This is a genomic window from Sphingopyxis sp. DBS4 (genome assembly GCF_024628865.1).
Lineage (GTDB): Bacteria > Pseudomonadota > Alphaproteobacteria > Sphingomonadales > Sphingomonadaceae > Sphingopyxis.
In genome coordinates this window covers 1,441,997-1,497,827 of record NZ_CP102384.1, presented here as the reverse complement: position 1 = coordinate 1,497,827, position 55,831 = coordinate 1,441,997, and the positions used below count along the sequence as shown (strand labels likewise).

The following is a 55,831-nucleotide window of genomic DNA, read 5'->3' as shown; positions in this document are numbered from 1 at the left end:
TCGAAGGCGTCGGGCTGAACCTCGGTGATCGCGTGCAGGACGTTCGAGCGATGCTCATAGATCACACCCTTGGGATTGCCCGTCGTGCCGCTGGTATAGCAAAGCCCGACCGGATCGCGCTCGTCGAGTTCCACCCACGCAAAACGCCCGTCCTCGGCCGCGATCAGGTCGCGATAGGACAGATAGCCGTCCTGCGCGGGTGCATCGAACAGGACGAAATGCTCGACGCTCTTCAATTCGGGCCGCAGCCGATCGACGATCGGCAGGAAAGCCGCGTCGAGGAACAGCACCCGATCCTCGGCATGGTTGATGATATAGACGAGTTGCTCGTCGAACAGCCGCGGATTGACCGTGTGCAGGACCCCGCCCATTCCCGCGGTCCCGTACCAGCTCACCAGATGATGGCCGTGGTTCATCGCCAGCGTCGCGATGCGATCGCCCTTCTTCATGCCCAGCTTCACCATAGCGGCCGCGAAGCGGCGCGCATCGCTGCCCACCTCGCCCCACGTCGATCGCGTCACGCTGCCGTCGGCCCAGCGCGAGACGATCTCACGCGCGGCATGTTCGCGCGCGGCGTGGTCGATCAGGCTCGTGACGAGCAGCGGCTGGCCCTGCATTCCCATGATAAGGCATCCTCGATTATCGTTGCCCCCAAGGGATAGGGCCGAAATTGCAGGCGATGCAAGGGTGAAGCCGGTTATCGCACCCGGAAATCGCGCGGTGCGACGAGCGCGAGCGCCGCTTCGGTTACACCCGCAACCATATCGAGGCGCGAGACGGTATCGGGGCCGAGCGCGAAACTCCGTCCCAGTTCGACCCGGATATCGGCATCTGTCAGCGGGTCGCGCGTGGCGATGACAACCTTGCCGCGCGCATCGTCGCGCCGCTCGAGCAGGCCCGCGATCTCCGCCACCGCGTCGGCCAGCTCGACCCGACACGTCAGTTGCAGCGCCGCGGTCGCGGCAATGTCGGCAAGCGACTGCGCCCCGCGCACCGTCACTCGCGGCGTCTCCTCGCCTTCGAGAAGGTCGAGCTCGACCGACAGGATCGCGCAGCCACCTTCGGCCGCCAGCGCTTCCAGCACCTTGCTCGCCTGCTCGTCGAAACAGCTCGACTGGAACTGCCCGCTGCGGTCCGACAGCGTCAGGTTGAGAAAGCGGTTGCCGCGCTGCGACACGCGCGGGCGCGCGCTTTCGACCATCGCCGCCATCACCATCGGGATGCGCGTTCCGGGCGTCATTTCGACATTCTCGCAAATGTCGCCATAGCTGCGCGCGCCGCGCGCCTGGACGATCGCCTCATATTGCTCGACCGGGTGCGCCGAGAAATAGAAACCGAAGGCTTCCTTCTCGCGCGTCATCCGCTCGGCGAGCGTCCAGGGTTCGGCGGCCGGAAGCTGGAGCGCCGGCGCGATCGCGACGTCGCCGCCGAACAGCCCGCCCTGTCCGGTCGAACGCTCGTGCGCCGAACTGTTCGCGCAGGCAAGCAGTGCTTCGGCGCCGGCAAAGGCGCGCGGCCGGTCGGGCTCGACGCAATCGAACGCGCCGCCGCCCGCCAGCGCCTCGATCTGGCGGCGGTTGAGTTGCTTGGGATCGATACGGCTCGCGAAATCGTCGAGGCTCGCAAATTCGCCCTTGGCATGGCGCTCGGCGACGAGCACCTCCATCGCCTTTTCGCCGACCCCCTTCAAGGCGCCGAGCGCATAGCGCACCGCCAATCCATCCTCGCCGCGCCCGACCGAGAAATCGGCCTCGCTGTCGTTGATCGACGGCGGCGCAACTGCGATGTCCAGCCGGCGCATGTCGTCGATGAAGATCGACAATTTGTCGGTCTGATGGCTGTCGAACGACATCGACGCGGCAAAGAACTCATGCGGATAATGCGCCTTCAGCCACGCGGTCTGATAGGAGAGCAGCGCATAGGCGGCGGCATGACTCTTGTTGAAACCGTATCCCGCGAACTTGTCGATCAAGTCGAACAGCTCGTTCGCGGTCCTGGCGTCGATCTTGTTATGCTCGCCGCAGCCCGCAACGAAGGTCTCGCGCTGCGCATCCATCTCGGCCTGAATCTTTTTGCCCATCGCGCGGCGCAGCAAGTCGGCGCCGCCGAGGCTGTAGCCGGCGAGTATCTGCGCCGCCTGCATCACCTGTTCCTGATAGACGAAGATGCCGTAGGTTTCAGCGAGGATGCCCTCGAGCAGCGGGTGCGGATAGGCGATCGGCTCGCGCCCGTTCTTGCGCGCACCGAACAGCGGGATATTGTCCATCGGGCCGGGGCGATAGAGCGCGACGAGCGCGATGATGTCGCCGAAATTGGTCGGCTTCACCGCCGACAGCGTACGCCGCATCCCTTCGGATTCCAACTGGAACACCCCGACCGTCTCGCCGCGCTGGAGAAGGGCGTAAACCTCCTCGTCGTCCCACGCGAGTTGGTCGAGATCGACATCGACCCCGCGCAGCGCAAGCAGCCGCCGCGCTTCCTTGAGCACCGACAGCGTCTTGAGACCGAGAAAGTCGAATTTCACCAGCCCCGCCGTCTCGACATATTTCATGTCGAACTGGGTCACCGGCATGTCCGAGCGCGGGTCGCGATAGAGCGGGACGAGCTGGTCGAGCGGCCGGTCGCCGATCACCACCCCCGCCGCGTGGGTCGAACTGTGCCGCGGCAGCCCTTCGAGCTGGCGCGCCATGTCGAACAGCCGCCGCACCCCGTCGTCCTGCTTATATTCGGTCATCAGCTCGGATACGCCGTTCAGCGCGCGTTCGAGCGTCCAGGGGTCGGTCGGATGGTTCGGCACCAGCTTCGCGAGCCGGTCGACCTGACCATAGCTCATCTGGAGCACGCGGCCGGTGTCCTTCAGCACCGCGCGCGCCTTCAGCTTTCCGAAGGTGATGATCTGCGCAACGGTGTCGCGGCCGTATTTCTCCTGCACATAGCGGATCACCTCGCCGCGCCGCGTTTCACAAAAGTCGATGTCGAAGTCGGGCATCGACACGCGCTCGGGATTGAGGAACCGCTCGAACAGCAGGCCGAGCTTGAGCGGATCGAGGTCGGTGATCGTCAGCGCCCAGGCGACGACGCTCCCCGCGCCCGAGCCGCGCCCCGGCCCCACCGGAATATCGTGCGCCTTTGCCCATTTGATGAAGTCGGCGACGATCAGGAAGTAGCCGGGAAAGCCCATCTGGGTGATGACCCCGACCTCGAAATCGAGCCGCTCGACATAGGCCTGCCGCTCCACCGCGCTCAATTCGGGATAGAGCGCGAGCCGCGCCTCCAGCCCCGCGCGGGCGTCAGCCGCAAGCTGCGCCGCCTCGCCTTCGCGATCGCCCGCGAGGCTGGGCAGGATCGGCGCGCGCTTCGGCGCCATGAAGGCGCAGCGCTGCGCGACGACCAGCGTGTTGCGGATCGCCTCGGGCAGGTCGGAGAAAGCATCCTCCATCGCCTCGGCGGGCTTCAGCCACGCCTCGGGGCTCGACACCCGGCGATCCTCGCTTTCGACATAAGCCGATTGCGCGATGCACAGCATCGCATCGTGCGCGGGGTGGAATTGCGGTTCGACGAAATTGGCGGGGTTGGTCGCGACGAGCGGCAGCGCCCGCGCATAGGCCATGTCGATCAGCGCCTCCTCGGCCGCCGTCTCGGTCGCATCGCCGCGCCGTGACAATTCGATATAGAGCCGTCCGCCGAACAGCGCCTCCAACTGCTCGACATAATCATCGGCCGCGCTCTTCTGCTCGCCCGCGAGCAGCCGCGCGAGCGCCCCCTCGCCGCCGCCGGTCAGGCAGATCAGCCCGTCGGTGCGCCCCGCAAGATCGGCGAGCGCGACATGCGGCTCCTGCTCGACCGGCCGCCCGAGATGCGCGTGCGAGACGAGCGCGCAGAGATTGTTGTAACCCGCATCGTCCTGGGCATAGAGCGCGAGCCAGTCGACCATCGGCGCGCCGTTCGCAAGCCGCTGCCCCGGCCGCGCGACGCTCAGCAGCGCGCCGATGACCGGCTGCACCCCCGCCGCCTTGCACGCCTCGCCGAACGCCATGACGCCATAAAGCCCGTTGCGGTCGGCCACCGCGATCGCCGGAAACCCCCGCTCGCGCGCGGCCTTGGCAATGGCTTTCGGATCGATTGCCCCCTCCAGCATGGTGAAACTGGAAAAGACGCGCAGGGGAACGAAGGGGCTGTAGGCCATAGGGGGACGCTAACGCCGCCCAGATGATTCGACCATGGCCTCGATTCACAAAATCGTCATTGCGAGGCGCCGAAGGCGACGCGGCAATCCAGAGTAGGCGTAAGCCGCCCTGGATTGCTTCGCTACGCTCGCAATGACGAAGGGCCGGGCATTATCCCAGCAATTCCTCAATCTCTTTCCGCAGCAACTCGGGCTTCGTCGTCGGGGCGTGGCGCGACACGGTCTTGCCGTCGCGGTCGACCAGGAATTTGGTGAAATTCCACTTGATCCCGCTGCCGAGCAGACCGGTCTTTTCCTCTTTCAGATGTTTGAAGATCGGATCGGCGTCCGATCCGTTGACGTCGATCTTCGCCATCACCGGAAAGGTCACGTCATAGGTCAGCGAACAGAAATTCGCGATCTCCGCCGCATCGCCCGGCTCCTGCGCGCCGAACTGGTTGCAGGGGAAAGCCAGCACCTCGAACCCGCGATCCTTGTAATCGCGATAGAGTTCCTCCAGCCCCTCATATTGCGGGGTGAAGCCGCATTTCGACGCGGTGTTGACGATCAACAGAACCTTGCCGCGATAATCGGCCAAGGACTGCGACCCGCCGCCGGGCAGCTTCGCCGAAAGATCGTATAAAGCCATAGTTTCTTCCCCCGATTGCATCCCCTCCCGCAAGCGGGAGGGGTAGCGAGACTTGGCAGCTTGCTGCCTAGTCGCAGCGGGGTGGGCAATCGCTCCGTCGCTGGCCCACCCCGCTGCGAGTAACGAGCAAGCTCGTAACTCTCGCTGCCCCTCCCGCTTGCGGGAGGGGTTTCTGGGGAATAGCTTACCCCTCTATCCGCCCCTCGTGCAAGCGCAGCACGCGGTCCATCTTCGCCGCCAGCCGCTCGTTGTGCGTCGCGACCAGCGCCGCCGAGCCATGATCGCGCACCAGTTTCACGAACTGGTCGAACACCCGGTCGGCGGTCGCTTCGTCGAGGTTGCCCGTCGGCTCGTCGGCGAGGACGAGCAAAGGCCGGTTCGCCAGCGCGCGCGCCACCGCGACGCGCTGCTGCTCGCCCCCCGACAGCTTGCTCGGCTTGTGATGCAGCCGCTCGGCGAGCCCCAGCCGTCCGAGCAGGTCGGTCGCGCGTTCCTCGGCCTCACCCTGCCCGGCGCCGCGAATAAGCTGCGGCAGCACGACATTCTCGATCGCGGTGAAATCGGGGAGCAGATGGTGGAACTGATAGACGAAGCCGATTTTCTCGCGCCGCGTCTTGGTCCGCTCGCCCTGATCGAAGCGGGTGACGTCCTCGTCGTCGATACGGATTGTCCCCTCGAAGCCGCCTTCGAGCAGGCCGACTGCTTGCAGCATCGTCGACTTGCCCGATCCCGACGGGCCGAGCAGCGCGACGATCTCGCCGCGACGAAGGCTCGCATCGATCCCGCGCAGCACTTCGATGGTGACGTCGCCCTGCGTGAAGCTACGCTTGAGTTCGGTGAGTTCGAGGAGGACATCACTCATAGCGGAGCACCTGCACCGGATCGGTGTTCGCGGCCTTATAGGCGGGATAGAGCGTCGCGAGGAAACTGAACACGATCGTCATCACCGCGATCCCCGTGATCTCGAACGGATCGGGTTTCGAGGGCAGCTCGGTCAGGAAGCGGATCGACGGGTCCCAAAGCGATTGCCCGGTGATGATCTCGAACCCGCGCAGCACATTCTGGCGGAAAAAGAGCAGGCCGAAACCGATCGCCATTCCCATCAAGGTTCCCGCGACCCCGATCGCCAGCCCGATCGCGATGAAGATGCGCATCACCGAATCGCGCGATGCCCCCATCGTCCGCAATATCGCCATGTCGCGCATCTTGGCGCGCACCAGCATGATCAGCGACGAGATGATGTTGAACGCCGCGACCAGGATGATCAGCGACAGGATGATGAACATCGCGACGCGCTCGATCGACAGCGCCTCGAACAGGCTCGCGTTCATCGATCTCCAATCCGAAATCACCGCCTTCGCCGCGACCTTCTCGGCCAGCGGCTGCAATATGTCGCCGACATGGTCGGGGTCGGTCACCTTGACCTCGATCATCCCGATCTGGTCGCCGCTGAGCAGCAAAAGCTGCGCATCCTCCATCGGCATCACGACATAGGCCTTGTCGAAATCATAGACGCCGATCTCGAAGATTGCCGACACGCGGTAGGCGATTTCACGCGGCACCGTCCCGAAGGGCGTCGAGCGCCCCTGCGGGTTGATGATCGTCACCGTCGACCCGACCGTCGCCCCCAGATTGCGCGCCAGTTCGCTGCCGAGCGCGACATTGCCCGAACCCGGGGTGAGCGAATTGAGGCTGCCCTGCAGCACCTTGCCGCCCAGCACGTCGTTCTTGCGGATGTCGGGCACGGTCATGCCGCGCACCAGCACCCCCTCGACGCGCCCGCTGAACGTCACGAGCAGCGGCTGTTCGATCAGCGGCGTCGCCGATGTGACGCCCGGCGTCGCCTTCGCCTGCTTCAGCACATCCTGCCAATCGTCGATCCGGCCACCGAAGCCCTGCACCACCGCATGGCCGTTCAGCCCGACGATCTTGTCGAACAGGTCGGACCGGACGCCGTTCATCACGCTCATCACGATCACCAGCGCCGCGACCCCCAGCGTCACCGCGATGAAGCTGAACGCCGCGGCGACGAAGATGAAGCCTTCGCCGCGCTGGGGGAGCAGATAGCGTTTGAAGATGGCGCGTTCATACGCACGCAGGATCATGGGGCGAGCGGCCTTTTTGGCGCAATGCGCGGTGCGGTCATGGCCTCGCTTTAGGCAGCGGCGGGGTCGCTGGCAAGGAGCGCTGGCGCCACCTAGTTGCGAACGATTCGCACAATATGTTGCTCATCGGCCACAGGCCGGGTCAAAAGAAACGCGATAAGCGTGCCGAAGGGTGACAAACTCCCCCCATGGCCCTAGCCCACACTCTCTGGTTCAACGCGGCCCAAAGGCCCGGCTCCAGGGAGTGCAGGCCTTTCGCCGGGCTTGCAACAAAGGGGGATGGCGAGTGTTCGTCACAGGCGCCCGGGTCTCGTCAGAGGCCCGGGCGTTGTGATTCTGGCACGAAGCGTCGGCTGGGCTGCAAGATTCCAACTTCGTCATTCCCGCGAAAGCGGGAACCCAGCGAAACCAAGAAACGGCGCGGTAGCGCCGTATCCAAACGGTGCAACTGGGTTCCCGCTTTCGCGGGAATGACGAATAGGGTTTTACCCCTCGCTCTCGCTGATATCCTCGAGCATCTCGGTATCGAGCACCCTCACCCGCCCCTGCTCCAGCGAGATCACGCCCGATTCCTCCCAACTGCGAAGCTGGCGATTGATATGCTCGCGGCTCATCCCCGCGAAATTGCCGAGCTCGGTCTGGCTCAATTCGACGCGGTGCGTATTTTCCGTAGCATCCTTGCGGATCAACCGCTTGAGATAGCGCGCGAGCCGCGGGCCCGAGGCATAGGCGCGGTCGCTTTCGATCGTCTGGTCGGCGGTGCGCAGCCGCCGCGCGAGTTGCTGCATCAGCGACCAGGTGAATTCGGGATGGCTCGCCGAAAAATCCTTGAGCGCATTGCGGCCGAGTTGAAGCGCGCTCCCCGCGCTCGTCGCGGTTACCGAGGCGGTGCGTTCGCCGCCGTCGAGCAGCGCGATCTCGCCCAGCACCGCGCCGGGCTCGGCATAAGCAAGGACGATCTCGCGCCCGCCCGCGGTTAGCATCGACACGCGCGCGGTGCCTTCGGTCAGGATCAACATCATGTCGCCGGGGTCGCCCTGAACGAGCAATTCCTTGCCCTTGGCAAAGCTGATCTGCACCGACCGGCTGGCGATCTCGGCCCAATCCTCGACGGTCAGGCCCGAGAATATGCTGTCGGGGCCCTGCAGTGCAGCGAGTTTCGCGTGATCCATGCCCCTGTCATCCCTTTGCTTTTGCGTTAGACGAGCCGGCTCTGCTTCACTGCGGCTTCGATGAACCCCTTGAACAGCGGATGCGGATCAAAGGGCTTGGATTTGAGCTCGGGGTGGAACTGCACCCCGATGAACCACGGATGGTCCGGACGCTCGACGATTTCGGGCAGCATGCCATCGGGCGACAGGCCTGAAAAGACCAGACCGCCCTTTTCGAGCGCTTCGCGATACGCTCCGTTAACCTCATATCGGTGCCGGTGGCGTTCGCTGATGTCGTTCGCGCCATAGATGCTAGCGACATGGCTGTTCGGCGACAGCTTGGCGTCATAGGCGCCGAGCCGCATCGTTCCGCCCAAATCGGTGTTCGCGCCGCGCTGCTGAAGGCCCTCGGCGCTCATCCATTCGGTGATCAGGCCGACGACGGGCTCGTCGGTAGTGCCGAACTCGGTGCTCGACGCCTTGGCGATCCCGCTCGTGTTCCGCGCGCCCTCGATGCACGCCATCTGCATGCCGAGGCAGATGCCGAGGAACGGCACCCCCTGTTCGCGCGCGAAGCGGACGCTCGCGATCTTGCCTTCGGACCCCCGCTCGCCGAAGCCGCCGGGCACAAGAATGCCGTGCATCGGCTCCAGTCTGGCCGCGAGGTCGCCTTCCTCGAACATTTCGGCGTCGAGCCAGCGGATGTTGACCTTGACCCGGTTCGCCATGCCGCCGTGGACCAGCGCCTCGTTGAGCGATTTATAGGCGTCGGGCAGCGAGACATATTTGCCGACGACGCCGATCGTGACCTCACCCTCGGGGTGCTGCTTGCGATCCATGATGTCGTACCAGGCAGTCAGGTCGGGTTCGGGCGCATCATGGATGCCGAAAGCGCGCAGCACCTCCGAATCGAGCCCCTCGCCATGATATTGCACCGGCACCGAATAGATCGAATCGGCGTCGAGCGCCGGGATCACCGCTTCCTTCCGCACGTTGCAGAATTGCGCGATCTTCGCGCGCTCGCCCTCGGGCAACGGCTTTTCGCAGCGGCAGAGCAGCACGTCGGGCTGGACGCCCAGCGAGGCAAGCTCGCGCACGCTATGCTGGGTCGGCTTGGTCTTCAGCTCGCCCGCGGCGGCAATATAGGGCACCAAAGTGACGTGGACGGACAGCGTATTCTCGCGCCCCTCCTCGTTGCGAAGCTGGCGGATCGCCTCGATGAACGGCAACGATTCGATGTCGCCGACGGTGCCGCCGATCTCGCACAGCACGAAATCGAGGTCGTCGGTCTCGGCGCGGGCAAAGGCCTTGATCGCGTCGGTGACGTGGGGAACCACCTGCACCGTCGCGCCCAGATAGTCGCCGCGGCGTTCCTTGGTGATGATCTGCTGATAGATGCGGCCCGAGGTGACATTGTCGCTCTGCCGCGCCGCGACGCCGGTGAAACGCTCGTAATGACCAAGGTCGAGGTCGGTTTCGGCCCCGTCGTCGGTCACATAGACCTCGCCATGCTGATAGGGCGACATCGTTCCCGGGTCGACGTTCAGATAAGGGTCGAACTTCCGGATACGCACACGATAGCCACGCGCCTGCAACAAGGCAGCCAGGCTAGCCGCCATCAAACCTTTGCCAAGCGAGGAGACCACGCCGCCGGTGATAAAAATGAACCGCGCCATGGGAGGAAAGACTTACTCAACAGGAGGGGGACGGCGCAAGCCGTCGAATCGCCCGACGCGGAAATTTTTCCGCTGCCGCGCGTGCGAAGCCGGAAAGCCGAAGCTGTCCGGGGATTTACGGGCTTATTTCTTGGCGGGCGCTTCGGTCGGGGCCGGAGCCGCCTTCTGGCTGGCCGCGGCGGATGCAGCGGCGAGCGGATCGTCCGAAGCGGGAGCGCTCTGGGCCGGGGCGTTCTGCGCCGCGCCGGTCAGCGACGAAGCGGGCGCGCCGCTGCTCTGCTGCGCGGTCTTCGACAGCGAGGTATCGATCGTCGAACCGCCGGCTCCGCCCACCGAGGCCAGCGCCGCAAGAACGATCGACAGACCGACGAACAAGGTCGCGAGCACCGTGGTCGCCCGGGTCATGAAATCCGCCGCGCCGCGCGCCGAGAGCAGCCCCGCGGGGCTGCCGCCGACCCCCAGGCCGCCGCCTTCCGACTTCTGCATCAGGATGACGCCGATCATCACCGCGGCGATCAGCGCCTGGACGACGAGCAGGAAGGTGAAGAGACTGGACATGATATTTCCCGGACCTTGCGCGGCCCCATACGGACCACGCCCGCGGCGCACATAGAGACGAAGCGGCGGGGGTTCAACCCATACGTCGCCCCCGCGAAGGCGGGGGCCGCTGGCAACCTTGCGCAAGGCCGATGGCAGCACCCGCCTTCGCGGGGGTGGCGATCAGAGACTGGCCGCCGCTTCGACGATCGGCGCGAACTTCGCCGCGGTCAGGCTCGCGCCGCCGACCAGTGCGCCGTCGACGTCGCCCGCGCCCAGCAGCTCGGCGGCGTTCTCGCCGTTGACCGACCCGCCATAGAGAATGCGCATGACCCGCGCCGCATCGCTGCCGGCCTGCTCGCCCAGCTTTGCCCGGATCGCCCCGTGCATATCGGCGACGTCGGCGACGGTCGGCACCAGTCCGGTTCCGATCGCCCAGATCGGTTCATAGGCAATAGCAAGCCGCGCCGGATCGAAATCGCCGGGCAGCGATCCCGCAACCTGCGCCAGCACATAAGCGATCGCCCCGCCCGATTCGCGCACCGCACGCGGTTCGCCGACGCACAGGATCACCGACAGTCCTGCCGCGAGCGCCGCCTCGGCCTTGGCGCGGACGTCGGCGTCGCTTTCGTCGAACCCCTCGCGCCGCTCGCTATGCCCGACGATGACGAGGCTTGCCCCCGCATCGGCAAGCATCGGCGCCGCGACCGAACCGGTAAAGGCGCCCGAAGCCGATGCATGGCAGTCCTGCCCGCCGACCGCCGCACCGGGCGCCGCGGCAACCATCGCGCCGATCAGCGTGAATGGCGGGCAGAGCGCGACATCGACCGAAGAATGTGCTTCGGCGGCGGCGAAAATTGCCTTCGCCTCGTCGAGCGCGGCTATCAGCCCGTTCATCTTCCAATTGCCGACCACATATTTGCGCCGCGTCATCGCCCATTCCCTTGTTCATCGATCCGATGGCTTCCCCTAGCGGCGAGGGAGCCGCCAAGGCAAGCCGGTCACGAGCGCTCGCACTTTCCCGCCTTGATGCGCTCTCCCGTCCCGCCTAAAGCAGCGCGCGACCGCGCACATCCGCGCCTGCCGAAAGACTGACCGCTTCATGATCACGAACCTCCGCAACCTTTTCAGTTCGACGATCGGCAAATTCATCGCGCTCGCCTTCATCGTCCTGATCGGCATATTGTTCGCGCTCGGCGACGTGACCGGCAACGCCTCGTTCGGCGGGCTCGGCGGTGCCAATGTCGCCAAGGTCGGCAATCGCGAGATCGGCCTCGGCGAACTGCGCGACCGCGTGCGCCAGTCGTATAATCAGGCGCGCCAGCAGCAGCCGGGCCTCACCATGGCGGCTTTCGTCGAAGGTGGCGGGCTCGATCAGGTGCTCGGCCAGCTCGTCGACGGCCTGGCCTTCGATCAGTTCGCGACCAAGATCGGCTTCAGCGTCAGCAAGCGCCAGATCGACGGCCGCATCGCCGACATTCCGGCCTTTTCGGGGGTGTCGGGCAAGTTCGACCAAAAGACGTTCGAGAATTTCCTGCGCCAGAACGGCATGACCGAGGCGCAGCTCCGCCAGGAACTCCGGCAGCAGTTGCTGCTTGAGCAGATCGGCGTGCCGATCGGCACGGTTCCCCGCCTGTCGCCGGGCGTCGCGCGTCCCTATGCGGCGCTTCTGCTCGAGGCGCGGCAGGGTCAGGCGACCTTCATTCCGGCGAGTGCCTTCGCGCCCAGGAACGATCCGGGCGACACCGCGCTCCAGACCTTCCTCAAGCAGAACGTCTCCAAATTCACGGTGCCCGAACGCCGCGTGGTGCAATATGCGCTGTTCGACCGCAGCGCCGTTCCGGTCCCCGCGGTCAGCGATGCCGAAATCGCCAAAGCCTATAAAGACAATGCCGCGCGATATGCCGCCAGCGAGACGCGCCGCTTCGCGCAGGTGATCGCGCCCGATCAGGCGACCGCGAACGCCATCGCCGCGAAGGTTCGCGGCGGCGTATCGCTCGCTGCCGCGGCGCAGGGCGCGGGGCTTTCGGCCTCGACGACCGGCGAGCTGACGCAATCGGCCTATGCCGCGACGGCCAGCGATGCGATCGCCAGGACCGCCTTTGCGGCGAAGCAGGGCGATCTGATCGGCCCGGTGCAGTCGGGCCTCGGCTGGGTGGTGGCGCGCGTCGAGGGCATCACGGCCAAACCCGCCCGCGACCTGGCTGCCGCGACGCCCGAGATTCGCGTCGAACTCGGCAAGAACAAAGCGAACGAGGCGATCGTCGATTATTACAACGCGATCCAGGACGCGGTGAACAGCGGCGCCTCGATCGAGGAGATCGCCGCCGACCGCAAGCTCAAGGTCGAGGAAACCCCCGCCCTGCTCCCCAGCGGCCGCGCGCCGGGCACGCCGGGCTTCGCGCTCGCGGCCGAATATGCGCCGATGATCAGCGGTGCTTTCCAGACCAGCGGCGAAGGCGAAGCGCAGCTCGCGACGCTGGTCGAGAATGAGAAGTTCGCCGTCTATTCGGTGAAGTCGATCGTCGCGGCGGCGCCGCCGCCCTTCGCGCAGATTCGCGGCGACCTGCTCAGCGAATGGCGCTTTGCCGAGGGGCAGAAGGTCGCCCGCGACAAGGCGCGCGCGATCGTCAAGGCGGTCGAAGGCGGCAAGAGCCTCGCCGAAGCCGCGAAGGCCGCCGGACCCAACGCCGGCGTCCAGACGATCGGCGGCCGCCGTGCAGAGCTCGGCCAGGACGGCAAGCCGGTTCCGCCCGAACTCGCGCTGCTCTTTTCGATGGCGAAGGGCAGCGTCAAGACACTCGAAATCCCCGGCAACCGGGGCTGGATGGTGATCGCGCTGACCCAGGTCGACCGCCCCGATCCGAAAGCGATCGATCCCGCGCGCGTCGATGCGATCGCGCAGCCGCTCGCCCCCGCCTTCGGCAACGAGTTGGTCGAGCAATTCGCCGGCGAGGCGAAGCGCCGCGTCGGGGTGAAGATCAACAAGGATCTGCTCGAACAGCTTCGCAAGGAACTGACCGGCGCGACGCCGGTCGCCGAATAGTGGCCCTCGAGGGCAGGGCCGCGGCGCTCGAAGCGCTCGCGGGCGGCCGCGGCGCGGTCGTCTGGCAGCGGTTGATCGCGGATATCGAGACCCCCGTCTCGGCCGCGCTCAAGCTGATCGAGCCCGGCCGCGGCGACTGGGTGCTCGAATCGGTCGAAAGCGGCGAGACGCGCGGGCGCTACAGCCTGATCGGGCTCGACCCCGACCTGCTGTTCGAGGTGACTGGCGATGCCGCGCGGATCAACCGCGATTGGCGGCACGACAAGGGCGCCTTCGCGCCCTTAGAAACCGGCGCACTCCAGGCGCTGCGCGACCTCGTCGCCGAATGCCGCTTCGACGTGCCGGAGGGCCTGCCGAAGGCACTCGCGACGCTCGTCGGCTTCTTTGCCTATGAAACCATCGGTCTCGTCGAGCGCATCCCGCGCGCGCCGGGCGCCGGGCTCGGCCTGCCCGACATGGTGTTCGTCCGCCCGACGACGATCCTCGTCTTCGACCGGCTAGCCGACGAATTGTTCCTGATCGCGCCGATCTGGCCCGATGCCGGCGCGCCGATCGACCGGATGATCGACGCCGCGGCCGACCGCCTCGACGCGATCGCCGCGCGCCTCGCGACCGCCAGCGCGCATGGCGAACGCGCCGGCACCGAAACCCTGCCCGCCGACATCGCCGCGATCCCCGCGACGACGCCCGAACGCTTCGCCGATATGGTCGCGGCGGCGAAGGATTATATCGCCGCGGGCGACATCTTTCAGGTCGTGCTGTCGCAGCGCTTCTCGACTCCGTTCGACCTGCCGCCCTTCGACCTCTACCGCGCGCTCCGCCGCATCAACCCGTCGCCTTTCCTCTATTTCCTCGATCTGCCGGGCTTCGCGATCATCGGCTCGTCGCCCGAAATCCTCGTGCGCGTCCGCGACGGCGAGATCACCATCCGCCCGATCGCCGGCACCCGCCCGCGCGGCAAGACGAGCGCGGAAGATGCCGAGAATCGCGAATCCTTGCTCGCCGATCCCAAGGAGCGCGCCGAGCATCTGATGCTGCTCGACCTCGGCCGCAACGATGTCGGCCGCGCCGCGACCGGCGGCACCGTCACCGTCACCGACAGCTATACGGTCGAGTTCTACAGCCACGTCATGCACATCGTGTCGAACGTCATCGGCCGCATCGCGCCCGACAGGGATGCGATCGACGCGCTGTTCGCGGGCTTCCCGGCGGGCACGGTCAGCGGCGCGCCTAAAGTGCGCGCCTGCCAGATCATCGCCGAGCTGGAGGCCGACGCGCGCGGGCCTTATGCGGGCGGCGTCGGCTATTTCGCCCCCGACGGCAATATGGACAGCTGCATCGTGCTGCGCACCGCGATCGTCAAGGACGGCGAAATGCACGTCCAGGCCGGCGCCGGCATCGTCGCCGACAGCGAAGCCGCCTATGAGCAGCGCGAATGCGAGGCGAAGGCGGGCGCGCTGTTCGCGGCGGCGCGCGAGGCGGTGCGTATCGCCGGCCAGGCGGACTACGGGCAATAGCTTGACCCGGTGCCGGCGAGCGCTAGCTTCGTCGCCATGCTGAAACGCCTCGCCCCGCTCGCCCTGCTCCTCGCCGCCGCCAGTCCCGCTCACGCGCAACCCGAAAACGCCGTCGAGGGTGACGCGATCCTCAAGGATTTCACTTTCGGCACCGGCGAAACGCTGCCCGAGATCCGGATTCATTACACGACGCTCGGCAAGCCGCAGCGCGACCGGCAAGGCCATGTCACCAACGCGGTGATGATCCTCCACGGCACCGGCGGCACCGGCAAGCAATTCTTTCAGCCGCAGTTCGCGAACGAGCTGTTCGGTCCCGGACAAGTCCTCGACACCAGCAAATATTACGTCATCCTGCCCGACAATATCGGTCACGGCGGCTCGTCGAAGCCGAGCGACGGCCTCAAGATGGCGTTCCCGCGCTACGATTATGACGACATGGTCACCGCCCAGTACCGGATGCTTACCGAAAAGCTCGGCGTGACGAAACTGAAGCTGATCCTCGGCACATCGATGGGCTGTATGCACGCCTTCGTCTGGGGCGAGGTGCATCCCGGCTTCGCCGAAAGGCTCGCGCCCTTCGCCTGCCTGCCGGTCGAGATCGCGGGCGAAAACCGCATGTGGCGCACCCTGTCGATCGATGCGATCAAGGCCGACCCGCTGTGGAAGGACGGCAACTATACCGATCCGCCGCTGTCGGGGCTGCGCACCGCGGCGTCGCTGTCAATGATCGCGGGCGCGAACCCCTATGCGTTGCAGGCGCAATATCCGACGCGCGAAGCCGCGGAAACATACAAGGACGAAGCCTTCGCGCGCACCTTTGGCCGAAACGATGCAAACGACATCATCTATCAGTTTGATTCATCCCGGAATTACAATCCGTGGACCGATCTCGAAAAGATCGAGGTGCCGGTGCTGTGGATCAATTCGGCCGACGATTTCATCAACCCGCCCGGCTACGGCATCGCTGAAAAGGCGGCTACGCGTATGCCGGCGGCGAAGTTCATTCTGATCCCCGCCAGCGCCGAGACGAAGGGCCATAGCACCCACACCTGGGCGAAATTCTGGAAGGACGACCTCGCGAAGCTGATGGCGGAGTAACGGACGATGCAGGCCTTTCTTCTCAATCGTTACGGCGGCTCCGAAACGACTGCGCTCGCGGAGGCTCCCCGCCCCGTCCCCGGCCCGGACGACGTGCTCGTTCGTGTCCGGGCAGCCGGGCTCAATCCCGTCGATTTCAAAACGCGCGACGGCATGTTGAAGCTGGTTCAGCGCTACGATTTTCCTGTCGTCATGGGCAACGAGCTCGCCGGCACGGTCGAGAGTTGCGGCAGCGATGTAAGCGGCTTCAAGCCCGGCGACCGCGTCTTCGCGCGCGTCCCGAAGGATCGCATGGGCGCCTTCGCCGATTATGCGGTCGTGCCCGCAAACCATCTCGCCGCCCTGCCGCCGTCGCTTGATTTCGAAACCGCCGCGGGCGTGCCCCTCGCGGGGCTCACCGCGCTCCAGGCACTCCGCGATGAATTGCGGCTCGGCCCCGGCAGCCGGGTCTTCATTCCCGGCGGCGCCGGCGGGGTGGGCACCTTTGCGATCCAGATCGCCAAGTGGCTCGGCGCCGAAGTGACGACGACGGCCTCGCCACGCGGCCGCGCGCTCGTCGAGCGGCTCGGCGCCGATGTCGTGATCGACTATACAGCGCAGCGCTTCGAGGACGAGGTGCGCGATATGGACGGCGCGTTCGACCTGATCGGCGGCGAGACGCTCGAAAAATGCTTCGGGGTCGTGAAACCCGGCGCAACGGTCGTTTCGATCGCGGGCATGCCCGAACCCGTGACCGCGCGAAAGGACCTCGGCCGCGGCCCCGGACTCGCCGCGCTGTTCTGGATCGCGAGCTTTGGTCTCCGCGCCAAAGCGCGCAGGCATGGCGTCACCTACCGATACCTCTTCATGCATCCCAGCGGCGCTGAACTCGCAGAACTCGCGCAGCTTATCGAAGAGGGGACGCTCGATCCGGTGATCGACCGCATCTTTCCCTTTGCCGAGATCGGCGATGCGATGGCCTATCTCGAATCGGGTCATGCCAAGGGCAAGGTGGTGGTGCGAATGCCGGACCAGGAGGCTGCACGATGACCGCGCCGGGCGAAGCCCGCGTTGCCCACCCGATAGCTTCTATCCCTTCCCCCCGCGCCGCAAAACCGTTAGGGCGCCGCCATGATCCTCGTCATCGACAATTATGACAGCTTCACCTTCAACCTCGTTCATTATCTGATCGAGCTCGGGACCGAGGTGCGCGTCGAGCGCAACGACGCGCTGACCGCGTCGCAGGCGCTCGCGACCGGGGCCGCGGCCTTCCTCATCTCGCCCGGCCCCTGCACGCCCAACGAAGCCGGGATCAGCCTCGATCTCGTCGCCGCCTGCGCCGATGCGGGCAAGCCATTGCTCGGCGTCTGCCTCGGTCATCAGGCGATCGGCCAGCATTTCGGCGGCACCGTCCAGCGCGGCCATCTGATGCACGGCAAGACCTCGCCGGTCTGCCATGACGGCACCGGCCTTTTCGCCGGCCTCCCCTCGCCGCTGACCGCGACGCGCTATCACAGCCTCGAAGTCGTCGACATTCCGGAATGTCTCGCGATCAATGCGACGAGCGACGACGGCGCGGTTATGGGCTTCCGCCATGTCGACCTGCCGATCCATGGCGTCCAGTTCCATCCCGAAAGCATCGCGACCGAGCACGGCCATGCGATGCTCGCCAATTTCCTGAAGATAGCAGGACTGCCGGTCGCGGCGCGGCGCGCGGCATGAGCCGTCTCGGCCCGCTCCCCGACCCCGCCGCGCTGCTGGGGCATGACGAAGCGGCCGCCGCGTTCGCGGCGATCCTCGACGGGGACGCGAGCGACGAACAGATCGCCGGCTTCCTGATCGCGCTCTCCGACCGCGGCGAGACGATGGTCGAGATCGCCGCCGCGGCGCAGGCGATGCGCGACCGGATGATTCCGATCGACGCCCCCGCAAACGCGATCGACGTCTGCGGCACCGGCGGCGACGGCCACCACACGCTCAACGTCTCAACCGCGGTCGCGATCGTTGTCGCAGCATGCGAGGTTCCGGTCGCAAAGCACGGAAATCGCGCAGCTTCATCGAAATCGGGCGCCGCCGATACGCTGGAGGCGCTCGGCCTCGACATGGAGCGTGCCGGGACGATGGCCGAGGCGCAGCTCGCCGACCTCGGCATCTGCTTCCTCTTCGCCGCGAACCACCATCCCGCGATGAAGCGCATCCAGCCGATCCGCAAGGCGATCGGACAGCGCACGATCTTCAACCTGATGGGCCCGCTCGCCAACCCCGCGCGCGTTTCGCGCCAGCTCGTCGGCATCGCGCGTCCCGCCTATGTCGCCGTCTATGCCGAGGCGCTGCACCGGCTCGGCACCGATCATTCGCGCGTGATTTCGGGCGACGAAGGGCTCGACGAACTGTCGCTTGCGGGCGGCAACGAGGTCGCGGTCGTCACCCGCGAGGGCGTGCGGATGCAGCGCAGCACTGCCGCCGACGCGGGGCTTCCCAGCCACCCGATCACCGCCATCCGCGGCGGCGACGCAGCGACGAACGCGGCGGCGCTCCGCGCGCTGCTGCTGGGCGAGCCCGGCGCCTATCGCGACGCGGTCCTCTACAACGCCGCCGAAGCGCTGGTCGTCGCCGGCGCCGCCGAAACGCTCGCGGACGGCGTCGAGGAAGCTACCGAGGCGATCGACAAGGGCCTCGCCAACGCCCTGCTCAACTGCTGGATCGCTTATAAATGAACAAGCTCACCGAAATCCTTGCCACCAAGGCGCAGGAGGTGGCGCAGCGCCGCCAGGCCTATTCGATCGCCGACCTCGACGGCATCGACGCCGGCGCCCCGCGCGGCTTTACGGCGGCGCTGCAGGCAAAGATCAGCGCGGGCGGCTTCGGCCTGATCGCCGAAATCAAGAAAGCTTCGCCATCCAAAGGATTGATAAGGAAAGATTTCAATCCCGCAGACCATGCCCGCGCCTATGCCGCGGGCGGCGCGGCCTGTCTGTCGGTGCTCACCGACGCGCCTTATTTTCAGGGGCATGAGGAATTTCTGATCGCGGCGCGCACCGCGTGCGACCTTCCGGTCCTCCGCAAGGATTTCATGATCGACCCGTGGCAGGTTGCCGAGGCGCGCTCGATCGGCGCCGACGCGATCCTGATCATCGTCGCCGCGCTCGACGACGGCGCGATGCGCGAGATCGAGGATGCGGCGATCGAGCGCGGCATGGACGTTCTCGTCGAAGTGCATGACGAGGCCGAACTCGACCGCGCGCTGGCCCAGCTTCGTTCGCGCCTGATCGGGGTCAACAACCGCGATCTGCGCACCTTCGAAACCGATCTTGCGGTAACCGAGCGGCTGGCGAAGCTGGTGCCGCCCGGCACGCTGCTCGTCGGCGAAAGCGGCATCGCCACCCATGCCGACTGCCACCGCCTCTCGCAAAGCGGCGTCCACGCCTTCCTCGTCGGCGAAAGCCTGATGCGCCAGCCTGATGTCGAGGCGGCGACAAAGGCGCTGCTGAACGGGTAAAACGCCATTTCCGCGTTGAGGTGGAGAGCCGCCCCTGCCCGCCTTCGTCATTCCCGCGAAAGCGGGAACCCAGAGTGGGGTCAGCTGACGCACGCTCTGGGTCCCCGCTTTCGCGGGGATGACGAAGTTAGGAGATGCCGGGCGGCCGCTTCCGGTCGAAAATCGCCATCTTCCCTTGCCTTTCTTACGCTGCGTTGCTTCGCTCGCCCCGATGACCAGCAAACCGACTCACCTCGACGACAGCGGCGCCGCGCATATGGTCGATGTCGGCGCCAAGCCCGCCACCCGGCGCCGCGCCGTCGCGGGCGGCCGCATCGCGATGTCAGCCGAGGCACTGGCCGCGATCCGCAGCGGCAACGCGCCCAAGGGCGACGTCCTCTCGACCGCGCGCATCGCGGGCATCATGGCCGCGAAACGCACGTCCGACCTGATCCCGCTCTGCCACCCGCTCGCCCTGACCAAGGTTTCGGTCGAATTCGATTGGGAGGAGACCGGCGTTTCGGTCCGCGCCACGGCCGAAACGACCGGGCCGACCGGGGTCGAGATGGAGGCGCTCACCGCCGCCTCGGTCGCGCTGCTGACGCTCTACGACATGGCGAAGGCGCTCGACCGCGCGATGATCCTCAGCGATATCCGTCTGCTCGAAAAGAGCGGCGGCCGCTCGGGCGACTGGCGCGCCGCATGAGCGGCCTGCTTCCCGTCGAGGAAGCGCAGGCACGCCTGTTCGCACTGCGCCCGCCACTCGCGCCGGAAACTATCGCTTTTTCGGAAGCGCTTGGCCGCTATCTCTCACAGAACATCGCGGCAGAACGCGACCAGCCCGCGGCGGCGCTGTCGGCGATGGACGGCTATGCAATCCGCTTCGACGATCTTCCCGGCCCCTGGCGCATCGTCGGCGAAGTCGCCGCAGGCGCCGCGCCGTCCGCACCGCTCGGCGCGGGCGAGGCGGCGCGCATCTTCACCGGCGCCATGCTTCCCGATGGCGCCGACACTATCCTCATCCAGGAAAATGCCGCCACCGAGGAGACAGTGCTCACTCTGACCGGCGATGCGCCCGCGCGCGGCCAGCATATTCGCCCCCGCGCGAGCGATTTCGCCGCGGGCGACCGACTCCTCGCCGCCGGAACGCGCCTGACCCCGGGCGCGCTCGCTGCCGCGATCATGGGCGGCGCGGCGCAGCTTGCGGTCGGTGCGCGCCCGCGCGTCGCGATCATGACCACCGGGGACGAGCTGGTGCAGCCGGGCCGTGCGCTCGCCCCCGGCCAGATTCCCGACAGCAACGGCCCGATGCTCGCGGCGCTGCTCGCGCGCGAACCCGCAGATACCGGTCTGCCGCTGCACATGCGCGATGACCGGACGATGATTGCGAATATTCTCAAGGATCTGGCGCGACGTCACGACGTCATCGTTACCGTCGGCGGCGCGTCGGTCGGCGATCACGATCATGTTCGCGGCGCGCTCGATGATGCGGGCGGGCGCGTCGATTTCTGGAAAATCGCGATGAAGCCGGGCAAGCCGCTGATCGCCGGCCAAATCGGCGACGCGTTGCTGCTCGGCCTGCCCGGCAATCCGTCCTCCGCCTTCGTCACCGCGACCCTGTTCCTACTCCCGCTCGTCCGCCATCTTGCAGGCGCGCGCAACCCACTGCCCGAAATCCGGCAAGCGCCGCTCGCGGCCGCGCTCGGTCCCGGCAGCACGCGGCGCGACTATCTGCGCGCGCGCCGCGACGGCGAGCGCCTCATGCTGTTCGACGGGCAGGACAGCGGCCGCACCTTTCCGCTCGCCGACGCCGATGCGCTCGTGATCCGCGAGATCGGCGCCCCCACCAAAGCCGCTGGCGAACTGGCCGATTATATCGACATCGCTTGACAAGTTCCGATTTGTTCCACTATCGTTCTCCCTATGTCCGGCGCCCGGTCCATTCGGGGCATCATGGAGAACAAGCGATGTTGACCGCCAAGCAGCATGAACTGCTCCACTTCATCCAGCAGCGCCTCGACGCGAGCGGCATTTCGCCGTCGTTCGAGGAGATGAAGGAAGCGCTCGGCCTCAAGTCGAAATCGGGTATCCATCGCCTGATAAGCGCTTTGGAAGAAAGGGGTTTTCTCCGCCGCCTCCCCAACCGCGCTCGCGCGCTGGAGGTGCTCAAGGCCCCCGAAGGCGCCAAGGCTCCCGTCGTAAGCGAGCGCGACAATATCGTCCCGCTGCGCAAGCCCGCCCCCGCGCTGCGCCCGATCGCCGCGAACGACATCATCGAGGTGCCGCTGCACGGCAAGATCGCTGCGGGCGTACCGATCGAGGCGTTCGAGGATCATAACCAGCTCGCGGTTCCCGCTGCGCTGCTCGGCGCGGGCGAGCATTATGCGCTCGAAGTGTCGGGCGACTCGATGGTCGAGGCGGGAATCTTCGACGGCGATTATGCGCTGATCCAGAAGGCCGACACCGCGCGCGAGGGTGACATCGTGGTCGCGCTGGTCGACGGGCAGGATGCGACGCTCAAATATTTCCGCCGCGAGGGCAAGATGATCCGGCTCGACCCCGCCAACAGCGCCTATGAGCCGCAGCGCTACGAGGCCGGGCGCGTCATGGTGCAAGGGCGTCTTTCGGGACTGCTTCGTCGTTACCACTGAGCTGGTCGGGGCGGCGCCACGGATGCTCATCGCCAGCGCGTAGCGCGGCGGCGACTCGCGGCCTGCTCCCCAGGTAGATCGCCAGCCCACCGCTTTGCGCCAGGCTGTCGCGATCGATCGTCAGCCAGCGCCCGATGCATTCGCGCGGCAGCCAGCGATCGCTGATCACGACATCGGCCGCGGCGCAGGCGGCCGCCATATCGGCCCCTTCGATCCGATCGCGTCCGCGCGAGGCGAGGATGACGCGTTGCACGCCGTCGGCGCCCTGATGCCAGCGACAGAAATCGGCGTTGCATTCGACATGGTCGAGATCGGCGAGCGCGCTCAGCGGCACGTCGATCCCCGCCGCCTCGCTCATCGCATCCCGCACGAAATCGCCCGCACGATCACGCAGCAGCGCATAGCTGCCGCCGGGCACGGCCGCCGCGATGTTGCGCCCGTCGCCGGTGACGAGCAGATCGGGGCGCGGCTGCGCGAGCAATGCCGCGATGCCGATCGCCAGCGGCCCCGCCCCCATCCAGCGCCATCGCGTCCGCCAGATCAGGATCCACAGCCCGCCGCCGACCGTCAGCGCGAAACCCCAGCGCGGAAAGCTCGGCAGCGTCGCGACCGCCCCCGGCGTGTCGGCGACCGCGTGCGCAAGCGCGATGAGCAGGCGCAGCGCATGATCGGCGACCCACCAGAAGGGCGCACCGAGGCCGACGCTATCGAACAGCAGCCCCGCCGCCTCCATCGGCATGATCACGAAGGTGGTCAGTGGAATCGCGACGACATTGGCGAGCGCGCCGTAAAGCCCCGCCTTGTGGAAATGAAACAGCGCGATCGGCGCCAGCGCGAGTTCGACCACCAGCCCGGTGATCAGCAACCCCGCCAACGCCCGCCCCCATCGCAGCGGCAGAACCTCGTCGCGGCGCGCGAGGAAGCGCTGCATCGCCGGGCTTTCATGAAGTGCGACGAGCGCAGTCACCGCCGCGAAGCTGAGCTGAAAACTCGGCCCCGCGAGCGATTCGGGACGCCACAGCAGCACGATCAGCGCGCCTGCCGCCACAAGCCGCAACGTCAACGCCTCGCGCCCCATCAGAAAAGCGACGAGGACGAGCAGCGCCGCGATCAGCGACCGCAACGTCGGCACTTCGGCCCCCGCCAGCCACGTATAGCCCGCCCCCGCAAGCGCGCCGGCGGCAGCGGCGATCGGCAGCACATATCCCGCCAGCGCCAACCGCCGGCTCAGCGCGAACAGCCGCATCGCGACGAGCATCGCAAAGCCGATCACAGCGGTCACATGCAGCCCGCTGATCGACAGCAGGTGCGCCAACCCTGCGCGGCGCATCGCCTCGTCATCCTCGGGCGATATCGCACCGCGATCGCCGGTGACCAGCGCCGCCGCGATCCCGCCCGGCGATCCTGCGACCTGTTCGTGGATATGCGCGCTCAGCCGCGCGCGCAGCGGCTGACTCCCGCTCCGCTCTCCGGGCGACCGCGCGACATCGCCGAGCACCGTCCCGACCGCGCCGATCCGGTCGAACCACGCCCGCTGCGCAAAATCATATCCACCCGGCAGGCTCGCGGTCGGAGGCGGCATCAGCCGCGCGCGGAGCCCGATGAATTCGCCCGGCGCGATGCTGCCGCCATCGCCGCGAAGCGTCAGCCGGACGCGTGGCGGCAGATCGGGGCGACCGAGCGGACGGACGATTAACCGCACCTGCTCGCGCGCAGGCTGCGGCTCGACCGCTTCGACCTCAGCCGAAAAGGCGGTCACCGCGGGCTGCGCCAGCACCGGCGCCGCGACCCATGCCGCGCGCGCCCAGATCAGCAGCAGTCCCGCCGCCATCACCGCAGAGCCGACCGCTGCGATGCGACCCAGCCGCCGCTGCCATCCGGCCAAAGCCCCGACAAGCGCTCCTGCGGTGAGCAGGAAAAGCAACCCGATCCACTGCATCATCGTCGGCAAGGCGAACCAGGCGGCGATCCCGGCACCGAGCGCGACCGGAAGCCAGAGCCCGATCCGCTCGCGCTCGACATCGAGCCATGCCTCGGCGCGCTCCGGAAGCCCACGGAGGACCGTAATCCCGTGCGCGAACATGGGCGTTTGAAGCGACCTTGCCGCCATGCTAGGGGCTGCCCCGATCCTCCGTCCCGATCCCCCTGACCGGAACGGCAAATTGAGTGAAAGAGGCCGCAGTGGCAACCGAAAACCCGACCAATCTGGCAGAAGCGACCCCCGAGGCAACGGGCGCCGACGTGGTGACGCGCTTCGCCCCCTCCCCGACCGGATATCTGCACATCGGCGGCGCGCGCACCGCGCTGTTCAACTGGCTGTTCGCGCGCCACCATGGCGGCAAGTTCCTGCTTCGCATCGAGGATACCGATCGCGCGCGCTCGACCGACGCCGCAATCGACGCGATTCTCGACGGGATGAAATGGCTCGATCTCGATTGGGACGGCGATGCCGTCTTCCAGTTCGCGCGCGCACCGCGCCACGCCGAGGTCGCGCACGACCTGCTCGCCAGAGGGCAGGCCTATCGCTGCTACCTGACGCAGGACGAACTTGCGGCGATGCGCGCCGAAGCGCAGGAAAAGCGCGTCCCCTTCCGCGTCCGCAGCCCGTGGCGCGACCGCAACGACGGCGACCCCGCGGCCCCGCACGTCATCCGCCTGCGCGCGCCGCAGGACGGCGAAGTCACGATCCGCGACCGCGTGCAGGGCGACGTTACCGTCCAGAATGCCGAACTCGACGATTTCATCCTGCTGCGCAGCGACGGCACGCCGACCTATATGCTCAGCGTCGTCGTCGACGACAATGACATGGGGATCACCCACGTCATCCGCGGCGACGACCATCTCAACAACGCCTTCCGGCAACTTGCGCTGATCCGCGCGATGGAATGGCGCGAGCCCGTCTATGCGCATGTCCCGCTGATCCACGGCGCCGATGGCGCGAAGCTGTCGAAGCGCCACGGCGCGCTCGGCGTCGATGCCTATCGCGACGAGATGGGCTATCTGCCCGAAGCGGTGAATAATTATCTCCTCCGCCTCGGCTGGGGGCACGGCGATGCAGAGATCATCAGTCGCGAGCAGGCGGTCGAATGGTTCGACCTCGATCATGTCGGCCGCTCGCCCTCGCGCTTCGATTTCAAGAAGCTCGAAAATCTCAACGGCCATTACATTCGCGAAGCCGATGACGCCCGCCTCGCCAATCTCGTCGCCCCGCGCGTCGAAAAGTGCGTCGGCCGCGCGCTGGGCGATGCCGAACGCGATCTGCTGGTGCGCGCGATGGAGTCGCTGAAACCCCGCGCCAAGACGCTGGACGAGATCGCCGAAGGTGCGACCTTCCTTTTCGAGGCGCTGCCGCTCGCGGTGGACGAAAAGGCCGCGCAGGTGCTAAGGGACGCGCCGGAGGGAGTGCTCGCCGGCGTCACCGACAAGCTGCGCGGGCTGAACGACTGGAATGCGGAGGATATCGAGGCCGCGGTTCGCGAGACGAGCGAGTCGGCGGGAATCGGGCTCGGCAAACTCGCGCAGCCGCTGCGCGCCGCGCTGACCGGACGCACGGTATCTCCGGGAATTTTCGACGTGTTGCTGCTGCTCGGCCGCGATGCGAGCCTGGCGCGACTTGACGCAGCGCAATATTATCCGGCAGGGGCGTAGCCGCAACGTCTCCCGCCCTAAACCTTCAGGGGAAAGAAAATGACCGATATCGCAAAAATCACCCTGGGCGACACCACCGTCGAAAATCCGGTGCTCAAGGGCACGGTCGGCCCCGATGTCGTCGATATCCGCAAATTCTACGCCCAGACCGGCGCCTTCACCTACGATCCCGGCTTCACCTCGACCGCGAGTTGTGAATCGGCGATCACCTATATCGACGGCGACGAAGGCGTGCTGCTGCACCGTGGCTATGCGATCGGCGACCTCGCCGAACATTCGACCTTCATGGAAACCTGCTACCTGCTGCTCAACGGCGAATTGCCGAACGCGCAGGAACTTGCGGATTTCGACAACACCATCACCCGCCACACGATGCTGCACGAACAGCTCGCGACCTTCTATCGCGGCTTCCGCCGCGACGCGCATCCGATGGCGATCATGTGCGGCGTCGTCGGCGCGCTCAGCGCCTTCTACCATGATTCGACCGAGATCCACGATCCGCATCAGCGCATGATCGCCAGCCATCGGCTGATCGCGAAGATGCCGACGATCGCGGCGATGGCGTATAAATATTCGGTCGGCCAGCCGTTCGTCTATCCGCGCAACGACCTCGGCTACACGCATAATTTCCTGCGCATGACCTTCGGCGTTCCCGCCGAGGAATATGAGGTCGATCCGGCGGTGGTCCGCGCGCTCGACCGCATCTTCATCCTCCACGCCGATCACGAGCAGAATGCCTCGACCTCGACCGTCCGCCTCGCGGGCTCGTCGGGTGCCAATCCCTTCGCGTGCATCGCGGCGGGCATCGCCTGCCTCTGGGGCCCCGCGCACGGCGGCGCGAACGAAGCCGCGCTCAACATGCTGCGCGAAATCGGCCGTCCGGAGCGGATTCCCGAATATATCGCCCGCGCCAAGGACAAGGACGATCCGTTCCGCCTGATGGGCTTCGGCCACCGCGTCTACAAGAATTACGACCCGCGCGCGACGGTGATGCAGAAGACGGTGCGCGAGGTGTTCGACGCGCTCAAGGTCAACGACCCGGTGTTCGAAGTTGCGCTGCAGCTCGAGGAAATGGCGCTGAACGACCCCTATTTCATCGAGAAGAAGCTGTTCCCGAACGTCGATTTCTACTCGGGGGTGATCCTCTCGGCGATCGGCTTCCCGACGACGATGTTCACGGCGCTCTTCGCGCTTGCCCGCACCGTCGGTTGGGTCGCCCAATGGAACGAAATGATTTCGGATCCCGCGCAAAAGATCGGCCGTCCGCGCCAGCTCTACACCGGCCCGACGCAGCGCCCGTTCGTGCCCGTCGACAAGCGGTAAGCACTCGCGAGAAATCGAAAACAGGAAAAGGGGCCGTTCCACGGCCCCTTTTTTGCGTAAGGCTGGTTGCGATCGATTGCGGACGCCCGGCCCTCTCCTAACTTTGTCATCCCCGCGAAAGCGGGGACCCAGAGCGTGCGTCGGCTGACCCCACACTGGGTTCCCGCTTTCGCGGGAATGACGAAGGTGGGCAGGGGCAGTTCCTCACCCCAAACCTGTCCGCTACCCCACATCCCGCGCCGGCAGGCTCAGCGTGAACCGCGCCCCCTGCCCCGGCGCGCTTTCGACCGTCAGGTCGCCGTCCATCGCGCGCGCCAGCCGGCGGGCGATATAGAGGCCGAGGCCCGATCCCCCGCTGTCGGTACGACCGAGCCGTTCGAACTTCTCGAACACCACCGCCTGCTGCTCGCCCGAAATCCCCTGTCCCTGGTCGGCGACGGTGACCATCGCGCGGTCGCCCTCGCGGTCGACGCGAATCCAGATTTGCGAGTTTTCGGGCGAATAGCGGATCGCATTGCCGAGCAGGTTGAGCAGCACCTGCAAGACGCGGCGAAACTCGCCCGTTGCGGGCATCTTGTCGTCGACCTTCGGCGCGTCGATGCGAATGCGCTTTTCCTCGGCCTTCATGCCGAGAAGTCCGACCGCGCGGCGCGCCAGGTCGCCAAGGTCGATCTCGTCGGCCGCCGCCTTGAAGCCGGGTCGCTCGATATTCTGCAAATCGGCGAGATCGTCGACCAGCCCGAGGAGATGGCGTCCGGCGTGCGCGATGTCACCGGCATAGCGCGCATAATCGGCGCGGATCGGCCCGTCGAACTGGCCGTGGATCGTCTCGGCGGTGGCGATGATGCGGCTCAATGGCCCACGCAGCGCGCCGTCGATCCGCCGCCCGAATTGCGGGTCCGACAGCGGCAGCGACCCGAAGGCCGGGTCGGCAAGTGTCGCGGTGGCGCTGCTCGTGCTCGCCGCGCCCTCGCGCTCGACATCGGCCTCGCCGCGAAAGCCGGTAAAACGCCCGGTCGCATCGAAAATCGGGGCGGCGGCGAGCGTCATCGCGACCCGCCCCGCCGAACCGTCGGCGCGGACGCGCTGTCCCTCGAAACGCGATTGGCTCGCGAGCGCGCGCAGCACCGGAAACCGCCCCTGCTCGTCGGGCTGCAACTCGAACAGCTCGGACAGCGACCGGCCCTCCCAATCCACGGGAACAAGCGGCGCATCGGCCCCGCCCTGCAGGGCGATCATCCGCAGTTGCTGGTCGCATTCCCACGTCCATCCGTGCAGCGGCGGGACCGCATCGGCGGTCGCCGCTTGCGGCATCGTCATTGCGCCGGCGCGCCAGTCACTGATTTCCAGACTGGCGCCGTCGCCGTCGGGCAGGACGCGGACGAGCGCATGAATGTCGCTATGATCGTCGGCGGCATAAAGCGGCCGCGAAAGGTCGCGCTGCAGCCGCTGTGCCAGCGCGACGAGCCGCGCGAGGTGCGGCAGCGCGAGCGGCTTGCCGATCCCGGCGCCCGCGCGTTGCTGGAGCCGCAAAAGCGGCGCATCGGCGCTGATCAGCGCACCGGCGCGGTCGATCCGCCCACGGATGATGCGCTCGCTCATTGGCCCGCCTCTCCCCCGGCGCGCGACGGAAGCGCGGCAAGCGACGCCTCGAGCGGCGCGAGCGCGGCCCGGTCGAGCCGCAGCGGGGCGAGCAGGGTCGGCAACGCCGCCGGTGCCGCGCTGAGCAGCTCAAACGCCATATCGGCATAGGGCCGGCGATGTTCGCAGGCCGCCAGTGCGATCAACGCGGGCCAGTCGTGCCCCGCGATCGCCGTCACCGCTGCCGCCGCGACATCCGCAGCGGTCGCCAGCGACGCATGATAGGCCCGCGCCGCGCGGTCGATCCCCGCAGCCGGTGAATGCCGGTCGAGCGCGCGCTGCACGAAATCATCGGGGTCGAACGCCGACGCGCCGTCCTTGCCCGGCTGGAGCACGCGCCACGCCGCAATGTCGCCAAGCAGCGCGCGGAGCAGGTCGGGGTCGGTATCGGCCGGCGCGATGCGTGGATGGCCGCGCGCGTCGAAGCGCCGCCGGTCGGCGATCTGAAGCGCCAGATAGGCGCGGTCGACCTCGGGCGCCACTTCGGGTGCGGTCGTCGCCGCGGCGGCTTCGTCGGTCTCGTCAGTCGCGGGCGCGATTGCCCGTATCGCCGAATGCTCGCGCCAGCGATGCTCCTCGGCGCGGGCATAGCAGGCCGTTGCCAGCCGCGCCGCGGTCGGCAATCCGCCCTCGAGCCAGTCGTGCCACAGCATCGCGACATCGATCGCGTCTCCCGGCATCTGCGCCGCATCGGCAACCAGCCGCCGCGCGATGCCCAGCGACAGCGCGCGCTGCTCCTCGGTCAGCCGCCCGGCCATCGGCGCCGCCAGGAAACCGGCGAGTTCGCGCAGGCGCGCCGACAGCATCGGCGACGGCAATTCGATGCCGGGCGGGGAAAGGGATTCGGCCATGCACGCCCGCGATAGCAGCCTATCGTTAATAGGCGTTAAACCTTGCAGCGCTTTGTTTTAGAGTGAATCCGGCCGCCGCGCGAGGCGGAGCCAGATCATGATCTGGAACAATGCCAGCAGCGGCAGCACCGCGAACATCAGCGTCGCGAAATCGAACAGCAGGGCCGGCACGAGCATCATCCACGCCTGGTCGGCGTCAGGAAGCAGCCAGTGAAAACGGCGCGTCTCGCCCACATCCTCGTACAGCCAGCGCGCGAGCAGGATCGTCGCCGCAAGGCAGGGCGCAAGCGCCGCCTCCGAAAAGCGCGGCATCAGATGGTCGGCCCCGCCCAGCGACAGCAGCCAGGGAAAGAGCCCCAGCAGCAGCCAGCCGAAGACGCGGATGACATGCCGTACCCGGTCCTGCGCCGCGCTTTCGGCGCGAAAAGCCGAAAGGAAACGCATCGCGGCGAGCCCCAGCCCGCCGAGCACCGCGACGATCGCTCCTGCGGCCGCCAGTCCGCTCGCCGCGAGCAACGCGACGCCGACCCATAAAATTCCTGTAGCATAAGGAAGATAGCGTGCAGTCTTTGCAGAACGCACAAGCAAGGGGCCGACCAATCGCACCAGCGGCATCATGATCGCCGAGCGGCCAAGCCCCATGCCGCCATATTCGACCTGCTGCAGGCTCGACTGTTCGATCAGCGCGGCGGTCGGACGGTCGGTGACGATCGCAATCTCGCCCTGCTCGAACAGCGCCGGCTCGCAATAGAGCCGCCGCGCGCCCGCCTGCACCGCCATCCGGAGCAAGGTCAGCATCATGTCCCATTCGCCGGGCATCGCCGCGAGTTCGGCCGCCATCGGCTGCGAGATCGACGCCAGCCCGCCCCAGCGCCGCGTCGCGTCGATCCGCTCGAACGCCTGCGTCAGCACCGTGTCGCCGGTGACGAGGATCGCGGGCGACCCAGGCTTGGCGATCGCCGCATAATGGGTGCCCCCGGCGCGCAGGCCATCGGCGACGAGAAGGATGCGGTCATCGCTCTCGACCAGCGCGACCAGATCGGCGGCGGCACGCACCGGCGTCACCTTCAGGCCGCGGCGCCGGATGCGGTCGCAAACGCCGAGCAGCTCCGCCGGCACCGCCGCGACCGCGACCGCGATATGCGTCACCCCGACATCGGCGAGCCGCGCCGCCTGCCGCTCGATCAGCGTCTCGCCCGCCACGGTGACGAGCGCGCGCAGCGACCCGTCGGGCAGCATTTCGCTCGCGCCGACGAGCGCGATCAGGGCCACCGGCGCCCCCCAGGCTGGCAGTTGGTCATCGCGCGCCAGCTTTAGGGGCGCGCGAAGGATTGGCAAGCCGCTTGTCGCGCATCATGACGTCACCCCGATACGCCGAACGCCGCGCGATTCCGATGCCCTCACAGGTGCAAAAAATCTGCCGAAAACCGACCGAATCGCTGGCATTCGCTGCCCCCATGGGCTAGGCAAAATCCATCTCCCGATAAGCAGAAAAAAGGCCGGGCTTTGACCGAAGAAAATCCGCATTTGCCGCCGTCGCCCGACGGCGTTTCGCCGATCAACATCGTCGACGAAATGAAGACCAGTTACCTCGATTATGCGATGAGCGTGATCGTCAGCCGCGCGCTCCCCGACGTGCGCGACGGCCTGAAGCCCGTCCACCGCCGCATCCTCTATGCGGCGCAGGAAGGCGGCTTCGTCCCCGGCCGTCCGTACAAGAAATCGGCGAAGATCGTCGGCGACGTGATGGGTAATTACCACCCGCACGGCGACAGCGCGATCTATGACGCGCTCGCGCGCATGACGCAGGACTGGTCGCTCCGCGTCCCGCTGATCGACGGTCAGGGCAATTTCGGCTCGATGGACCCCGATCCGCCGGCGTCGATGCGCTATACCGAAGCGCGCCTCGCCAAGACCGCGATGGTGCTGCTGAACGACCTCGACAAGGACACGGTCGACTTCCAGCCCAACTATGACGCGAGCCGCGAAGAGCCGACGGTGCTCCCGGCACGCTTCCCGAACCTGCTCGTCAACGGCGCGGGCGGCATCGCGGTCGGCATGGCGACCAATATTCCGCCTCACAACCTTGGCGAAGTCATCGACGCGACACTAGCAACGATCGACAACCCATTGATAAGCCTCGAAGATCTGATGGCGATCGTTCCCGGTCCGGACTTCCCGACCGGCGCGATGATGCTGGGTCAGGGCGGCGCGCGTAACGCCTATCTGACCGGCCGCGGCTCGATCATGATGCGCTCGACGCATGTGATCGAGGAAGGACGCAATGACCGCCAGTCGATCGTCCTGACCTCGATCCCCTTTCAGATCGGCAAATCGGGGCTGGTCGAGAAGATCGCCGAGGCCGCGCGCGACAAGCGCATCGAGGGCGTTGCCGACATCCGCGACGAATCGAACCGCGAGGGCGTTCGCGTCGTCATCGAGCTGAAGCGCGACGCGACCGCCGAGGTCGTGCTCAACCAGCTCTGGCGCCACACCCCCGCGCAGTCGAGCTTCCCCGCGAACATGCTCGCGATCCGTGGCGGCCGCCCCGAAATGCTCGGCCTCAAGGAGATTTTGACCTCCTTCATCGCCTTCCGCGAGGAGGTGATCACCCGCCGCTGCAAGTTCGAACTCGCGAAGGCGCGGGACCGCGCGCACATCTTGCTCGGTCTCGTCGTCGCGGTCTCGAACCTCGACGAGGTCGTCCGCATCATCCGCGGCTCGCCCTCGCCCGCCGCGGCGCGCGAAGCGTTGCTCGCCCGCGAATGGCCGATCGGCGAAATTGCGCCCTATATCCGCCTCGTCGAGGCGATCGAGGGCGAGATGGAGGAAAGCGCCACCTACCGCCTCTCCGAAATTCAGGTGAAGGCGATCCTCGACCTCCGCCTCCATCGCCTGACCGCGCTCGGCCGCGACGAAATCGGCAAGGAACTCGGTGAGTTGGCCACCGAAATTGAGGAACTGCTTTCGATCCTCGCCGACCGCGAAAAACTCTATGCGGTGATGCGCGAGGAACTGATCGCGGTGCGCGAGGAATTTGCGACGCCGCGCAAAACGCTCGTTGCCCCCGCCGCCGACGGCATCGATGACGAGGATCTGATCGAGCGCGAGGAGATGGTCGTCACCGTCACCCTCGACGGCTATATCAAGCGCACCCCCCTCGACACCTTCCGCGCCCAGCGCCGCGGCGGCAAGGGCCGCGCCGGGATGGCGACGAAGGACGAGGACGTCGTCACCGAACTCTTCGTCACCTCGACCCACACGCCGGTGCTCTTCTTCTCGACCGCGGGCAAGGTCTATCGCATGAAAGTGTGGCGCCTGCCCGAAGGCGGCCCGGCGACGCGCGGGCGCCCGATGATCAACCTGCTGCCGCTCGCGCAGGGCGAGACCATCTCCACCGTCCTACCGCTGCCCGAGGACGAGGGCGAATGGGGCAAGCTGCACGTCATGTTTGCAACCGCAAAGGGCAATGTGCGTCGTAACAGCATGGACGCCTTCACCAACGTTCCGTCGAACGGCAAGATCGCCATGAAATTCGAGGGCGAGGACGAGGATGATCGGCTGATCGGCGTCGCGCTGCTGGGCGAAAACGACGATGTCCTGCTCGCGACGCGGCAGGGCAAGGCGATCCGCTTTGCCGGCGATGATGTCCGCGAATTCCAGAGCCGCAACTCGACCGGCGTGCGCGGCATGCGCCTTGCGGCCGGCGACGAGGTGATCTCGCTGTCGATCCTCCATCGCGGCGGCATGCGCGATCAGGACGAGCGCGAGGATTATCTCCGCTTCGCCCCGTGGAAGGCCGAAAAGGAAGGCGCGCCCGATATGGACGCCGATCGCTTCGCCGAACTGGCGGGCCGCGAGCAGTTCATCCTGACCGTCTGCGCCAACGGCTATGGCAAGCTGTCGTCGGCCTATGAATATCGCCGCACCGGCCGCGGCGGCCAGGGGATCACCAACATCGACAATATCAGGCGCAACGGCTTGGTGGTGGCCAGCTTCCCCGCCACGCAGGCGCATCAGCTGATGCTCGTCACCGACCAGGCGAAGCTGATCCGTATGGGTCTCGACTCGTTGCGCGTCATCGGCCGCGGCTCGGCGGGCGTGCGCCTGTTCGACGTCGCCGACGGCGAGCATGTCGTCTCCGCCGCGCTGATCGAGGACAGCGACGAAGACGACACCGAGGGCGCCGCCGAAACGGAAGCTCCCGAGGCCCCCGCGACCGAGGCCCCGTCCGAGTGAACGTCGCGACGGCCTTCAAGGTGCTGACGCACCAGCAATGGGTCGATTTCGAACGCGAGCGCGTGTTCCGCGGGGCGCCGGTGGATATCGCCGACGGCTATATCCACCTGTCGACCGCCGAGCAGCTCGAAGCCACGCTGGCGAAGCATTTCGCAGGCCAGAATTGCCTAATGATCGCCGAGGTCGACCTTTCGCAATTCGGCGACGCGGTGCGCTGGGAAGAAGCGCGCGAGGGTGCGCCCTTCCCGCACCTCTATGGCGAGCTGCCGATGCATGCGGTGGTGGGGCTCAGCAAGCGGGATTGACCGTCGCCCCCGCGCTCGCGGGAGCGACGATTGGGCCGATTGACCTCTTCCGCCATCTGGCGCACCCTCCCCCCATGACGCTTACCATCACTCCTACCGGCGAGGCTTGCGGCGCCCGCATCGCCGGCGTCGATCTGACCCGGCCGCTCGCACCCGAAACCGTCGCCGAAATCCGCGCGGCGTGGCTCGATCATCACGTCCTCGTCTTCCCCGAACAGAAGATGAGCGACGATGATCTCGAGCGCTTCACCGGCTATTTCGGGGGCTTCGGCGACGATCCGTTCATCAAGCCGATCCCCGGCCGCGACCATATCATCGCAGTCAAGCGCCGCGCCGACGAGACCGCGCCGCTGTTCGCCGAAAACTGGCACAGCGACTGGAGCTTTCAGGACCGCCCGCCCGCGGGCACCTGTCTTTTCGGCATCACCATACCTCCCGTCGGCGGCAACACCGAATTTTCGAACCAGCACGCCGCGCTCGACGCGATGCCCGTGGATTTGCGCGCCCGCATCGAGGGATTGCAGGCCGTCCACAGCGCGCGCGGCGGCTACGCCCCCTCGGGCATGTACGGCACCAAGGATCAGGGCCGCAGCATGGACATCCGCTCGGGCGAGGAAGCGCTGGCGACCCGGCTTCATCCCTTTGTCCGCAAGCATCCCGAAACCGGCCGCGAAGGCCTGTTCGGCTGCGCGGGCTATATCATCGGCTTCGACGGGATGGATGATGCGGAGGCGATCCCGCTGATCGTCGAATTGCTCGAATGGCAGGGCCGCGAGGAATTTCGCTACAGCCACGAATGGGAGCCCGACATGCTCGTCATGTGGGATAATCGCTCGGTACTGCATCGCGCGACCGGCGGCTATGACGGGCACGACCGCCTGCTCCACCGCACGACGATCGCAGCGTGGGACGGATAGGCCGGTTTCCCTAAGACTGTGATCCGGGACATTGCAGCCCCCCGCCAGCCATGAGATGGATCTCACAGACCCATCCAGAGAAAGAATTGCGATGCGCCTTATTCTGCTGTCCGCCTTGCCCGTCGCGGCGCTCGTGACGGGAGGCGCGGCCCCGCAGCACGACCCCGCCCCCTTCGACGGCGCGTGGATGGCCTGCGAAACCTATCAGGGCGCAAATATCTGTTCCTATACGCTGACGGCACAGCGCGGCGACCGCGTGTGCGGCGTTCAGCGCGACTTCGCGACCAACGCATACTATACCCAGCGCTTCATCGCGACCGCAAAGGGCAGTCGCGCGCATATCGACCGGATTTGCGGCGACCCGGGGTCGGAGACCGACACCTATTGCGCCGGACAAGCGCCGCCGGACGCAGCAAAGGTCGGCTGGGGCACCTCGGACCAGACGCTCCAGACCTGCGGCAGCCGACTCCACAGCGTGAAGGATGGCGGCGACTTCAGTTGCGCCGGCGCCCGTCCTGATGCCGGGTTGCCCAAGGTGCGCACGCTGGACGGCGAAGGCCCCGAGCCCGAGGACGAGGCCTGGATGGCGTCCTGCCTGCGGGGTGAGGACTGAACCTGCGCCCTATCCGCGCGCTTCGCCGGACAGCGTCTTGACCACGCCCCACGCGATCAACGCCTGCCCCGCGAAATAGAGCGGCCAGACGAACCACATCGTCACATCCTTGCCGAGCGCCCCGCCCTCGCCCGCGAAGATGAACAGGTCGCTGGCAAGGAACATCATCGCGCCGATGCCGGTACGATAGCGCGGAAAGCGGCTCGCCCAGGCGGTTGCCGCCATCGCCGCGACGAGCGCGCTGTAACCGACCGCCGCGCCCATCTCGCCCGTCTCGCCATGCCGGGTCAGTGCCCAGGCGATCAGCATCGCCAGCGGCGCGACGGCGAAGACGAGCAGGCGCTGCGATCCGGTCAACGCGGGCCGCCGATAGCGCAGATACAGCGCGATGGCGACGAGGTGCCCGATCGCGAAAGCCGCCGCGCCCTGCATCAATCCGATCGCATCGAGCGCCCAATCGCCGAGCGCTCCGAAGCCGAGCACCGCGGCGATCATCCGCCCGTCGCCACTCCGCGCATTGACCGCCGCCCAGATCGCGAGCAGCGCGACCCCCGAGGTCTTCCACAGATGGATGGCGGCGCCGTCCCAATGCTGGTGCACCGCGACGAAAAAGCTGATGCCGCCGACCAGCGCCAGCCCCCACAGCCAGCGTGCGCGATCCCAATGCTGATCTTCGTTCATTATCCGCCCCTTTGCATCTTCCCGGCAATCCGCTTAGAGGGCGAGCGCCTTGGAATGAAGCCCGATCTTATCCATCCGTCATCCCGGCGAAGGCCGGGATCTCATCGGCGCCCTCGAACGCGATGGCGAGATCCCGGCCTTCGCCGGGATGACGACGGGGATTAGGGCAATCGTCCTTCAGTGCGCGGCGGATACCACCCAAGTCAACGGATAGAATATGGCAACCCACGACATTCACATCATCGGCGGCGGCCTCGCGGGCTCCGAAGCGGCTTGGCAACTCGCCGAAGCGGGCTATCGCGTGCGCCTGTCCGAAATGCGCGGAGGCGGCGACATGACTCCGGCGCATCAGGGCGACGCGCTCGCCGAGATGGTCTGCTCGAACAGCTTCCGCAGCGACGACGGCGACAGCAACGCGGTCGGCCTGCTCCACCGCGAGATGCGGTCGCTGGGCTCGATCATCATGCGCGAAGCCGACGCCACGAAAGTCCCCGCGGGCTCGGCGCTCGCGGTCGATCGCGACCTCTTCTCGGGCGGCGTCACACGGGCCTTGTCAGAGCATCCGAACGTCACCATCGTACGCGAGCGCGTCGATACGCTGCCGTCGGCGGGACTGACGATCGTTGCGACCGGCCCGCTGACCGCCGCCGGTCTCGCCGCGAGCATCGGCGCCGCAACCGGCAAGGACGCGCTCGCTTTCTTCGATGCCATCGCGCCGATCGTCTACCGCGACAGCATCGACATGGACGTCGCATGGATGGCGAGCCGCTGGGACAAGGTCGGCCCGATCGGCGACGGCAAGGATTATATCAACTGCCCGATGGACAAGGACCAGTATCACACCTTCGTCCAGGGACTGATCGACGGCGACAAGACCGACTTCAAGGATTGGGAAAAGGACACGCCCTATTTCGAAGGCTGCATGCCGATCGAAGTGATGGCCGAGCGCGGTGTCGAAACCCTGCGCTTCGGCCCGATGAAGGGCGTCGGCCTCGACAATCCGCGCACCGGGCGCTGGCCCTATGCTGTCGTCCAGCTTCGCCAGGACAATGCGCTCGGCACGCTGTGGAACATGGTCGGCTTTCAGACCAAGCTCAAGCATGGCGCGCAGGTCGAGCTATTCCGCACCATCCCCGGTCTGGAGAAGGCCGAATTCGCGCGGCTCGGCGGGCTCCACCGCAACAGTTTCATCCGCTCGCCCGAACTGCTCGACGGCCAACTTCGTCTCAAGTCGGCACCGCACATCCGCTTTGCCGGGCAGATCACCGGCTGCGAGGGCTATGTCGAAAGCGCCGCGATCGGCCTGATCGCCGCGCGCTTCGCCATCGCCGAACTGGGCGGTCGCGCCCTGCCCCCACCGCCGCCCGAAACCGCGCTCGGCGCCCTGCTCGGCCACATCACCGGCGGCGCGGACGCCGCGAGTTATCAGCCGATGAATGTCAATTTCGGCCTCTTCCCTCCGCTAGCCGAGGATGTGCGGAAAAAGGATCGGAAGCTCGGCTACACGCAGCGCGCCGGAACGGCGCTGGCGGAGTGGATGAAGCTGGCTGGGTAAAGAGAAGAAAGGGATTCACGCAGAGACGCGGAGGGGTCGAGCCGACAGGCTCTTCTATCTTTCTGATTTTGATCTCTCCGCGAGATCAACAAAGGCCGCTTCGCGGTCAGCACCACTTCTCCGCGGCTCAGCGGCTCCGCGGCTCCGCGCGAACCAAAAAATCTCTGCACCTCTGCGCGAGAATCTTTTCAACAACTGCACTTCGGCTTCAGGGCCCGCTTCGGCGCGGTCGTCGCGAATTCGGCGCGCGTCAGGTCGCCCGACTTGTCGGCGTCGGCCTTGGCGAAGCGCTCGCCCGTCGCGACGGCCCATTCCTCGAAGGTCAGCAGATTGTCGCCGTTCCTGTCGAGCTTGCGGAACGCCGCGGTGCGTGAGGACATCAATTCGACGCGGCTGATCCGGTCGTTACGGTCGCGGTCGAAGCGGTTGAAGCGCCGCTCCTCGCGCGAGGCTTCCTTCGCGGCGGGCAGCGCGGGCGGCGCCGGCCCGCGCTTCGGCGCATTGGCGCCCGCGACGGGAATGGCCGGCAGACCGGGCGGCGGCTCGGGAAGCACCTCCTCTTCGGCGATCTGGCTATGGCCTTTCCACAGGAAGACCCCGCCGGTGAGCAGAAGCGCGCTCGCCACGCCGCCGATCAAGAATCTGGAAATCGCCATCAGCCCCTCCCGCCGGATCGACTTGCTATCATGGCGCCCCCGGAACCAACAACAAACGCCGCCACATTGGCGCTAAATATTAATCGATATGCTTGTTCAAAATAGAGCAGCCGATTGCTATATTCGATCAATGCAAAATTACCTGCCCACGCTCAAACAGATGCAATATCTCGTCGCGCTTCACGAGCAGGGCCATTTCGGCCGCGCTGCCGACGCCTGCAACGTCACCCAGTCGACGCTGTCGGCGGGTATTCGCGAGCTTGAGACGCTGCTCGGCCAGACGCTGGTCGAGCGCACGCGCCGCGTCGTCCGTTTCACCGTGCTCGGCGACAAGATCGTCGCCAAGGCGCATCGCGTGCTCCGCGAGGCTGAGGAACTGGCCGACATGGCCGCCGCTGCCGCCGCGCCGCTGGTCGGCGAGCTGCGCATGAGCGTCATCCCGACGATCGCGCCCTTCCTGCTTCCCGGTCTTCTCCCGCGGCTGCGCAGGGAGCGCCCGTCGCTCAAGCTCTTCCTCCGCGAGGAACCAAGCGCGCAGGCGTGCGAGTCGCTCCATCACGGCGCCGTCGACTGCGTCCTTCTCGCGCTCCCCTATGCCTGCGGCGACGTCGAGAGCGAGCCGCTGTTCGACGACGCACTGTTCGTCGCCTTCCCCGGCGAGCAAGCCGAGGATCTTCCGGCCATGGTCAGCGCCGACCAACTCGACCCCGCGCAGATGCTGATGCTCGAGGACGGCCATTGCCTGAAGGACCACGCCCTCGCCGCCTGCAACCGTCCCGAGCTGCGCGCCGGCGCGCGGATGATGGGCACCTCGCTCCACACCCTCGTCCAGATGGTCGACAATGGCCTCGGCATCACCATGCTGCCGCAGATGGCGATCGAGGCGGGCATCCTCGACCACACCGACATCGACACCCGGCCGCTCGCGTCCGACCACGACTGGCGCACGATCGCGCTGGTCTGGCGCAAGGGCAGCCCGCGTGCCGACGAATTCCGCCTGCTCGCGGATATTTTCAGGAAGCATAAGGCAAACTAACCACCGCGCCCTCCGTCACCGCGCGGGCGGAGGGCGGGAAGCGACCGGAATGCGACCTATCTTACATCGTCATCCCGGACTTGATCCGGGATGACAAGAGTCTGAAAGCGCGCGCGCAGTATCTCTTATCTTCGTCATTCCTGCGAAAGCGGGAATGACGAATAGAGTGCACGGCCGCTCCCCACCCCGAAACCGACATTCGCCTCTCACCAGGCGGGCTAATCCCACCGGCCCGCGCGACGCTGATCACCCTCGCCCTGTTCGACCCATTGCACCCGCCCATCGGCGAAACTCTCACGCTTCCAGAGCATCACGTCGGTCTTGAGCCGGTCGATCAGATATTCGCAAGCCGCCAGCGCCTCCGCGCGGTGCGGGCTGCTCGCCAGCACCAGCACGATCGTCTCGCCGGGCGCCATCGCGCCGACGCGGTGGATCAGGGTCAGCGCCGCGAGGTGCCAGCGGTCGGCGGCGGCATGAGCCAGCCCCGCCAGCCCCGCTTCGGTCATCACCGGATGATGGTCGAGAAACAATTCGGTCAGCCCGTCGTCGCCGCGCACCCGGCCGATAAAGCTCGCGCTCGCCCCGTGCCCCCCGGCATCGTGCAGGTCGAGTTCGGCGGCAACGTCGATCGCGTCCGCGCGGATCGCGACGCGGATCATCCGCCCGTCACCGGGGGAAACAGTGCGACCTCGCGCGCACAGCCGATGGCCGCATCGGGCAGCGCCATCGTCCCGTCGAGCGCCGCGCGGATGCGCGCCGGCTCGGCGAAGGCCAGCGCGCCCCGCGCATCGCGCGCCGCGAGCCAGCCGACCAGGTCGGCTATCGTCGCCACCCCGAAAGGCGGTTCGACCACCTCTTCGAAAACCCCCATCCGCTCGCGCACCCAGGCGAAATAGCTCACCGTCAGCGCCATGGGCTCAATCCATATGCTTGAGGCCGACGCGCAGATAATCCCAGCCGGTGATCAGCGTCAGCACCGCCGCGCCCCACAGCGAGACGAGGCCGACGGTCTTGATCCACGCCATCTCCGGCAACGCCCCCGCCAGGATCAACGCGCCGAAGGCGATCAGTTGAAAGGTCGTCTTCCACTTCGCGAGCTGGGTCACCGGCATCGACACCTGCAGGGTCGCGAGAAATTCGCGCAGCCCCGACACGATGATCTCGCGCAGCAGGATCATCAGCGCAGCGATGACGTGATAGCCCGCGATATCGCGCGTGAAGACGAGGAGCAGGATCACCGCCGCGATCATGATCTTGTCGGCGATCGGGTCGAGGAAGGCGCCCAGCCGCGACACGATCCCGCGCGAACGCGCAACATAGCCGTCAAAATAATCGGTAATGCCCATCAGGCAATAAAGGCCGAAGGCGAAGGCGTAATCGATCGGCTTCGGCTGGAGCGATCCTTCGGCGACTCCCGGCCACAACAGAAACAGCAGGATGGGAACCGCCAATATGCGCGACAGCGTCAATATATTCGGAAGGCTGAGCATGATCCCTGTCGGCGTATCGGTTCCAAATTGGGCTTTGACCCCATCCGCCCTACCCGATAAGCCCCCCCGGCGACAACAAGATTGCCTTTGGGGGGAATATCCGGGGCGGGCGTTGTCCGGATGTCGGGCTGCAAGAGTGGATTTTCAATGACCGGTTCCTTTGCGCTGATGAAGCAACGCCGGTTCCTGCCCCTGTTCGCGACGCAGTTTCTCAACGCCTTCAACGACAATTTCTACAAGATGGCGATGGTGATCCTCGTCACCTTCACCATCTACAAGGATCCGGAGACAGAGGCGTGGTTCAACGCGCTCGCGGGCGGGTTGTTCATCCTGCCCTTCTTCCTCTTCTCGGCGCTCGCGGGCCAGCTTGCCGACAGCACCGACAAGACGCGGATGATCCGCCTCATCAAGTCGGCGGAAATCGGCATCATGATCGTGGGCGCCAGCGGCATCTGGCTGCACAATGTCCCGCTGATGCTGCTCGCGCTCTTTTCGATGGGGATGCACTCGACCTTCTTCGGGCCGATCAAATATGCGATCCTGCCCCAGCATCTGGAAGAGGACGAGGTGCTCGCCGGCACCGGCTGGGTCGAGGCGGGCACCTATATCGCTATCCTCGGCGGCACGATCGTCGGCGGCCTCACCCCGCCGCACATCGCCATTCCCGGCATCGTCGTCGTCGCGGTCATCGGCCGCCTGACCGCCAGCTTCGTCCCCGCCGCGCCGCCGGAGAAGGAGGCCGAGGGTCTCGCCATCGATCATAATGTGCTGCGCTCGTCGTGGCAGATCGTGAGCGGCACGATGCATATCCCGCGCCTGTTCCTCGCGATCGTCTCGATCAGCTTCTTCTGGGCGATCGGCGCGATATTGGCGGCGCAATTCCCGCCGCTCGTCAAGAATGCGCTCGGCGGCGACAACACCGTCGCGACGATGTTCACCGCCATTTTCTCGATCGGCGTCGCGATCGGCTCGATCGTGGTCAACCGGCTGCTCAAGGGCCACGTCTCGGCGCGCTATTCGCCCGGGTCGGTCATCGTCATGGGGCTGTTCGTCCTCGACCTCTGGTGGTCGGTGAAAGGCTGGGTCCACGCCGATGCGACGCTGATGGACTGGCGCGAATTCCTGTCGCTGAGCGCCGGCGACCGGATCATCTTCGACCTGTTCGGCATCGCGGTCGCCGGGGGCATGTTCGTCGTTCCGCTCTATGCGTTCCTGACCACCACCGTCGCCAAGTCGCAGACTGCGCGCACCGTCGCGGCGAACAATATCGTCAATTCGGGCTTCATGGTCGCGGCGACGCTGCTGCTCAGCGTGCTGATCGGCCTGGGGCTGACGATCGACGACACGCTGCTGATGGTCGCCGCGATGTGCCTGATATCGTCCTTCCTCGCGTGGAAGCTACATAAGGCCTGCGATTAGATCAGGAACATCATCGTCGCGACGAAGAAGACCGCAAAGCTTTCCAGAAACAGCCGCATGTCGCTGTCGCGCGACCAGAAGGACGGGATCGGCCGCGCCGCACGCAGCGCGCTCACCAATTCGCCCTGCCAATCCTCCGGCGCGCTCAGCCGGGCGATGGTCACCTGCCGCGCCGCGTGCGCGCGCAGCCGTTCGCGAATGTCGATCTGTCGGCCCGAGTCCATGCCGCGAAGCTAGGGCGTGCTTAACGAGTCGATAAGGTTAAAAAAGCGTTAACGCCGCCCCTGTCCCGGCGCGGGACGAAAGCGCGCGATTTGTTTAATCGCGCGGCATCGGCCGCACGCGCACGCTACGGTGGTCGGCCAGTCCTTTCTGGAACGACCGGCATTGCTGCGGCTTCATCCGCGGGCCGAGGCACAGGCGCACCTCGTCGAGCCAGCCGTCGCGGTCGGCCGCGACCGCGATCATCGTCTCCTTCACCCCCGGATTGACCGCCGCGAAGGCGCGCCGGACGCTGCCCGCGGTCTGCGGCGCTGCCGCCAGCCGCGTCATGTCGGGAAAACGCACCACGCGGAACAAGATTTCGGCGGCGCGGAAATAGGCGGCCGGATGCGGGCTCATGCAGGTGCCGTGCTTCGCCCATTCATGCTGAAGGAGCTGCGCCGAGGGCGTCATGCACATATGCTTCTTCAGCACCGGCTGCGGCACGATCTTCGCCGGGCGGCACCATTGCGGATAGCCCGGATCGCCCGCCTCGGGCCACAGCCCGTGCAGCACCCAACCGAACCGGCCGTTCTCGCCCGAACATTGGAAGCGATCGCGCGCGTCCTTCGGGCTCCGCACCCCCGCACAGCGCTGCGGCGACCAGCTCATGCTGAGCAGATAACCCGCGACGGGCACCTTGCGCACCGGCTCGCCGCGTCGCGGCTGTTCGAGGCGCGGGACGGGAACGCGGTCGGGTGCAACGCAGGCGGGCGATTGGGCCTGCGCGGCAGAGGGCGCAAGCAGCAGCGCCAGCGCAATATCAAGCCAGCGCAAAATCGAGCCCGATGTCGGCCGCCGGCGCCGACTGCGTCAGCCGCCCCACCGAGACATAAGTCACCCCCGTCGCCCCGATCGCGCCGATGGTGTCGAGCCGCACGCCTCCCGATGCCTCGGTCGGCACGCGGCCGCCGACGATCGCAACTGCCTCGCGCAGGGCATCCGGCCCCATATTGTCGAGCAGCAGATGCGTCGCCCCGGCCTTCAGCGCGGGTTCGACCTGGTCGACGCGGTCGACCTCGACGATGATGTTTTCGATCCCCGCCGCGACCGCGCGGCGCACCGCTTCCTCGACCGATCCGGCGACCGCGACATGATTGTCCTTGATCATCGCCGCGTCCCACAGCCCCATGCGATGATTGGTCGCGCCGCCCATCCGCGTCGCATATTTTTCCAGCACCCGCAGGCCGGGGATCGTCTTGCGCGTGTCGAGCAGAGTCGCAGTGCCGCCGAGCGCATCGACATAGCCCCGCGTCATCGTCGCGATTCCCGACAGATGCTGCACCGTGTTCAACGCCGACCGCTCGGCGGTCAGCATCGCGCGGGCGTTGCCCGACAGCCGCATCAGGTCGCTTCCCGCCGCCACCCGTTCGCCCTCGGCGACCAATATGTCGATCTCCATCGCGGGATCGAGCGCACGGAAAAAGGCTTCGGCGATCGGCAGGCCCGCGACGGTGATCGCGTCGCGGCTGTCCATCACCCCCGAAAAACGCGCGTCGGCGGGGATGGTCGCCATCGAGGTGATGTCGCCGCCCGACCCCAGATCCTCGGCCAAGGTGTTGCGGACAAAGGCGTCTAGGTCGAAACCGGAAAGGGAAAAATCGCTCATAGGGCGAGCGATAGAGGGCTTCCCACGCAAATCAACTTGACGTTTACGTCAACTGGCGCTGACATGGGTGTGAACGAAGCGGGACGCCCCCTCTTCCGTTCGTGCTGAGCTTGTCGAAGCACCGTCCTTCCTTCGACACCCGAAGAGAAGGACGGCCCTTCGACAAGCTCAGGGCAAACGGCCTGAGAGGTCGACAACATAATCGGAGAGACCCCATGCAATCCCCCATCTGCGCCATGCTCGGCATCGAATTTCCGCTGCTCGCTTTCTCGCACTGCCGCGACGTCGTCGTCGCGGTGTCGAAGGCGGGGGGCATGGGCGTGTTCGGCGCCGCCGCGCTGCCGCCCGAACGGCTCGAGGAGGAACTGGCTTGGATCGACGCGCATATCGGCGGACGCCCCTATGGCGTCGACCTGATCGTCCCCAACAGCTTCGCCGGCAAGGGCGAGGCGCCGACGTCCAACGCCGCCAAGGTTCCCGAATCGCACCTTCGCTTCGCCGCCGACCTGCTCGGCAAGTTCGACGTCGATGCGGCGGGGCTCGAAGAGGCGATGGAGACGCGGCAGAGCTTCGGGGACAATATGCATGAGGACGGCGCCGCGCGGCTGCTCGAAGTCGCCTTCCGCCACCCGATCGCGCTGATCGCCAACGCGCTCGGCGTGCCGCCGCCGCTGATGCTCGAACTCGGCAAGCGCCACAAAGTGCCCGTCGCCGCGCTCGTCGGCACGCGCGACCATGCGCTGGCACAGGTCCGCGCGGGGGTCGATATCCTCGTCGTCGCGGGCGGCGAGGCCGGCGGTCATTGCGGCGAGGTCGCGACGATGGTGCTGGTGCCCGAAGTCGCGGCGGCGGTCGAGGCGGTCGGCGCGACGACGCCGATCCTCGCCGCGGGCGGCATCGTCACCGGGCGCCAGATGGCGGCGGCGATGGCGATGGGCGCGCACGGCGCCTGGACCGGATCGGTCTGGCTGACCACGGCCGAGGCGGAGACCAATCCCGTCGTGAAGGAAAAGATGCTCGCAGCTTCGGCCCGCGACACCGTGCGCTCGAAGAGCCGCACCGGCAAACCCTCACGCCAGCTCCGCTCGCCGTGGACCGACGCCTGGGAAGCCGAGGGCGCGCCCAAACCGCTCCCCATGCCGCTGCAATCGCTGGTCAGCGAACCGGCGCTGCGCAAAGTCGACAAATTGTCCGAGGGCGGCCACGAAGGCGCGAGAGCGCTCGCAACTTACTGGGTCGGCCAGGGCGTCGGGCTGATGAACGAGGCGATGGGCGCCGGGCAGGTCGTCCAGGCGTTCAAGGAGGACTGGATCAGCGCCTGCGAGCGGCTGAACGGGTTCGTGGGGGAATGATCCCAGCCGGCTTCATAAAATATTTGCGTGTCCCCGCGAAGGCGGGGACCCATCTCCGGTCGGTGCAAGATGGAACCGGCCGGAGATGGGCTCCCACCTTCGCGGGAGCACGGCTATTTTTGTTTACGCCACCGTCGCCTTGACGATCTTCCCCGGCTCGCGCGGCGGCTCGCCCTTGGGCAGCGCGTCGACATTTTCCATGCCTTCGATCACTTCGCCCCAGACGGTATATTGATTGTCGAGGAAGCGCGCGTCCTCGAAGCAGATGAAGAACTGGCTGTTCGCGCTGTTCGGGTTCTGTGCGCGGGCCATCGAGCAGACGCCGCGGACGTGCGGCTCGGCGTTGAACTCCTGCGGCAGGTCGGGAAGCTTGCTGCCGCCCATGCCGGTGCCCGTCGGGTCGCCGCCCTGCGCCATGAAGCCGGGAATCACGCGATGAAAGACGACACCGTCGTAAAAGCCTTCCTTGGCGAGCGTCGTGATGCGCTCGACATGCTGCGGCGCAAGGTCGGGGCGCAGGCGGATGACGACATCGCCGGTCGACAGCGAAAGGGTGAGCGTCTGGTCGGACATGAGGAACTCCTGGTTGGAAGGTCTTGGGAAAGGCCTGAGGGATATGCGAGCGCCATAGCCGCGCCGCGCGGCAAAGCCACGCCCTAATTGCGCAAAAAGCGTCGCGGCGGCGTTGCCATCATGCGGCGGCGGGACTAGGGGAAGGCCGGAAGCCACATCACACGCCGCATATTCCAGGGAGGACCGCGCGATGGACAAACGCGAAGAATCCCTGCCGCCCGACGATGTGTCAGTCGATCACGCAACCATCACCGACGATCGCGAGATCGACCGCGATCCGGCGCAGCGCGAGGCCGAAACCGAACTCGACGAGGATGACCGGCTGAAACCCGCTTTCGTTCGCGACGTGATCGACCTCGCCGAAGCCGGCGAGGTCGAGGCGGCGCGCGAACGCGTCGGCCGCCTCCACCCCGCCGACATCGCCGACCTGTTCGAGCTCGTCTCCGACGAAGACCGCCCGCTCCTCGCACATGTGCTCGGCGACATGGTTTCGCCCGACGTGCTCGCGGAAATGAACGACCATGTGCGCGAGCGGCTGATCGACCTGCTCGCGCCCGAGCAAGTGGCCGAAATCGCGTCCGAACTCGATACCGACGACGCGGTCGCGATCATCGAGGATATGGAGGAGGACGAGCAGCAGGCCGTTCTCCAGGCGATGGAGCCCGAGGATCGCGCCGCGATCGAGGACGCCCTCTCCTATCCCGAGGAGACCGCCGGGCGTCTGATGCAGCGCGAATATGTCGCGGTGCCCGAGCATGTGACCGTCGGCGACGTCATCGACCGCCTCCGCGAGGATGTCGATCTCGCCACCGATTTCTGGGAAATCTTCGTTGTCGATCCGATGCACCGCCCGGTCGGCACCTGCCAGCTCAGCTGGATATTGCGCGCGCCGCGCACCATCGCGATCAGCGATCTGATGAAGCGCGAGCAGACGCTGATCCCGGTCGACATGGACCAGGAAGAGGTCGCGCTGCGCTTCCAGAAATATGCGCTGATCTCGGCCGCGGTCGTCGACAAGGCCGGGCGTCTGGTCGGCATGATCACCGTCGACGACGTCGTCCACATCATTCAGGAAGAGGCGGGCGAGGATATTTTGCGCCTGTCGGGCGCGGGCGACGGCGACATCAACGAACCGATCGTGATGACGATCCGTACGCGGCTGAGCTGGCTGGTCGTCAATCTGGGCACCGCGATGCTCGCGGCGTCGGTGGTCGGCTTTTTCGAGGGCGCGATCGCCAAATTCGCGCTGCTCGCGGTGCTGATGCCGATCGTATCGGGCATGGGCGGCAATGCGGGAACGCAGACGCTGGCGGTCACCGTGCGCGCGATCGCGACCAATCAGCTCACCGCGTCGAACACGTTGCGCATGATTTTCCGCGAGCTCCGCATCGCGACGGTGAACGGCTTGTCGCTCGGCGTGCTGATCGGCACCGGCACCGCGCTGATCTTCGGCAACCCGCTGCTCGGTGTCGTCATTGCATCGGCGATGCTGATCAACAATCTCGTCGCGGGGCTCGCCGGCATCCTGGTTCCGGTGACGCTCGACCGGCTCGACGTCGACCCCGCCGTTTCGTCGGCGGTTTTCGTGACGACGCTGACCGACATCATGGGCTTTTTCTCGTTCCTCGGGCTCGCAGTGCTCAGCGGCCTGACCGCGATGAACTGATCAAAGCATTGGAATCCAAGCGATTCAAAAGAATCGCAAAAAATTTTTCATCGCTGCAATTTTTTTCGGGAACTTATTCGCCGCGCCGGTCGTTTCCTTTTCGAGCAGCGGCATCGCCCCCCCCGCAGCGCTGCTCAGCAACATTGGCCCGGCCCGCATTCCCTCCCCCCCCTCGAACGCGTGCCGGGCCATTTTGCGCTCAAGACATGACCCGCAAGAGGTGATCCAATGACGAGTGTCCGTGTAATCCTTCTCACCCTGCTAGCCAGCTTTCTGGTCGCTGGCTGCAACACGGTGAAAGGCGTCGGCCGCGATATCGAGTCGGTCGGACAGGCCGGCGACGACGCCATTCACTGATCGGCGGGTGCTGACTTACCCCTAGGCCTCTTCGAGAGGCTCGACAGGCGCCGCTTCGGCGCCTGTCTTGCGTTTGCGCTGGGTGAACCAGATCGCGAAGATCGACAGTTCGTAGAGAAAGACCAGCGGGATCGCGAGCAGCAGCTGGCTGAGGATGTCGGGCGGCGTGAACACCGCCGCGACCGCAAAGGCGGCGACGATCATGTAACGCCGCGCCGAAATCAGTTGCGCGCGCGTCACCAGCCCCGCCCGCTCGATCAGCATCAGCAGGATCGGCAGCAGGAAAGCGATGCCGAACGCCAGGATGAACTGCATCACGAAGCTCAGATAATTGCCGACCGAAGGCAGCGCTTCCTGCGTCACGCCGCCGACATTCCCCTGATATCCGAGCAGGAATTTGAGCGCGATCGGGATGGTGACGAAATAGGCGAAGCAGGCGCCGATCGCGAACAGCACCGGCGTCGCGAACAGGAACGGCAGCAAGGCACGCTTTTCCTTGCGGTAAAGGCCGGGCGCGACGAATTTCCAGAGTTGGTTCGCGATCACCGGAAAGGCGATCATCGTCGCCGCGAACAACGCGACCTTAATCTCGACGAAAAACGCCTCGAACAACTGGGTATAGATCAGCTTCCCCTGCCCCGCGACCACCAGCGGATGGACGAGGATGCCGAAAATCGGCCGCGCGTAATAAAGGCACACCCCAAAGGCCAGGCCGACCGCGAGCAGCGACTTCAGCAGACGCGAGCGCAACTCGATCAGATGGTCGAGCAACGGCATCTTGCCGCCGGCGCCATCCTCATCGGCGGTGACGGAGGTTTCGACGGGAGTCTCGACGGTCATGGCAGCGGCCCGCCCGGCGGCGGCACGTCGTGCGTCTCGGGCTTGGCTTCCGCCTCTTCGGGCCCGGACGTTTCGGCCGGCGCTTCGGCGGGCAGGATCGGCGGGGTCCCGGCGGCGACATCGTCGATGCGCGGAAACTCGCGCATGATCGCGTCATTCTGCTCGCGCCACTGCTTTTCGAGTTCCTCGAGCTCAGCCTCACGCATCATCGTGTCGAGCCCGGCGCGGAAATGGCGCGCCATGCCGCGCGCCTTGCCGACCCATTTGCCGACAAAACGCATCGCCTTGGGCAGATCCTTGGGGCCGATGACGACCAGGGCCACCACGATGACGAGCAGCAACTCGGTCGGCGCGACGTCGAACATGAACTAGAGCTTCCCCCGCAGGCGAAATTGCGCGGTTAGCGGATTTCGGTTTCAGCCGTCGGCGTCGGGGTCGCTTCGGGCGAGCGCTGGCCTTCGATCTGGCGCGGCGCGGGCGGCGGCGCGTCGTCGTCGGCCATGCCCTTCTTGAAGCTCTTGATGCCCTTGGCGACGTCGCCCATCATATCGGAAAAACGACCCTTGCCGAACAGCAGTAGGACGAGAATCCCGACCACGAGCCAGTGCCAGATGCTGAAGCTACCCATCTTCCAATCTCCTTGAGGCCGCTATCTAGGCGTCCTCGCCGTCTTTTACTAGGTCCAGCTCGCCCATCGCTTCCTCGAAAGCGAGGTCGACCGGGTCGAGCAGCCCCGCAGCACGCAAATCCTCGATTCCCGGCAGATCCTTGCGGCTCGCGAGCCCGAAATGCTGCAAAAAGGCGTCGGTGGTCTTGTAAATCAGCGGCCGCCCCGGCACCTCGCGCCGTCCGGCGGGCGCGATCCATTCGGCCTCCATCAGCACGTCGAGCGTCCCCTTCGAGGTCTGGACGCCGCGGATTGCCTCGATCTCCGCGCGGCTGACGGGCTCATGATAGGCGACGATCGCCAGCACCTCGGCCGCCGCGCGCGACAATTTGCGCGGATCGTCGCGCTCGCGGCGCAGCAGGTGCGCAAGGTCGGCGGGGGTCTGAAAATGCCAATGCCCGCCGCGCTCGACCAGTTCGATGCCGCTGCCCTTATGACGCTCGGCGATCGCCAAGATGATCGCACGCACCTCGCCCGGCGTCATCTCATCGCCCAGACGTCCCGCGACCTGCCGCGCATCGAGCGGTTCGTCGCTCGCGAACAGCATCGCTTCTATCGCGCGTTCCAGATCGTCGATCATATTGCCGCTGCCTTCAGATAAAGCGGTTCAAACGCGCCGTCCTGCTTGAGGTCGACCCGCCCCTGCCGCGCCAGCTCAAGCGCGGCGACGAAGCTCGACGCGATTGCCGAGCGGCGCAGCGGCCCCTGATAGTCGGACGGCAGGAAATCGGACAGTTCGGCCCAGTCGACCTTGATCCCGATCATCCGTTCGAGATGCTGGAGCGCCGCGTCGAGCGTGATCACCGGGCGCCGCGCAACCATGTGGACGACGGGCTCGGTGCGCAGCTTGACCTGACCATAGGCCGCCAGCAGGTCGTAAAGGCTCGCATCCCAGCGCCGCACCCTGACGTCGTGCAGCCCTTCCGGCTTCGCGCGCAGAAAGACGTCGCGGCCGATGCGATCGCGCGCGAGCAGCCGTGCCGCCGCCTCGCGCATCGCGGCAAGGCGCTGGAGCCGCAATTGCAGCCGCAACGCCAGCTCGTCGGGCGACGGCTCCTCCAGCGGGTCCTTGGGCAGCAGCAGCGCCGATTTCAGATAGGCGAGCCACGCCGCCATCACCAGATAATCGGCCGCGACCTCCAGCTTGGCGCGCATTTCGGCGATGAAGGCGAGATATTGTTCGACAAGCTGGAGGATGGAAATCTGCCGGAGGTCGACCTTTTGCCCGCGCGCGAGCGTCAACAGCAGGTCGAGCGGGCCTTCCCAGCTATCGAGATTGAGTTGCAGCGCGTCCTCGCGCTCGGCCGCTGCCGCCGGTGCCAGTTCAAAGGCGAGCGGCAGTTCCTCCATCAGGCGAGCGCCAGCAGCGCGTCGCGCTGGTCGATGAGCACCGCGAACTGCCGCGAGTCATGCGCGCCCGAGATCCGGTCCATGGCCCCTTCGAGCCGTGCGCGCGAAAGCGTGCTGATCGGATCGAGCGCCTTCGCGATGCCGATCATGTCGTCCATCTTCGCCCAGCAGTTGAGCGCGATGTCGCATCCTGCGGCGACCGCATCGGCGGCGCGCGACGGGACGGTGCCCGACAGAGCCTTCATATCGAGGTCGTCGGTCATCAACAGACCGTGAAAACCGACGCGCTGGCGGATAATGCCGTCGATGATGGTCGGCGACAGGGTCGCAGGCCGATCCCGGTCCCAGGCGTCGAAGATGACATGGCAGGTCATCGCCATCGCCGCATCGCGCAGCGCCGCAAAGGGCGCGAGATCGCTCTGCAGATCATGGTCGGACGCGGTGACGGTCGGCAGCGCTTCGTGAGTATCGAGCATCGCGCGGCCATGGCCCGGAATATGTTTGACGACGCCGACGACGCCGCCGTCCTGAAGGCCGCTCAGGATCGCGCGGCCGAGCGCGGCGACACGCATCGGCTCGCTGCCGAGCGCACGATCACCGATCACATCGCTTGCCCCCGGCTGACGCACATCGAGCAGCGGCAGGCAATCGACGGTGATCCCGACCTCGGCAAGCATCACCGCAAGCGCCATCGCGTTGAGCCGTGCCGCCTCGATCGCGCTGGCCGGGGCGCGCTCGTAAAGCGCATCGAACGCCGCGCCGCTTGGGAAATCGGGCCATTCGGGCGCCTTCATCCGCGCGACGCGGCCGCCCTCTTGATCGATCAGGATCGGCAGGTTGGCGCGTCCATCGAGCCCGCGCAAATCATCGGTCAGGCGCCGAAGCTGCTCGCGGTTCGCGATATTGCGACCGAACAGGATATAGCCAGCGGGATCGCTGTCGCGAAAGAAAGCGCGCTCGTCATCGGTCAGGGTCAGGCCCGAAAGCCCGAAAATCGCGGGTATCATCGTGCGTCAACCTCCATCGGTCGGCGCCCCCTCGTGCCCGATATGGCATGAGGGGGGAAATGAACCAATGTCCTCTGCGGCCAAGCGGGCCGAATCAGCGGACGACGACGCAATTTTCACCCGCGACGCGCAATTTTCCGCAGAGCGACGCCGCGTTGGCGGCGCTTCCCGCCGCGGCCCGGAGCCGGTAGACGGTCTTGCCTCCGGCGGTCGCCGGCGACACCGATTTGCCGAGATCGGCCAGATAGGGAAAGCGCTTCGACAAATTGGTCCACGCCTTCGCCGCCGCGGCCTCGCTGCTGAACGCGCCGAGCTGGATCGTCGCCGAACCGCCCGTCTGCGCCTTGTCCGCCGCCGCTGCGTCGCCGGTCTTGACCGACATGGCGGCGGGCCCCGGCTTGCCCTTGTCGGCGGCGGCGATGCGCGCGGCCTCGGCCTTTGCCGCGGCCGCCTTTTCGCTGTCGGCCTTTGCCTTTTCGGCCTTGGCGGCGGCTTCGCGCTCGGCGGGGGTCACCGCCGGTTCCTCGGGCATCCGCGTCGGATCGACCTTGCCCGCCGGAACCGCGCCCTCGGTCGCGGCGAAGCTCGCGTCGCCCTCGCCCTCGAAGGTCTTGGCGCCGTCGGTCTTCGGCGCGACCTTGTAATCGCCCTTCTGCGCCGCGATCAGTTCGCCCTGCCCGCGCGCGCCGCCGTTCTGGAGCCACCACAGGGCGCCAAGCACGGCACCGATCAGCAGCAACCCGCCGAGCACCATTACCAGCAGGCGGACCGGGGACACCTCGCCATCGTCTTCATAGCCGTCGGCGGCTTCGAGCCAGGGCAGGCGATCCTCGCCTTCGAGGCCCAGTCCCTCGCCGCCCGTTTCCTCTGCGGTTTCCCCCTTACCCTCGGCCATCAGCTCATCTCCTCAAGGGCTTCCACTCCCATCAGGTGGAGCCCGTTGCGGATAACCTGCCCGATTCCGTCGGCCAAATAAAGCCGCGTCGCGGTCAGTTCAGGGTCGTTTGCCAAAATGACACGCGCTTCGGGCCGGTCGTTACCCATGTTCCACCAGGCATGGAACGCCGCGGCGAGGTCGCCGAGGTAGAAGGCGATACGGTGCGGCTCGCGCGCTGATGCCGCCGCCTCGACGATACGCGGGAATTGCGCGAGCAGCTTGACGAGGCCGAGCTCATAGTCGTCGAGCCGCGCCGGGTTCGGCGCCGCCGCCGCAACGCCCGCCTCGGCGAGCTTGCGCTTCAGCGACGCGATCCGCGCATGGGCGTATTGGACATAGAAGACCGGATTGTCGCGCGACGCCTCGACGACCTTGGCAAAGTCGAAATCCATCTGCGCATCGGCCTTGCGCGTCAGCATGGTGAAGCGCACCGCATCCTTGCCGACCTCGTCGACGATGTCGGCGAGGGTGACGAAATTGCCCGCGCGCTTCGACATTTTGAACGGCTCGCCATTCTTGAGCAGCCGGACCATCTGCACCAGCTTGACGTCGAAACGCGTCTTGCCGCCGGTCAGCGCCGCGACCGCTGCCTTGATCCGCTTGACCGTCCCCGCATGGTCGGCGCCCCAGATGTCGATCAGTTCGTCGGCATCCTGGCTTTTCTGGAAATGATAGGCGAGGTCGGCGCCGAAATAGGTCCAGCTTCCGTCGGACTTCTTGATCGGCCGGTCCTGATCGTCGCCGAACCGGGTCGAGCGGAACAGCGGCAGTTCGACCGGTTCCCAATCCTCGGGCGTTTCGCCCTTCGGCGCTTCGAGCTGGCCGTCATAGACCAGATCATGCTCGCGCAGCCATTTCTCGGCCGCAGCGGGTTTGCCTTCCGCCTGAAGCTCGGCTTCGGACGAAAAGAGATCGTGGTGGATGCCGAGCTTGGCGAGGTCGGCGCGGATCATGTCCATCATCGCGCTGACCGCCTCGGCGCGGAACAGCCCGAGCCACGCGCTCTCAGGCGTTCCGACATAGCGGTCGCCATATTCGGCGGCGAGCTTCGCGGCGACGGGCTTCAGATAATCTCCGGGATAGAGCCCCTCGGGGATCGCGCCGACGTCTTCGCCCAGCGCTTCGCGGTAGCGCATGTGGACCGAGCGCGCGAGCACGTCGACCTGCGCGCCGGCGTCATTGACATAATATTCGCGGGTGACCCGATGCCCCGCATATTCGAGCAAGGCCGCGAGCGCATCGCCGACGACCGCGCCGCGGCAATGGCCGACGTGCATCGGCCCGGTCGGGTTGGCCGAGACATATTCGACATTGACCCGCCGCCCCTCGCCCATCGCCGAGCGGCCGTAATCGCCGCCCTCGGCATGGATCAGCGCGAGCTCGCTCCGCCAGCTGTCGTCGGCAAGGCGCAGGTTGATGAAGCCGGGCCCGGCGACGCTCGCTTCGGTCACTTCATCGAGCGCGCCGAGTTCGGCGACAAGCTGTTCGGCAAGCGCGCGCGGATTGGTGCCCGCGGGCTTGGCGAGCACCATCGCGGCATTGGTCGCGACGTCGCCGTGCGAGGGATCGCGCGGCGGCTCGACGCTGATCGCGCTCCGGTCGAGTCCGGCGGGAAGCGCATCGCGCGCGACCAGCGCATCGAGCGCGGCGTCGATATGGGCGGAAAAGCGGCTGAACAGGGTCACGGCGAGGCCTATCTTGAAGCGAAAAAACGGTCGCGCGCGCCCTAACGCAGCTTTGGGCACGCGAAAAGCCCTGCCTCGCGTCGGCGCGGCAGGGCATGAGCGAAAGCGAACGGCGCTGGTGCGCCGCCGCGAACCTTATCGTCGGACGTTATATTCGAGTTGATCCTGCGTGAGCTGAAAGCCGACGAGCAGTTCGAAGCTCGCGCGTTGCACCGCGGTGCGAACTTCGGGGATGCTCAGCGGGTCGATCGCGGCATCCTCTTCGCCGGCCTTGCGGCGGCGCGTGATACGTTCCTGGATATCAGCGGGCAGCGTCGCCGCAGCACGATCGACATAGGCGGCGGCCTGGCCGTGCCCTGTACCGCGCACCTGGCCTTCGGCAAAGCTCACCGTGACCTGGCCGACACGCTTGGCGATGACCGCGGTGCCGCCCTGCACCACCGTCGAGAAATAGGGCAGCGTCACCGTTCGCGCGGGCCCCGCGTCGCGGCGCGTCGCCACGACGTCGAAATCGGCGAGCTGATAGACTTTTTCGGCCTGATCATTGCATTGCGGCGTGACGTGGGTGATCGTCGCGACGACGTCGATCGCCCGCGCGTCGCGGCTGGTCGCCGGGTCGAACAGGGTGATGTCACCCGTATAGGCGGGAACGGCGACCGCCGGGCAAGCGCTGCGCGTCGCGGTGATGCCCGCGCCGCCGGCCGAAACGTCGATGTCATTGTCCTTCGCGCAGCCGGCGATCGTCGCCAGGGCCGCGCCCCCGCACAGCACGGCGACGAGTTTGCGGGACGAGGAGGAGATGAACATCATAGAAACCGGGCTTTCCAAATCTCGAGGCAGGTCCGACGAACCGGCTGTCCGACGCTCCATGCGCGCCGCTTCTTATCGGCGCGATGAACGAGGCGCAACACGGACGAACCTGCTTTACCGCATATACCGAGCTAGGCTAGAGCGCGCGCACCATGAACGCTCCCCAACCGATCGCGCAGGAAAGCGCCGAACTCGCGGTCCTGATCGCGGCACCGCGCGGCTTTTGCGCCGGTGTGGACCGGGCGATCCGCATCGTCGAACTGGCGCTGATCCGCTTCGGCGCCCCGGTCT

The 55,831-nt window shown here is 66.5% G+C and carries 54 protein-coding genes (2 of these 54 cut by a window edge); 23 read left to right on the top strand and 31 right to left on the bottom strand.

Annotation, left to right across the window (positions count from 1 at the left end):
- The 9 genes from NP825_RS06955 to tpiA all read right to left on the bottom strand — a co-directional run.
- Positions 1–623: the 5' portion of a long-chain fatty acid--CoA ligase gene (locus NP825_RS06955; protein ID WP_257549771.1), read on the bottom strand. Its footprint begins 982 nt before the window's first position; the window shows 623 of its 1,605 coding nt (coding positions 1–623); it begins with the start codon at positions 621–623; its stop codon lies beyond the left edge, outside the window.
- 74 nt (positions 624–697) lie between these two features.
- Positions 698–4,186 (bottom strand): DNA polymerase III subunit alpha, encoded by a 3,489-nt coding sequence (gene dnaE, locus NP825_RS06950; RefSeq protein WP_257549769.1) that lies wholly within the window; start codon positions 4,184–4,186, stop codon positions 698–700.
- Between the two features lie 151 nt (positions 4,187–4,337).
- Complete coding sequence (locus NP825_RS06945; RefSeq protein WP_257549767.1) at positions 4,338–4,814, bottom strand: glutathione peroxidase; 477 nt, start codon at positions 4,812–4,814, stop codon at positions 4,338–4,340.
- Positions 4,815–4,998: 184 nt separating this feature from the next.
- Positions 4,999–5,676, bottom strand: a complete 678-nt coding sequence (locus NP825_RS06940; RefSeq protein WP_257549765.1) for an ABC transporter ATP-binding protein — start codon at positions 5,674–5,676, stop codon at positions 4,999–5,001.
- Positions 5,669–6,919, bottom strand: a complete 1,251-nt coding sequence (locus NP825_RS06935) for a lipoprotein-releasing ABC transporter permease subunit (RefSeq protein ID WP_257549763.1) — start codon at positions 6,917–6,919, stop codon at positions 5,669–5,671. The genes NP825_RS06940 and NP825_RS06935 overlap by 8 nt, the downstream gene beginning before the upstream one ends.
- A gap of 485 nt (positions 6,920–7,404) precedes the next feature.
- Positions 7,405–8,091 carry a Crp/Fnr family transcriptional regulator gene (locus NP825_RS06930; RefSeq protein WP_257549761.1) on the bottom strand — a complete coding sequence of 229 codons (687 nt, stop codon included), beginning with the start codon at positions 8,089–8,091 and terminating at the stop codon, positions 7,405–7,407.
- Between the two features lie 26 nt (positions 8,092–8,117).
- Complete coding sequence (locus tag NP825_RS06925) at positions 8,118–9,746, bottom strand: CTP synthase (RefSeq protein ID WP_257549758.1); 1,629 nt, start codon at positions 9,744–9,746, stop codon at positions 8,118–8,120.
- Between the two features lie 123 nt (positions 9,747–9,869).
- A complete protein-coding gene (gene secG, locus NP825_RS06920) occupies positions 9,870–10,304 on the bottom strand; it encodes a preprotein translocase subunit SecG (RefSeq protein WP_257549756.1) in 435 nt (144 codons plus the stop codon).
- A 162-nt stretch (positions 10,305–10,466) separates the two neighbouring features.
- Positions 10,467–11,216, bottom strand: a complete 750-nt coding sequence (tpiA, locus tag NP825_RS06915; protein ID WP_257549754.1) for a triose-phosphate isomerase — start codon at positions 11,214–11,216, stop codon at positions 10,467–10,469.
- Positions 11,217–11,385: 169 nt separating this feature from the next.
- On the opposite strand from tpiA, the gene NP825_RS06910 reads away from it, so the two are divergent.
- The 10 genes from NP825_RS06910 to lexA all read left to right on the top strand — a co-directional run bounded on the left by NP825_RS06910 (position 11,386) and on the right by lexA (position 22,052).
- Positions 11,386–13,329 carry a peptidylprolyl isomerase gene (locus tag NP825_RS06910; protein WP_257549752.1) on the top strand — a complete coding sequence of 648 codons (1,944 nt, stop codon included), beginning with the start codon at positions 11,386–11,388 and terminating at the stop codon, positions 13,327–13,329.
- Positions 13,329–14,846, top strand: coding sequence for an anthranilate synthase component I family protein (locus NP825_RS06905; RefSeq protein WP_257549750.1), 1,518 nt, complete (start codon positions 13,329–13,331; stop codon positions 14,844–14,846). Before NP825_RS06910 ends, NP825_RS06905 begins: the two co-directional genes overlap by 1 nt.
- A gap of 36 nt (positions 14,847–14,882) precedes the next feature.
- A complete protein-coding gene (locus tag NP825_RS06900; protein WP_257549748.1) occupies positions 14,883–15,944 on the top strand; it encodes an alpha/beta fold hydrolase in 1,062 nt (353 codons plus the stop codon).
- Between the two features lie 6 nt (positions 15,945–15,950).
- The gene (locus tag NP825_RS06895; protein WP_257549746.1) at positions 15,951–16,973 is read left to right on the top strand and encodes an NADP-dependent oxidoreductase; all 1,023 of its coding nucleotides are present in this window, start codon (positions 15,951–15,953) and stop codon (positions 16,971–16,973) included.
- 81 nt (positions 16,974–17,054) lie between these two features.
- Positions 17,055–17,645, top strand: coding sequence for an aminodeoxychorismate/anthranilate synthase component II (locus NP825_RS06890; RefSeq protein WP_257549743.1), 591 nt, complete (start codon positions 17,055–17,057; stop codon positions 17,643–17,645).
- Positions 17,642–18,640, top strand: coding sequence for an anthranilate phosphoribosyltransferase (gene trpD, locus NP825_RS06885; protein ID WP_257549741.1), 999 nt, complete (start codon positions 17,642–17,644; stop codon positions 18,638–18,640). Before NP825_RS06890 ends, trpD begins: the two co-directional genes overlap by 4 nt.
- A complete protein-coding gene (gene trpC / locus NP825_RS06880) occupies positions 18,637–19,422 on the top strand; it encodes an indole-3-glycerol phosphate synthase TrpC (protein WP_257549739.1) in 786 nt (261 codons plus the stop codon). The genes trpD and trpC overlap by 4 nt, the downstream gene beginning before the upstream one ends.
- 211 nt (positions 19,423–19,633) lie before the next feature.
- On the top strand, positions 19,634–20,107 hold the full coding sequence (gene moaC, locus NP825_RS06875) for a cyclic pyranopterin monophosphate synthase MoaC (RefSeq protein WP_257549737.1): 474 nt from the start codon (positions 19,634–19,636) through the stop codon (positions 20,105–20,107).
- Positions 20,104–21,291, top strand: a complete 1,188-nt coding sequence (locus tag NP825_RS06870; protein WP_257549735.1) for a molybdopterin molybdotransferase MoeA — start codon at positions 20,104–20,106, stop codon at positions 21,289–21,291. Before moaC ends, NP825_RS06870 begins: the two co-directional genes overlap by 4 nt.
- A gap of 77 nt (positions 21,292–21,368) precedes the next feature.
- Positions 21,369–22,052, top strand: a complete 684-nt coding sequence (lexA, locus tag NP825_RS06865; RefSeq protein WP_257549733.1) for a transcriptional repressor LexA — start codon at positions 21,369–21,371, stop codon at positions 22,050–22,052.
- On the opposite strand, the gene NP825_RS06860 is transcribed toward lexA, so the two are convergent.
- Complete coding sequence (locus NP825_RS06860) at positions 22,006–24,135, bottom strand: ComEC/Rec2 family competence protein (RefSeq protein ID WP_257549731.1); 2,130 nt, start codon at positions 24,133–24,135, stop codon at positions 22,006–22,008. The two genes, lexA and NP825_RS06860, sit on opposite strands and share 47 nt — an antisense overlap.
- Before the next feature lie 98 nt (positions 24,136–24,233).
- Between NP825_RS06860 and gltX the strand changes: the two genes are divergently transcribed.
- Both gltX and NP825_RS06850 read left to right on the top strand, forming a co-directional pair.
- The gene (gltX, locus tag NP825_RS06855) at positions 24,234–25,700 is read left to right on the top strand and encodes a glutamate--tRNA ligase (protein WP_257549729.1); all 1,467 of its coding nucleotides are present in this window, start codon (positions 24,234–24,236) and stop codon (positions 25,698–25,700) included.
- A 39-nt stretch (positions 25,701–25,739) separates the two neighbouring features.
- Positions 25,740–27,023, top strand: a complete 1,284-nt coding sequence (locus NP825_RS06850; RefSeq protein ID WP_257549727.1) for a citrate synthase — start codon at positions 25,740–25,742, stop codon at positions 27,021–27,023.
- Positions 27,024–27,245: 222 nt separating this feature from the next.
- Here the strand turns inward: NP825_RS06850 and NP825_RS06845 are convergent, their stop codons facing one another.
- The 3 genes from NP825_RS06845 to NP825_RS06835 are packed head-to-tail and all read right to left on the bottom strand — an operon-like array spanning position 27,246 to position 30,787.
- On the bottom strand, positions 27,246–28,625 hold the full coding sequence (locus tag NP825_RS06845; RefSeq protein ID WP_257549725.1) for a sensor histidine kinase KdpD: 1,380 nt from the start codon (positions 28,623–28,625) through the stop codon (positions 27,246–27,248).
- On the bottom strand, positions 28,622–29,515 hold the full coding sequence (locus tag NP825_RS06840; protein ID WP_257549723.1) for a hypothetical protein: 894 nt from the start codon (positions 29,513–29,515) through the stop codon (positions 28,622–28,624). The genes NP825_RS06845 and NP825_RS06840 overlap by 4 nt, the downstream gene beginning before the upstream one ends.
- Before the next feature lie 57 nt (positions 29,516–29,572).
- Positions 29,573–30,787 (bottom strand): hypothetical protein, encoded by a 1,215-nt coding sequence (locus tag NP825_RS06835; protein WP_257549721.1) that lies wholly within the window; start codon positions 30,785–30,787, stop codon positions 29,573–29,575.
- Between the two features lie 303 nt (positions 30,788–31,090).
- On the opposite strand from NP825_RS06835, the gene gyrA reads away from it, so the two are divergent.
- From gyrA to NP825_RS06815, 4 genes are all read left to right on the top strand, one after another.
- Positions 31,091–33,754 carry a DNA gyrase subunit A gene (gene gyrA, locus NP825_RS06830; protein ID WP_374046559.1) on the top strand — a complete coding sequence of 888 codons (2,664 nt, stop codon included), beginning with the start codon at positions 31,091–31,093 and terminating at the stop codon, positions 33,752–33,754.
- Positions 33,751–34,059 (top strand): DUF952 domain-containing protein, encoded by a 309-nt coding sequence (locus tag NP825_RS06825; RefSeq protein ID WP_257549717.1) that lies wholly within the window; start codon positions 33,751–33,753, stop codon positions 34,057–34,059. The genes gyrA and NP825_RS06825 overlap by 4 nt, the downstream gene beginning before the upstream one ends.
- A 74-nt stretch (positions 34,060–34,133) precedes the next feature.
- Positions 34,134–34,976, top strand: coding sequence for a TauD/TfdA family dioxygenase (locus NP825_RS06820; protein ID WP_257549715.1), 843 nt, complete (start codon positions 34,134–34,136; stop codon positions 34,974–34,976).
- A 91-nt stretch (positions 34,977–35,067) separates the two neighbouring features.
- Positions 35,068–35,589, top strand: a complete 522-nt coding sequence (locus NP825_RS06815; RefSeq protein ID WP_257549713.1) for a hypothetical protein — start codon at positions 35,068–35,070, stop codon at positions 35,587–35,589.
- 9 nt (positions 35,590–35,598) lie between these two features.
- Here the strand turns inward: NP825_RS06815 and NP825_RS06810 are convergent, their stop codons facing one another.
- Positions 35,599–36,270, bottom strand: coding sequence for a lysoplasmalogenase (locus NP825_RS06810; RefSeq protein WP_257549710.1), 672 nt, complete (start codon positions 36,268–36,270; stop codon positions 35,599–35,601).
- Positions 36,271–36,487: 217 nt separating this feature from the next.
- On the opposite strand from NP825_RS06810, the gene trmFO reads away from it, so the two are divergent.
- Positions 36,488–37,825 (top strand): methylenetetrahydrofolate--tRNA-(uracil(54)-C(5))-methyltransferase (FADH(2)-oxidizing) TrmFO, encoded by a 1,338-nt coding sequence (gene trmFO / locus NP825_RS06805; RefSeq protein ID WP_257549708.1) that lies wholly within the window; start codon positions 36,488–36,490, stop codon positions 37,823–37,825.
- Between the two features lie 188 nt (positions 37,826–38,013).
- On the opposite strand, the gene NP825_RS06800 is transcribed toward trmFO, so the two are convergent.
- Positions 38,014–38,481, bottom strand: coding sequence for an EF-hand domain-containing protein (locus tag NP825_RS06800; protein ID WP_257549706.1), 468 nt, complete (start codon positions 38,479–38,481; stop codon positions 38,014–38,016).
- A gap of 130 nt (positions 38,482–38,611) precedes the next feature.
- On the opposite strand from NP825_RS06800, the gene NP825_RS06795 reads away from it, so the two are divergent.
- Complete coding sequence (locus NP825_RS06795; RefSeq protein ID WP_257549704.1) at positions 38,612–39,517, top strand: hydrogen peroxide-inducible genes activator; 906 nt, start codon at positions 38,612–38,614, stop codon at positions 39,515–39,517.
- A gap of 218 nt (positions 39,518–39,735) precedes the next feature.
- On the opposite strand, the gene NP825_RS06790 is transcribed toward NP825_RS06795, so the two are convergent.
- Genes NP825_RS06790 through pgsA form a run of 3 tightly spaced genes read right to left on the bottom strand, consistent with a single transcriptional unit; the run spans position 39,736 to position 41,007 of the window.
- A complete protein-coding gene (locus NP825_RS06790) occupies positions 39,736–40,176 on the bottom strand; it encodes a molybdenum cofactor biosynthesis protein MoaE (RefSeq protein WP_257549702.1) in 441 nt (146 codons plus the stop codon).
- Positions 40,173–40,430, bottom strand: a complete 258-nt coding sequence (locus NP825_RS06785; RefSeq protein WP_257549700.1) for a MoaD/ThiS family protein — start codon at positions 40,428–40,430, stop codon at positions 40,173–40,175. The genes NP825_RS06790 and NP825_RS06785 overlap by 4 nt, the downstream gene beginning before the upstream one ends.
- 4 nt (positions 40,431–40,434) lie before the next feature.
- Entirely contained in the window at positions 40,435–41,007 is a 573-nt protein-coding gene (pgsA, locus tag NP825_RS06780; RefSeq protein ID WP_257549698.1) for a CDP-diacylglycerol--glycerol-3-phosphate 3-phosphatidyltransferase, read from the bottom strand.
- Positions 41,008–41,154: 147 nt separating this feature from the next.
- Between pgsA and NP825_RS06775 the strand changes: the two genes are divergently transcribed.
- The gene (locus NP825_RS06775) at positions 41,155–42,426 is read left to right on the top strand and encodes an MFS transporter (protein WP_257549696.1); all 1,272 of its coding nucleotides are present in this window, start codon (positions 41,155–41,157) and stop codon (positions 42,424–42,426) included.
- Here the strand turns inward: NP825_RS06775 and NP825_RS06770 are convergent.
- From NP825_RS06770 to nadC, 3 genes are all read right to left on the bottom strand, one after another.
- Positions 42,423–42,650 (bottom strand): hypothetical protein, encoded by a 228-nt coding sequence (locus NP825_RS06770; RefSeq protein WP_257549694.1) that lies wholly within the window; start codon positions 42,648–42,650, stop codon positions 42,423–42,425. The genes NP825_RS06775 and NP825_RS06770 overlap by 4 nt on opposite strands.
- 94 nt (positions 42,651–42,744) lie before the next feature.
- A complete protein-coding gene (locus tag NP825_RS06765) occupies positions 42,745–43,464 on the bottom strand; it encodes a ribonuclease T(2) (RefSeq protein WP_257549692.1) in 720 nt (239 codons plus the stop codon).
- A complete protein-coding gene (nadC, locus tag NP825_RS06760) occupies positions 43,451–44,296 on the bottom strand; it encodes a carboxylating nicotinate-nucleotide diphosphorylase (RefSeq protein ID WP_257549690.1) in 846 nt (281 codons plus the stop codon). The genes NP825_RS06765 and nadC overlap by 14 nt, the downstream gene beginning before the upstream one ends.
- 215 nt (positions 44,297–44,511) lie before the next feature.
- Between nadC and NP825_RS06755 the strand changes: the two genes are divergently transcribed.
- Positions 44,512–45,648 carry a nitronate monooxygenase family protein gene (locus tag NP825_RS06755; RefSeq protein ID WP_257549688.1) on the top strand — a complete coding sequence of 379 codons (1,137 nt, stop codon included), beginning with the start codon at positions 44,512–44,514 and terminating at the stop codon, positions 45,646–45,648.
- Between the two features lie 123 nt (positions 45,649–45,771).
- On the opposite strand, the gene NP825_RS06750 is transcribed toward NP825_RS06755, so the two are convergent.
- Entirely contained in the window at positions 45,772–46,221 is a 450-nt protein-coding gene (locus tag NP825_RS06750; RefSeq protein ID WP_257549686.1) for a peptidylprolyl isomerase, read from the bottom strand.
- Between the two features lie 190 nt (positions 46,222–46,411).
- On the opposite strand from NP825_RS06750, the gene mgtE reads away from it, so the two are divergent.
- Both mgtE and NP825_RS06740 read left to right on the top strand, forming a co-directional pair.
- Positions 46,412–47,887: a magnesium transporter gene (gene mgtE, locus NP825_RS06745; protein WP_257549684.1), complete on the top strand. Its 1,476-nt coding sequence runs from the start codon at positions 46,412–46,414 to the stop codon at positions 47,885–47,887.
- A 228-nt stretch (positions 47,888–48,115) separates the two neighbouring features.
- Positions 48,116–48,244, top strand: coding sequence for an entericidin A/B family lipoprotein (locus NP825_RS06740; RefSeq protein WP_257549682.1), 129 nt, complete (start codon positions 48,116–48,118; stop codon positions 48,242–48,244).
- A 21-nt stretch (positions 48,245–48,265) separates the two neighbouring features.
- On the opposite strand, the gene tatC is transcribed toward NP825_RS06740, so the two are convergent.
- The 9 genes from tatC to NP825_RS06695 form a co-directional block, all read right to left on the bottom strand.
- Entirely contained in the window at positions 48,266–49,084 is an 819-nt protein-coding gene (gene tatC, locus NP825_RS06735; protein WP_257549680.1) for a twin-arginine translocase subunit TatC, read from the bottom strand.
- Positions 49,081–49,449: a Sec-independent protein translocase protein TatB gene (gene tatB / locus NP825_RS06730; RefSeq protein ID WP_257549678.1), complete on the bottom strand. Its 369-nt coding sequence runs from the start codon at positions 49,447–49,449 to the stop codon at positions 49,081–49,083. The genes tatC and tatB overlap by 4 nt, the downstream gene beginning before the upstream one ends.
- A gap of 35 nt (positions 49,450–49,484) precedes the next feature.
- Entirely contained in the window at positions 49,485–49,712 is a 228-nt protein-coding gene (locus NP825_RS06725) for a twin-arginine translocase TatA/TatE family subunit (protein WP_257549676.1), read from the bottom strand.
- Positions 49,713–49,737: 25 nt separating this feature from the next.
- Positions 49,738–50,331, bottom strand: a complete 594-nt coding sequence (gene scpB, locus NP825_RS06720; protein WP_257549674.1) for an SMC-Scp complex subunit ScpB — start codon at positions 50,329–50,331, stop codon at positions 49,738–49,740.
- Positions 50,328–51,101, bottom strand: coding sequence for a ScpA family protein (locus NP825_RS06715; RefSeq protein ID WP_257549672.1), 774 nt, complete (start codon positions 51,099–51,101; stop codon positions 50,328–50,330). The genes scpB and NP825_RS06715 overlap by 4 nt, the downstream gene beginning before the upstream one ends.
- Positions 51,101–52,108 carry a beta-N-acetylhexosaminidase gene (nagZ, locus tag NP825_RS06710; RefSeq protein ID WP_257549670.1) on the bottom strand — a complete coding sequence of 336 codons (1,008 nt, stop codon included), beginning with the start codon at positions 52,106–52,108 and terminating at the stop codon, positions 51,101–51,103. Before nagZ ends, NP825_RS06715 begins: the two co-directional genes overlap by 1 nt.
- A 94-nt stretch (positions 52,109–52,202) precedes the next feature.
- On the bottom strand, positions 52,203–53,003 hold the full coding sequence (locus tag NP825_RS06705) for an SPOR domain-containing protein (protein WP_257549667.1): 801 nt from the start codon (positions 53,001–53,003) through the stop codon (positions 52,203–52,205).
- Positions 53,003–54,730, bottom strand: a complete 1,728-nt coding sequence (gene argS, locus NP825_RS06700; RefSeq protein WP_257549665.1) for an arginine--tRNA ligase — start codon at positions 54,728–54,730, stop codon at positions 53,003–53,005. Before argS ends, NP825_RS06705 begins: the two co-directional genes overlap by 1 nt.
- 135 nt (positions 54,731–54,865) lie before the next feature.
- The gene (locus tag NP825_RS06695; protein ID WP_257549663.1) at positions 54,866–55,540 is read right to left on the bottom strand and encodes a hypothetical protein; all 675 of its coding nucleotides are present in this window, start codon (positions 55,538–55,540) and stop codon (positions 54,866–54,868) included.
- Positions 55,541–55,692: 152 nt separating this feature from the next.
- On the opposite strand from NP825_RS06695, the gene ispH reads away from it, so the two are divergent.
- Positions 55,693–55,831, top strand: the 5' portion of a protein-coding gene (gene ispH, locus NP825_RS06690; protein ID WP_257549661.1) for a 4-hydroxy-3-methylbut-2-enyl diphosphate reductase. 836 nt of this gene lie beyond the right edge of the window; only the first 139 of its 975 coding nucleotides appear in the window; the start codon lies at positions 55,693–55,695; its stop codon lies beyond the right edge, outside the window.

What these genes read in the sequence shown, in the direction of transcription:
- tatB (WP_257549678.1), bottom strand. Translation starts at nt 49,449, where the DNA reads ATGTTCGACGTCGCGCCGACCGAGTTGCTGCTCGTCATCGTGGTGGCC.
- NP825_RS06935 (WP_257549763.1), bottom strand. Translation starts at nt 6,919, where the DNA reads ATGATCCTGCGTGCGTATGAACGCGCCATCTTCAAACGCTATCTGCTC.
- NP825_RS06705 (WP_257549667.1), bottom strand. Translation starts at nt 53,003, where the DNA reads ATGGCCGAGGGTAAGGGGGAAACCGCAGAGGAAACGGGCGGCGAGGGA.
- mgtE (WP_257549684.1), top strand. Translation starts at nt 46,412, where the DNA reads ATGGACAAACGCGAAGAATCCCTGCCGCCCGACGATGTGTCAGTCGAT.
- trpC (WP_257549739.1), top strand. Translation starts at nt 18,637, where the DNA reads ATGAACAAGCTCACCGAAATCCTTGCCACCAAGGCGCAGGAGGTGGCG.
- NP825_RS06895 (WP_257549746.1), top strand. Translation starts at nt 15,951, where the DNA reads ATGCAGGCCTTTCTTCTCAATCGTTACGGCGGCTCCGAAACGACTGCG.
- NP825_RS06930 (WP_257549761.1), bottom strand. Translation starts at nt 8,091, where the DNA reads ATGGATCACGCGAAACTCGCTGCACTGCAGGGCCCCGACAGCATATTC.
- NP825_RS06755 (WP_257549688.1), top strand. Translation starts at nt 44,512, where the DNA reads ATGCAATCCCCCATCTGCGCCATGCTCGGCATCGAATTTCCGCTGCTC.
- NP825_RS06815 (WP_257549713.1), top strand. Translation starts at nt 35,068, where the DNA reads ATGCGCCTTATTCTGCTGTCCGCCTTGCCCGTCGCGGCGCTCGTGACG.
- NP825_RS06800 (WP_257549706.1), bottom strand. Translation starts at nt 38,481, where the DNA reads ATGGCGATTTCCAGATTCTTGATCGGCGGCGTGGCGAGCGCGCTTCTG.
- nadC (WP_257549690.1), bottom strand. Translation starts at nt 44,296, where the DNA reads ATGAGCGATTTTTCCCTTTCCGGTTTCGACCTAGACGCCTTTGTCCGC.
- NP825_RS06785 (WP_257549700.1), bottom strand. Translation starts at nt 40,430, where the DNA reads ATGGCGCTGACGGTGAGCTATTTCGCCTGGGTGCGCGAGCGGATGGGG.
- NP825_RS06890 (WP_257549743.1), top strand. Translation starts at nt 17,055, where the DNA reads ATGATCCTCGTCATCGACAATTATGACAGCTTCACCTTCAACCTCGTT.
- NP825_RS06810 (WP_257549710.1), bottom strand. Translation starts at nt 36,270, where the DNA reads ATGAACGAAGATCAGCATTGGGATCGCGCACGCTGGCTGTGGGGGCTG.
- NP825_RS06910 (WP_257549752.1), top strand. Translation starts at nt 11,386, where the DNA reads ATGATCACGAACCTCCGCAACCTTTTCAGTTCGACGATCGGCAAATTC.
- NP825_RS06795 (WP_257549704.1), top strand. Translation starts at nt 38,612, where the DNA reads ATGCAAAATTACCTGCCCACGCTCAAACAGATGCAATATCTCGTCGCG.
- NP825_RS06940 (WP_257549765.1), bottom strand. Translation starts at nt 5,676, where the DNA reads ATGAGTGATGTCCTCCTCGAACTCACCGAACTCAAGCGTAGCTTCACG.
- trpD (WP_257549741.1), top strand. Translation starts at nt 17,642, where the DNA reads ATGAGCCGTCTCGGCCCGCTCCCCGACCCCGCCGCGCTGCTGGGGCAT.
- secG (WP_257549756.1), bottom strand. Translation starts at nt 10,304, where the DNA reads ATGTCCAGTCTCTTCACCTTCCTGCTCGTCGTCCAGGCGCTGATCGCC.
- NP825_RS06845 (WP_257549725.1), bottom strand. Translation starts at nt 28,625, where the DNA reads ATGAGCGAGCGCATCATCCGTGGGCGGATCGACCGCGCCGGTGCGCTG.
- NP825_RS06925 (WP_257549758.1), bottom strand. Translation starts at nt 9,746, where the DNA reads ATGGCGCGGTTCATTTTTATCACCGGCGGCGTGGTCTCCTCGCTTGGC.
- NP825_RS06850 (WP_257549727.1), top strand. Translation starts at nt 25,740, where the DNA reads ATGACCGATATCGCAAAAATCACCCTGGGCGACACCACCGTCGAAAAT.
- NP825_RS06770 (WP_257549694.1), bottom strand. Translation starts at nt 42,650, where the DNA reads ATGGACTCGGGCCGACAGATCGACATTCGCGAACGGCTGCGCGCGCAC.
- NP825_RS06820 (WP_257549715.1), top strand. Translation starts at nt 34,134, where the DNA reads ATGACGCTTACCATCACTCCTACCGGCGAGGCTTGCGGCGCCCGCATC.
- NP825_RS06945 (WP_257549767.1), bottom strand. Translation starts at nt 4,814, where the DNA reads ATGGCTTTATACGATCTTTCGGCGAAGCTGCCCGGCGGCGGGTCGCAG.
- nagZ (WP_257549670.1), bottom strand. Translation starts at nt 52,108, where the DNA reads ATGATACCCGCGATTTTCGGGCTTTCGGGCCTGACCCTGACCGATGAC.
- tatC (WP_257549680.1), bottom strand. Translation starts at nt 49,084, where the DNA reads ATGACCGTCGAGACTCCCGTCGAAACCTCCGTCACCGCCGATGAGGAT.
- NP825_RS06715 (WP_257549672.1), bottom strand. Translation starts at nt 51,101, where the DNA reads ATGGAGGAACTGCCGCTCGCCTTTGAACTGGCACCGGCGGCAGCGGCC.
- trmFO (WP_257549708.1), top strand. Translation starts at nt 36,488, where the DNA reads ATGGCAACCCACGACATTCACATCATCGGCGGCGGCCTCGCGGGCTCC.
- NP825_RS06695 (WP_257549663.1), bottom strand. Translation starts at nt 55,540, where the DNA reads ATGATGTTCATCTCCTCCTCGTCCCGCAAACTCGTCGCCGTGCTGTGC.
- gyrA (WP_374046559.1), top strand. Translation starts at nt 31,091, where the DNA reads ATGAAGACCAGTTACCTCGATTATGCGATGAGCGTGATCGTCAGCCGC.
- NP825_RS06870 (WP_257549735.1), top strand. Translation starts at nt 20,104, where the DNA reads ATGAGCGGCCTGCTTCCCGTCGAGGAAGCGCAGGCACGCCTGTTCGCA.
- NP825_RS06840 (WP_257549723.1), bottom strand. Translation starts at nt 29,515, where the DNA reads ATGGCCGAATCCCTTTCCCCGCCCGGCATCGAATTGCCGTCGCCGATG.
- NP825_RS06740 (WP_257549682.1), top strand. Translation starts at nt 48,116, where the DNA reads ATGACGAGTGTCCGTGTAATCCTTCTCACCCTGCTAGCCAGCTTTCTG.
- pgsA (WP_257549698.1), bottom strand. Translation starts at nt 41,007, where the DNA reads ATGCTCAGCCTTCCGAATATATTGACGCTGTCGCGCATATTGGCGGTT.
- NP825_RS06725 (WP_257549676.1), bottom strand. Translation starts at nt 49,712, where the DNA reads ATGGGTAGCTTCAGCATCTGGCACTGGCTCGTGGTCGGGATTCTCGTC.
- NP825_RS06900 (WP_257549748.1), top strand. Translation starts at nt 14,883, where the DNA reads ATGCTGAAACGCCTCGCCCCGCTCGCCCTGCTCCTCGCCGCCGCCAGT.
- NP825_RS06790 (WP_257549702.1), bottom strand. Translation starts at nt 40,176, where the DNA reads ATGATCCGCGTCGCGATCCGCGCGGACGCGATCGACGTTGCCGCCGAA.
- tpiA (WP_257549754.1), bottom strand. Translation starts at nt 11,216, where the DNA reads ATGACGCGGCGCAAATATGTGGTCGGCAATTGGAAGATGAACGGGCTG.
- NP825_RS06775 (WP_257549696.1), top strand. Translation starts at nt 41,155, where the DNA reads ATGACCGGTTCCTTTGCGCTGATGAAGCAACGCCGGTTCCTGCCCCTG.
- moaC (WP_257549737.1), top strand. Translation starts at nt 19,634, where the DNA reads ATGACCAGCAAACCGACTCACCTCGACGACAGCGGCGCCGCGCATATG.
- dnaE (WP_257549769.1), bottom strand. Translation starts at nt 4,186, where the DNA reads ATGGCCTACAGCCCCTTCGTTCCCCTGCGCGTCTTTTCCAGTTTCACC.
- NP825_RS06750 (WP_257549686.1), bottom strand. Translation starts at nt 46,221, where the DNA reads ATGTCCGACCAGACGCTCACCCTTTCGCTGTCGACCGGCGATGTCGTC.
- lexA (WP_257549733.1), top strand. Translation starts at nt 21,369, where the DNA reads ATGTTGACCGCCAAGCAGCATGAACTGCTCCACTTCATCCAGCAGCGC.
- NP825_RS06860 (WP_257549731.1), bottom strand. Translation starts at nt 24,135, where the DNA reads ATGTTCGCGCACGGGATTACGGTCCTCCGTGGGCTTCCGGAGCGCGCC.
- scpB (WP_257549674.1), bottom strand. Translation starts at nt 50,331, where the DNA reads ATGATCGACGATCTGGAACGCGCGATAGAAGCGATGCTGTTCGCGAGC.